This window comes from Alloprevotella sp. (assembly GCF_057240785.1).
Genome location: NZ_DBHHRH010000037.1, coordinates 1 through 57,671, shown reverse-complemented (window position 1 = coordinate 57,671; position 57,671 = coordinate 1). Strand labels below are relative to the sequence as shown.

Here is a 57,671-nt window from a genome sequence, read left to right as displayed (position 1 = left end):
TTCTTAATACGTTTCTGACCATCTGCCAGCGTGTACCAAGCAGTGTTTGCCCAGTCGTTAGCGGCATGGTTCCACATGGCGGGGTTCAACTGAGCGAAGCGAGCTTCGCGCTGGTACTGAACGCGCATAGAGTCCTGACTGATGGCGTCGATAAGACCCGTACCGTACATACCGATAGTGGATTCGAGGCGCACCTCATAGTTGGTGGGCAGCGGTTTGGTATTGAACGCTGATTGGGCGATTTGCACGTCAGGATAAGAGAGTTCGTAAGTTTCGCCATCAGGGAACTTATTGCCGTGCTCATCCGTTGCATTCTTCCACGTAATGGTGATGCCCTTCTCGTCAACAGGTGCTTTGAAGGGGTGCATAGCCTGAGTTTGCGGCATACCCGTCACTTCGGTGATGTAAGAGTTAGCAGCATAAGGTTTGCCGTTTCCGTCGACGCCTGCCGTTGGGTGATAAATCACGAGCAAGTAGCCGTTGCCCATCTTGTTAGCGCGATACTCGGTCTGACGCTTTCCGTGACCGTAAGAAGGGTGACAGAATTCGCAACCAGAGCGGACCCAAGCTGGACCAAGTCCCCAGAACGGACGTGTAAAGAGGTTGGCGTTGTGTTCAAAGAAATTCTCGCCATTCTTAAACGTGATGTCCAAACCAGCCATCTCAACAGCGGGGGCAGGATTTGAATAGCAGCCCTGCTCATTACTGGTGGTTCCTTTCTCACCTCCCGGCAGCCATTCGGCTTGCGAGAAAACGGCGAGGGAATCCTTGTGATAAGTGGGCGCTACAGGTGTGTCGGTATTGTCCGAACAAGATGCTGCGGACAATGCGGCCATACCCATCAATAAGTAGGATGATAAATTTTTCATTGCATATTATTTAGGCGCGAACTCCCGCCTACCCTATTTAGGGTAGACGGGTATTCACACTGAGTTAGAATTTAATTACTTGTCGTTTTTATTTTTTCTTCTGCTGGATATATTCATCAGCTTCTCCGAGAGCCTTTGTCAGCTCATCGCAAGCATTGATAGCTGCCAGCACTTGAGCGTTCTTATAGTTGGCTACGAACGGAGCGGGGCAAGCTTTGAGCTTAGCTTGTGCGTTGTTGATAGCGTTCTGCACCTTTGTGCCCAATTCGGGGTTGTACTTCTTAAAGTAGCTTGCGAAGGACATACTGCTACGCTTGTTGGCATCAAAGCCACCGTTCCATACATTGTTTACGCTCTGGATGTTGTCCCAGAAGTCGGTCAGTGAGTTGTGAGAGAAAGGAGACTCGATGTAGTTAGGATCAGATTCTTTGTTCTCATCGTTCGTACCGAGACCGTATGGCTTACCCATCTTAGTCTGACCTACCTCGTCAACGATACCTACACAGCCGTGGTCACCACTGAGGATAGCGGACACTGCACTCTTGATAGAAGTGTAGAGACTACCTACCTGTCCGGCTTTCTTCATGTTTTCGCCGTAAGTGATAGTAGAGCTGGGCATTGAAGTTTTTCTCTCCTGTGCTTCGAGAGCTTTCTTGTGAGCTTCTGTACCACCAGCCCAGCACACTTCGAGTTCGAAGATAGAATACTTCAGGTCACCTGCAACTGCAACAGAATACTTCAGCTCATCAAGTGCATTGATGTCCGTGAAGTCAACGCCATCGTTGAAATTGTCGTTACCGCTGTTGAAAGAAGAAACCTTACGAGGAGCGCCATTACGGAAGATAACGAACTCAACAGCGTGGAAACCGAGGAGGTTCTGGTTGAGGTTGTTGTGAGCGTACTCGATGTTTGCTTCGTCATCAGTGGTAGTGATATTCTTCAGCAGGTTGGGGCTTGACAGGAGGTTGTGGAGAGCCGTCAGGTCAAGGGGCCAAGTGTCGATGTGCGGGTCGATGTTGTAGTCGCTGGCAGCACCGAGCAAGAAGCCTTCACTCATCTCATAGTTAGCGCGCGTAGCTTTCCAGCTCTCGCAAGCCTTGTCTACCATAGCTTGGGTGGCCGTACCTTTCTCCACTGCATCGCGGAGGGTCTTCATCTGCTCGTAGAAAGTCTCTGCATTTTTAGCCATGCTGGCATAAGTGGGGTTGATCGTGTTGTCCACGTAAGAACCCAGCACCTTTTGCAGATACCCTTCTTCCTCAGTAAGCGTCTGAACATGGTCGGGATCATCGCTACTGCAAGAATTAAAACCGAGAACGGTTGCACTAGCTGCTGCAAACAGCATAGCATACATGAAAATCTTTTTCATTGTTGTGTAATATAAAAGAATTATTTTGTCTGTTGGAAATCACGCTTTCGTTAGAGGAAGAAGCCCTCGTAAGCAACGCCAAAGTTGAGACTGGGCTCATTGTTATAGGGCGACTTGAACATACGCACGCCGTAGTCGGCCTTGATAACGATTTGTGGCAGCGGATAGTAGTTGAAACCAAAGGTCAGCTTGTTTCTTTCCTCATAGGGATAAGGTGCTTGACGATGGTCGCGGATGTAAGGATTATAGTAATCGTAACGACCGAAGACATAGAGTTTCTTTTCGTTAGCGCGAAGCTTTTCGAAGCGTGAGAAGAGGTCGTAACCAGCTTCAACGCCGAGGGCTACAGCGTTCTTTCCCACTTCTGAAGTACTGTAAGGGCTGGTCTTTGTGCTACGTCCTGAGAGGGTTTTCACGAAATAGGCATCAGCGAGATGTCCATAAGTGGCCTGAGCGCGCACAATCCAGTTGTATTTGTTCAGCGTAAAGTCAACGCTACCTATCGTAACTGCACCTTTGAGTTTCTCATTGGCGTCGTTCATCAGCGTATTGTTGATGGAGTGGCCATAGTAGCCGCTCACACCTAAGCGCATACCGGGCATTGCATACCAGTCGAGGCGCGCTGCCATGGCATATTTGCTGGCAGGAGAGAACTCGAACGCGCTGTGAGGACCCTTATGAATCCAGCCGTCACGATCGAACTGCATGGCATCAAGTCCCTCGAGGAATTGCAATTCATACTTGAAGTTGCGATAATGTCCCCACAAGCTCACACCCGTCTGGTGCCAAGTGGAGGGCAGAATAGTGTTCTCGCCTTCTGGACGGTAGACCGTGAAGAAATTGAGCGGTTCGTGATGACTGTTGTTAAGACCAACGGGCACTACGATATGTCCGGCGCGGATGTTGAAAGCACGAGAGAAGGACTTCTGCAACCAGAATTGCTCCAGCTCTACTTCGCCACCTTTCTCGGTTTCTACTTCCCATTCGCCACCTTCTTCGTATTCGCGTTCGTAAGCCGAACCCGTACCGCCATGTTCAAACTCTATCTCTGAACCCATGCTCCAGCCTTTACCGAAGTCGTAGCCCAAATAAACTACTACGTGGGGCAAATCGAAACGTCCGTGACTCTTGCCGTTCTTATACTTCGCCGGATTGGCATAACGATAAACATTGTCGCTATAAAAGTTGCGGGAATAAGCCACTTCACCGTATCCACCGACACTCAAGCGATTGCCTTTCACATGATTCATCACTGAATCAGCAGCATTGATTTGAGCGGCAGCTGTCATGCTCAAACCCAAACCCAACACGCCTAAAGCGAGTTTTAACTTTTCGTTCTTCATCATAATTATTGTCTAATTCTCTTTTATCCTACGCAATCTTTCAGCCAAATTTGAGTGAATTTCAGCTGCTTTAATTTTCGTGTGCAAAAGAACAAAGATGTGGCTATTTACGCAATACCCCAAAAAAGGTAAATAAAAACTAAGAAGGAAGAAAATCTCTTCTATCGCCCTGCAAAAAAGACATGGGTCTTAGTCTGTTAAATAAGGAAATGAACCTTTATAAGAGTGGTCAAAAATATCCTTATTGCGTTTGAAAATACAATAAGGATGTCAGCTGACGGAATAAGGATGTCAGCCGACGCCCTTATTCTATTTACACATATCTTCTTCCTGCAAAAACGGACAAAAAGAAGGTGGCTCTCTTTCGGCTTTTCATCGTATCTTTGCACCCATGGAACTACAAGAACAACTGCGCCAAATCAAGTGCGCACTCCATTCGATGATGAACGGCCCTATCTCGCAAGCCATGCGCAACAAGGGCTTGACCTATAAAGTGAACTTCGGCGTGGAAAAACCACGTCTGGAGGAATATGCTCACGAACTGCCTACTACCTATGAACTGGCGGCGGCTTTGTGGAAAGAGAACATTCGCGAATGTCGGCTGCTGGCTGGTATGCTGATGCCGGTAGAGGATTTCCCTGCCGACCTTGCCGATGTTTGGGTGGAACAAATTCTCTTCCCTGAAGAGGCCGACAATTTGGTGTTCCATCTGCTTTCGCGCACGCCTTATGCTTCGGAACGTGCCTTCGTATGGCTGGCCGACGAGCGCCCTATGTTCCGCTATGTGGGCTACCAGCTGCTGGGCCGCCTCTTTACCGAAAAGAAAGTGCCCAACCGCCGAGATATGCTTGAATACCTCGACCATACCACCACGGACCTCCGCTCTGACAACACAATGGTGAAGCAAGCAGCTTGGCGCAGCTTGATGAAATTCATGGACTTAGGCATCGGTCAAGAACGCTTGGGAAACCAAGTTTTGGACAGCGTGGGAATGTGACAACACGATCCTACAGAAAGTCCTCTCCCCTTCTCCCACGAAGAGAAAGACGCTGATTTTTCAACAAAACAAGAAAATCCCTACTCCTTTTTGGAGCAGGGATTTTTTAGAGGGTAAAAGTGGTGATTTGCAGGACTGAAGAAAGCCATGGCACAAATCCGCTACGCGGGAAAGCTCAACGATTGCGAGCGGGCTTTATGGGCTTTATCGGCTTTATGGGCTTTATCGGCCGCTTGGGCATATAGAGTTTCACAGGCTTGGCATCTGTGCCCCACTTCGTAGGAGTGGCGCTCATCTCGATTTCCAGTACGCCGCCTTCCATGAGTTGTTCGTGGGTGAAGAAAGGAGTGGTGAGGGCAACGCCATTGAGGCGCACGCGGCGAATGTATTTGTTCTGACGGCTGTTGCCGATGGTGCGCACCGTGAACTGACGATTGTTGGGCAGAGAGATGCTCACTTCGCCGAAGATGGGGCGACTGATAGTGTAGACAGGGCGGCCGGGGCAGAACTGGTAGAAGCCCATCGCGTTGAGTAGGTACCAGGCCGACATCTGGCCGCAGTCCTCGTTACCGCTTAGGCCGTTCGGGCCGGCATAGTAAAGGCCGTAGAGAATGCTATCACAGAGTTCCTGCGTGCGCCAAGGTTCACGCATATAATTATATAGGAATATCGTCCCATGTCCGGGTTCGTTGCCGTGGGCATACTGGCCAATCATGCCGCTAATATCTGGGCTGACATTGTCGCCCGTCATCTTGCTGGACATCACAAAGAGCGAATCGAGCTTATGGAGCATCTTCTTGCGCCCGCCAAAGAGAGAGGCAAGCCCTTCAGGGTCCTGCGGCACGAACCAAGTCCACTGCCACGCGGTGCCCTCCGTATAGTCGTCCATGCGGTGCGTACTGCTCACGGGGTCGAAAGGTGTGCGCCAATTTCCTTGTGAGTCCTTGCCGCGCATGAAGCCCGTTTTAGCATCGAAGTATTGACGATAAGCCTGCCCGAACTGCTGATAGCGGCGCGCATTGGCCGTGTCGCCCACAGCCTCAGCCAGCTGACTGATACACCAATCATTGTAAGCAAACTCTAAGGCGCGCGCCACGCTCTCACTGGCTTTGTCGAACGGTATGTAGGCTTGCGTATTCTTATAGTATTTGGCGGAAGGTTCGATTTCTTCCATCTTCCAACGTGGGAATACTGGAGCGATGCCCGTTGTGTCGTATTCAGCGCAGCGCAGCGCATGGCGATAGGCACGCTGAAGGTTGAAATTGTGGTAGCCCTTGGTGTACATATCGGCCACGAGGGACACGTAGTGGTAGCCAATCATGCAAGCCGTTTCGTTGCCTGCCAGCTCCCACTTTGGCACTATTCCCAGCTCGTCGCCCTTGCGGATAAGGCTGCGAATGTAGGCTTCGTTGCGCGCGGGGTCGATGATGCTGATGAGCGGATGCAAAGCGCGGTGAGTGTCCCATAGAGAGAACACCGTGTATATCGGATCTTCCTGCAATCCTTGGTGCACTTTCAGGTCCATCCCCAAATAGCGACCATCGACATCACTGAAGAGCATCGGTTCTAATTGGGCGTGATAAAGAGCCGTATAGAAAATTTGGCGAACAGAATCGGCATTGTCTGCCATGTCCTTGATTTGTATTTTGCTCAATTCGTCGTTCCAGAGCGCACGTGCAGCAGCGCGGGTTCCGTCGAAGTCCCAACCGGGTTGCTCGCAGCGCAGATTGTTCTGTGCGCCGTTGTAGTCGACATAAGAGAGTGCCACGCGACAGAGCAACTGCTTCGTGTTGGTTGGCACGTCCTTGAAATGGAGCACCAGCTTGCAGCAAGGATAGTCGCGGTTGGCTTCGCGCACGGTGTCGCGTACTACTTCGTAGGTGAAAGGCTGAGAAAATTCGAAAATGCCATAGATGGGCTGATTATAGGCCCAACCCAGCGAGCGGTGGAATACGCGCATCGTGTGATCGTTCAACTGTTCGTAGTCGAACTCCAGCATATACTGATTCTGGTTGTTATAGTCGAGGTCGAGAATCATACCCGCGTTTTTCCCCTCGGGGTAGGTAAAACGGTACAGAGCCGTTCGCTCCGTCGACGTAATCTCAGTTTTGATGCCGTAGCGTTGGAGAAACACGGAATAGTAGCCCGGCGTTGCACTCTCCTGCTGGTGACTGAATTCAGAAGCAAAGGGGCAGCGATATTTTCCGCCTTTCTCGCCCACATGCGCCAAATCGGCCGTGCCGGTGAAAGGCATCAGCAGAAAATCGGAAAGGTCGGCGCAGCCCGTACCACTCAAGCGCGTTTGAGAAAAACCATTGATGGTCTTGTCTTCATAGTAGTAACCCGAGCAAGCATCCCAACCATGGTGGCGCGTGTCGGGCCCCGGCTGAATCATACCATGCGGAACAACGGCTGCAGGGTGTGTATGGCCGTGTCCGCCCGTACCTATAAACGGATTGACATAGGAAGCCAGGTCGCTTGTCTGGCTCATCGCTGCACAACTCAAAGCGGCAGCCAAAAAGGCTAAAGCTATTTTCTTCATAATTAGGAGTTTTCTTCGCTCCAAAGATAAGGATATTTTTCACTTCCTATCCGCCCTTCTCCTTTTTTAATACATCGAACAACACAAAACACATGTTTAAGAAGAGAAAGGAAGAAAACCGAGTTTTATCAGTTATGGTAGCTAAAATGAGGTATTTCTCCACATATTTATTAAAAAAGGTTATTGAAACTTGCATTCTTCAAAAAAAAGGTTTAGTTTCGCTCCATCAATCCAACAGGCGTTTGTCTGTCTAAAGCTAAGAAACAACTCATTATATTTTTATAATCTAAACATACGCTTATGAAAAGAACTTTACTCCTTTCGGCTCTCGCAGCCTTCGGCCTTGCTTCTACGGCTCAAACCCAGCTCCAAGAGGTGAACCTTAGTGGCCGTAACGCGGTGACTACTCTGTCGCTCAACCAGAAAGCTGTGAACAAAGCAAGAAAGGCGCTCCAAGCCAACAAGATGGGTGCCCGCATCACTTCCACTGCTCCTTCCGCTTTCTACGCACGTCCAGCAGGCTGCTTCTGGGCTGGAGCCGACAACCAGTTTAACGCGTACCAAGGCTACCTCATTGCACCGGCCAACATAGCCCTTTCCTTCCAAGGCATCATGGTGGGAGAGAAATGCAAATGGATGTACGCTGACCCTGCACAAAAGGTCACTGAAGATCAACAAGAGTACACTTATCTCACGAAGGAGATTCAAGGCGGTACCGACTCTGTGCTGACCGTTACATATCCTGCTGTTGCACTGCCCGCCCCGCAGCTCATTTGCAGCAGCAAGGTGGGATCGACCCCACTCAATGCTAAAACAACAGCAGATACATTCTCACTGGGAAATATTGTTGTTTACGGTGGTGGCGCATTGCGCAGAGAAACGCTTTACCCTTCTGTAAATTATGACGTACGCCGTTTGGCTGGCACTATCAATATTAGCGACTACTTCGGCTTTAACAGCGATAAAGCCAACAGCAATATCACCAAAACTTTCGGTAAGAAATTTGGCAACCAAGAGCTGAAGGTGACAGCAGCCTATGAGCTCTTCTTGTTCAACAGCTCTGCACCGGCTTACATCTTAGGCGGTGAAGCTATGTTCTATGCTGATGGTACACAAGAGGTGAAGGCTTCTGATATTGCCGTAGACCTTGTTCCACTTGAAAACGGGCGTCCGGCCAGTGAGCCTCTGCAGGCTCAGCTGACAGCCGATAAGGTAACTCTCATCCCTGCAAAAGGTCAGCAAGCTGCCATCTATGTGGTTCACTTCTCTGCTAAAGAAGCCATCGCTGCCAACCAGGCTCTGATGGTTCGTGTGCGTCCTTCCGCAACGGGCACTAAGGCTTTCAGTCCAGTACCTGTAATCTCTGAAGGAATGTCTGATGGACAAACTGGCTATGGAGCTATTTCGTTCTCCTACAATGGTAAGGACTACAAGGATCTGCCTATCTCTATCAATATCTTCCAGTTTGATAACGATGGCAAATACCATGCTTTCAACTGGGGCATTGGTCTTGATCTGACTTACAACCAAAAAGAAGCTAATGCCTATACGGGTATCACAACGCCCAATACTGCGGTTCGCGTATCCAATGCTACTTACGACCTCCAAGGCCGTCGCGTTGAAGCTCCCGCTAAGGGCCTTTACATTCAGAACGGCAAGAAAGTTTACGTGAAGTAAACAGCTCGTTGAACGACACAAAAAGAAGCCGCTGCACTCTTCAGAGAGTTGCAGCGGCTTTTGTTGTGTGGAAGGAAAGTCGGGAGAGAAAAATTTAGGGACGGCCGAAGACTTTTTTCATAAAGTTGAAGTCGTTCAACCGAATATCTGCGCCGGCCATCACCACAAAGCCCGGTTGGCGCACATTGCCCAAATCGTAGTAGCGCGTTGCTGTGAGGTTCGACATATCCACGTAAGCCGTCCAGCTCTTTGCTGCCCATTTCAGTTTCAGGTCGAGAAGAGCGTGCGTGCCGTAGGGGTGGAGCTGTCCCGTACTCTTGTGGTTCTCATAGACAAGGTAGTTGCCCTCTCTGCGCTGCACGCGCAAACTCCAGTCGGCATCCAGCTGCTTATAGATCCTATGTGAGAGGCGAAGCACCAATTTGTGGCGCAGATATTCCAGCGCATAATTGGATTTGAAATAAGCTTCTCCATCGCGGCGATTCTGATGGATATAAGCATAGCTCACAGCGAAACGCTCCAACGGCTGATGCTGGCCGAGCAACACGCGGAGGTCGGCATCCATCTGTAGGCTAACGCCCACGTTATCAAGGTTGAACGAAGTGGCATGAAACTTATCCGTGGGCGAACGCATCACCCAGTCGATCATGTGATTTCCACGGTTGTAGAAAGCTGAGGCCTGCGCCTTAAAACCTTTCAAAACGTAGTCCGCTCCCACACGGAACGAACTATTCTCTTCAGCTTTCAAATCCTTGTTGCCCTCCTGTGTCGGACTCTTATAGTAAAGGTCGGTGAACGTGGGCAATCGCATCGAGCGGTTGAAGCTGGCAAAAAGTTTGAGGCTCTGCATCGGTCGGTAAGCCACATCCACGCCCGGATAGAAACGCAGTCCGCCACGCACGCTCGTATTGGTCTGTCCCATGACACCTGCCGAGAAAGTCCAATGGTTCAGCACCAGCGTGTGTTCCAAGAAGAGCGAAGTGTTCGTGCGATGGTCGCGGTGCGTGTAGAAGCTATTACGCTGGCCGTGGACGCGGACAAACTTCGACGAGTCGACAGGAAGTCCAAGATTGGAGCTCTGTATGTCCTCATAGCGCAATTCCACTCCGAGAAGCGTACGTCCTGCAGCCCAGTCGGTCCAAGCATTGAGCCCACTGTTCAATACGTTGCCGCGATGGAAATTCTCAGCTTTCTTCGTGCCTCGAATCAGTTGGAAATGATCCACATTGCGCGCCCAGCTGAGTTGTGGGGAGAGATGGATGCGCCCGCTCCACTCGCCTTGCAGCGCTACCATGAAGCGGCGCGTGGCCTCCCACTGATTGGGAAAGGCAGCAGAATAGAACGTGTTAGCTCCAAAGTCGTTCCACAACGCACTGGCTTGAGATTTCAGCACAAAACGCGGCAGGCTCAGGCGGCCTGTCCAAAACACCTTGTTGGTCTTGTAGTCGCCATTTTCAACAGCTCCGTCCGAACGCTGCATAGAGCGTGACAGCGTCATATTAAAGCGCTGCCAATGATGGGAGGAACGCAACTCTTCGCGGAACGTACCGTACGAACCGCCCTCAGCCTTCAAGAAGAGAGCATCGCCCAGGGGCTTCGTCACAATATTGATGGCACCACTAAAAGCCTGCGAACCGAAGATGCGCGAAGCAGCTCCTTGCAGGATTTCAATGTGATCGATGTCGGAAATATTAACAGGGAAATCGGCCGCATTATGGCCAGTTTGAGGATTATTGATGGGAACGCCGTTCACAAGCAGCGTGATTTGGTCGAAAGTGCCTCCATCAATGCTGATGTCCGTCTGAATACCAAAACCGCCGCGCTGACGGACGTCTACACCCGCGGCCAGTTTCAATACGTCGTTCACACTCGTGACCCCCGCAGCCGCAATGTCCGCGCGGCTCAACGTGGTCACCTGACGGGCTGCTACCTGAGCAGCCAGAGGAGCTCGCGAGGCCGTTACCTCGGCGCTGTTCAGCACTACGGTATCGATGCGTCCAGCTGGAACGGGGCGTACGTCGGACAACGTAATGGCAGCGGAAGCCGTTGTTACTGTGGCCACACTCAGCACGCCCACCGTCACTTCTCGCTTCAGTACAGAGAAGAGCGCATAGGACTTGCGGCTGAAGTGGTGGAATACCACCGGCTTGAGCTTCAGATTTGTTGAATTATTCATGTGTTTTAATAGAAAAAATAAAGGGGACTTTCCTCCCGCGCTGCAAATTTAACATTTTGCCCCGAGCCAGCAAAAGAAGGGCTTCTGGAATGAAAAAAAACGGAAAGAACTCATCACTATAGAGGAAAATATAGAAAGCAAAGAATGAGCTATATGTGCAGAAAAGCTTTTCTTTTTTACCTTTCAAGAGAGCATAGACGGTTTGAGCACAAAAGGAGTATAAACCACTACAAAACAAATCTTTAATCACACATCCTCTTCTTATTTACAAGCAATTCTGAGAGAGCGAAAAATATCCTTATTGCGTCAGCTGACACAATAAGGCTGTCAGCTGACTCCCTTATTGTATTTGAAAACGCTATAAGGATATTTACGCTTGCTGCAAAGAGATTTTTCTCCCTACACAAAGCCATTATGGACCAGCATGGTCACCCAATTTCGAAGAATCGAGAAAATAGGCACTTAAATTCATCCGTTTTCCACTGAATAGCAAGAATTTAAGGATACAATAGAACAGAAAATCCGCGTCATTGGGGAAGGTGTGAATACAACTTGAGTGCCATTTAACACAAAAAACAAGACTTTAAGGCCTTGTTTATATGTTTCGCAACATATTTTTAGTGCTAAATAATAGATTTATTGCCTGCGAAATTTTACCATAACACATTATTAATCTTACTATTATACATGTTATTAAACATGTTTTTATGACAGAAAAAATAAATTTCAAAAAACATCTTCTTTTTGTGGATTTTTTAAATATAATCAATACCTTTGCATTAACAAATACCTGTTGCATAAATTATAATAACACAGTGAACTATGGCAAACTCCAAAACTATTGACACGGAGAAGTTGTCTTATGCTCGAATTAAAGATGACATAGCCGACCAGCTTTTCGTTCGAATCATCCAGAAAATTGGAGTGGAGAAACTTTACCGAGATCCAGATTATTCAGCCCGTCAACTGGCGATTGATCTGAAGACCAACCCGAGATACATCTCTGTGGTGGTGGCCCTACACACGGGCGACAATTACAACGCTCTAGTGAATAACTACCGTTTGCGCGATGCACGCAAAATGCTTTCCAGTCCTCGCTACCGCGATCAATCTGTGGAGGAAATAGGCCTGCACTGCGGCTTTGCCTCTCGCCAAGCTTTCTACTTGGCTTTCCATCGAGAAGAAAAAATGACTCCGCGACAGTACCGAGTGCAAGCTCTCGGCACAAAAGCAAAAAAGGATTGAGCCAATAAAAGAGACCATCCACCCGCCCTATGGCAGAAGACAGGAACGACGCTTTGGGCAATAACAGAAATCTTAAATATATAACTAGGTACTGGGGAAGGCTTTCCCCTCCCCGCTCATAAATCTCTTTATATCCAACAAAGACTATGTTAGATACGCAAGAACGCGAAAAAATCATCCGCTTGGTACGCCATTGGGTTGTACCCGCCATCGGATGTACCGAACCTGTCTGCGTGGCACTGGCAACGGCAAAAGCTACGGAACTACTTGGACAACGTCCAGAACGCATTGAAGCACACCTGAGTGCAAATATCCTAAAAAACGCCATGGGAGTAGGCATTCCCAACACCGGCATGGTGGGCCTTCCCATTGCCATCGCTCTCGGAGCCTTGGTGGGAAAGTCTGACTACGGTTTAGAAGTCCTTCGCGATGTCGACACTGCGGCTGTAGAAGAAGGAAAAAAATTCATTGCTGAAGAACGCATCCACATTGATCTGGCGCAAAACGCGTGCGACAAACTCTATGTCGAAATCTGTGTGACAGCTGGCGGCCACTCGGCCACAGCTGCCATAGCTCATGAACACACTCGCTTCACTCTCCTCAAAACAGACAGAACCATATTATTAGATGAACAAAACCAGCAACAGGGAAACAATGAGGTGAAGAAAGAAAAATCAGGGCTATCTCTCAAAAAAGTCTATGAGTTTGCAACCACAACGCCGCTCGAGGAAATCCGATTTATCGACGAAGCACGCCAGCTCAATGAGAAAGCAGCACAACTTTCGCTCAAAGGCAACTACGGCCATCGGTTGGGTAAGATTCTTTCTCGCCCCATCGGTCGTGGAATTATGGGCGACAGCATCTTCTCACACATCATCTCTAGCACATCCTGCGCTTGCGATGCCCGAATGGCCGGAGCAATGATTCCCGTGATGAGCAATAGCGGCAGCGGCAATCAAGGTATCTGTGCTACCAATCCAATTGTGGTCTTTGCTCGCGAAAACAACAATACGGAGGAAGAAATGATTCGTGCGCTCATGCTCTCGCACCTCACTGTCATTTATATAAAAGAACATCTTGGCACGCTTTCGGCTCTCTGTGGTTGCGTGGTGGCTGCCACGGGTTCGAGTTGCGGCATCACTTACTTGATGGGCGGCAACTACCAACAGATTACATACGCGGTTCAGAATATGATTGCTAACCTAACGGGTATGATCTGCGACGGAGCGAAGCCCAGCTGTGCGATGAAGCTCACCACAGGCGTTAGCACGGCCGTCATGTGTGCAATGCTGGCTATGCAGAACGAATATGTTACGAGCGTGGAAGGTATCATCGACGACGACGTGGAACAAAGTATCCGCAACCTCGTGTCTATCGGTGCAGATGCTATGGACGAAACCGACCGCTGCGTACTCAATATCATGACGCATAAAAAATAATTAGCATCACAAGCAAAAAAAATAGCTATCCAGACACTCCTTTCTTGGAATGTGTCTGGATATTTTTTTAATTTTGCGTACATATAAACAAAATAGTCATATTTATCAATGAAGAAACAAATACTTTGCACGTTAGCCTTTGGTCTGACAATCAGTTCTTCAGTAATGGCGCAAACAGCCCTCTGCGGCAATGGTAGCAAAATGTCTACTCAACTGGAGCGCCTCGTAAAACAAGCCACAGCGGCAAAAGCCCGCGGAATCAGTGCCTCCCAACCCGAAGAGTTCTCCATCCTTATTGATGCGAAGAACGCCGAAGCCTTGGAGAAAGAACTCCAAGCTGAAGGATTGGATGTGACGGCTATTGATGACAACATCCTTTCGGCCACGCTCACTGCGGCACAGATTCAGAAACTCGCTACACGCAATGATATCAATATCATGCAGGTTTCGAGAAAGTTCCGTCCGCTGCTCAAGCAGGCCCGTCACGACATTGGAGCCGACAAAGTGCAGGCAGGAACAAACCTCGACACGCCGTTTGACGGCACAGGCGTGCTCATCGGCGTGATAGACCAAGGTTTCTATCCCAAGCACTTAGCTTTCACCAACGCCAAGAACGAAACCCGCGTAAAAATGTGGTGGAGACGCGGAGCAAAGCCCACGACTGCCAATCCCACAACGGTTCTTCCCAATCAAGGCGATGGTCTGCAAGCACAGGGACACGCCACTCACGTTGCTAATATCGCTGGTGGACGCAACCTCGGCAATGATTTGCAGGGTATTGCTCCAGCCGCCGACCTCTACTTCATTTCTTCTTCATTCGATGAGAAAGAAATGCTGGAGGATGTTCGTGCTATAGCACAATATGCGCAGCAAAAAAAACAACCTTTCGTGGTGAACATGAGTTTGGGCGCACAGAGCGGCCCACACGATGGCACCACCACTTACGACCGCACAATGGACCGCCTCTTTAAGCGATACAACGGCGTTCTAGTGGCAGCAGCGGGCAACGAAGGTGAAGACCCCATCCACACTTATCACAAGTTCACGGCCGACAATCAATCGAAATCATTCCTTGTAAAGACGCCAGACTCTCCGAACAGGGGAAATAACACCCTTCTTATTGGGCAGTGCTGGGAGACTATCGCAGACGGTCAAAAGCATGTAACATTCCGTCCGTTCTACTATTATAATGGTAGAAAAACATATCTGACCGACAGCCAGATCTCTACGCTTAGCGGAGGCGGTTTAGGTATCGATGACGACATCGACCAAAACAATAACAAGCACTTCTTCTCCTTCGTTTTGAATAGTGCTACCATCGAATCTATCGGAGGTAGTGATGCACAATTCGGCGTTGAGCTCACGGGCCAAAAGGATGCCGAGGTCCACTGCTGGATGGAAGTTGAATATGGTGAATTTGACAACTCAGCGGGCGGTTTCCTCAGAGGCGACAGTAAATATCTCAGTAGCGAAGGCGGTGCCAACGTTCCGAGTGCTATTTCCGTTGCGGCCTACACCCTCTCTACGCGTTTCACAAACTCAGAAGGCTCTACATACTCTCTACCTGGCTATACCCCAGGTAGGATTGCGAAATTCTCCAGTCCTGGTCCATGGCTGGGCGACTCTACCATCATGAAGCCCACCATTGCTGCCCCAGGAACTTTCATACTTTCTGCTTTCAACCAATACGACCATGGTCTTGACGATTTGCAGGAAGAAGTAACACACAAACTGGTTATCAATGGAAAGACTTATTACTATGGTGCAATGAACGGAACTTCCATGGCAACGCCGGTAGTTACGGGCACAATAGCCCTTTGGATGCAAGCCAATCCTAAGCTAACTTCTGAACAAATCGTTGAGATTCTCAAGAAAACGGCTCGCCACGACAGATACACCGGAAATAACACATGGACGCCTACGTTTGGCTACGGAAAACTGGATGCTTACGAAGGACTCAAAATGGCTCTCACTATGAGTAATAGTACGGGTATTAATCCGGTGGAATATACCAACCAGCCTGTCACTATCAACATGAAGCCCGAGGCTTGGAACATTCTCTTCAACAGCGATGAGAATTTTGCCCACATAGCTATTTACAACGTGAGTGGACAACTGCTGAACCAGCGCAACTTGCAAGGCATCAGCCGAGGCCAGGAGGAAACCATCAGCTTAAGCGGCTTACCCGCTGGCATCTATCTCCTCAACGTCACCACGGCAAATGCCACGGTGAGCAAGAAGGTCGTTGTCAAATAAGTATAAAAACTCTCATAGGCCTCGTCCTTCTGGATGAGGCCTTTTTTATTTCAAGGAAATATAGGTATGAACAACTTTGATTTTTATAGTCCTACGGAGTTCGTCTTCGGTAAGAACACGGAAGAGCGAACGGGAGAAATGGTGACGCGGTATGGTGGCCGCCACGTATTGCTGGTGTATGGTAGCGAACGCATCGTCCACACTGGTTTGGCAGGCCGAGTGGAGGAATCGCTCCGTAAGGCGGGGATCGACTACACGCTCTTTGGTGGCATCCAACCCAATCCCATAGATACAAAGGTTTATGAAGGCATCCGCTTAGGTAAAGAAAAGCAGGTCGATATGCTGTTGGCTATTGGCGGCGGTTCTGTTATCGACACGGCCAAGGCCATTGCGGCCGGATTGGTTTATGAGGGTGATTTCTGGGACTTTTATGCGGGTACGGCCATTATTCAGACCGCGCTGCCCGTGGGCGTTGTCCTCACCATTCCGGCTGCGGGTAGTGAGGGCTCGGGCAACTCCGTTATCACACAAGTGAGTACAAACAAAAAGATCAGCCTCCGAACACCGCGCGCCCTGCGCCCAAAGTTTGCCATCATGAACCCCGAACTCACCATGACACTCCCGCCCTACCAGACTGCGGCTGGAGCGGTCGATATGATGGCACATATCCAGGAGCGTTACTTCACCAATACGCCGCACACTGAAGTGACGGACGCGCTGAGTGAGTCATTGCTACGCACCATCATTGAGGTGACGCCGAAAGTCTTAGCAAGTCCCAACGACTATGATGCGCGCGCTGCACTGATGTGGTGTGGTACGCTGGCACACACGGGACTCTGCGGCACGGGCAACGAGGAGGACTGGTCGTCACACGCCATTGAGCACGAACTCAGTGCTTTCTATGGTGTCACACATGGTGCAGGATTGGCAGTTATCTTCCCGGCTTGGCTGACATTCATGGCCGACCACAATGTGGATAAAGTGGCCCACTACGCACATAAGGTGTGGAATGTTCCTGCTACGGCCGACAAGCGAGCCGATACGCTTGAAGGCATTGCGCGCTTAAAGGCTTTTTTCCACACGATTGGAATGCCTACGAGCATCGCTGAATTGGGCATCGACAACTTCGACCTGGAACTCATCAATAGCCATCTCCATGTGACCAAAGGCGAACTGGTGGGCAATTTTGTCCCGCTCAACGAGGCACACACGCGTCAAATCTACGAATATGCCGTCAGAGGATAATCACAACACCCCTGCCCCCACTGAAACCATCAAGGGACGGGTACTCATAATCAATGCGAGCCCGCGTCGCAAAGGACTCATCGCACAAATGCTGGGAGAGATGCAACGCACGCTGCAGGAAGCAGGCAAAGAGGTACATCTCATCCAAACGGCCGACCTACAAATGAGGCATTGCACGGGCTGTATGTACTGCCGCAGTAAGCACGCTTGCTGTCTGCCCGAGGACGATTCCGTGCAAGTACTGGAGGAACTGCGGGCTTGTGAGTACCTCATCATCGGTGCGCCCTGCTATTGGGGCAACATCCCTGGCGAACTGAAAATTCTCTTTGACCGACTCGTCTACGGAATGATGAACGAGGACAAACGCGGTATTCCCATCGGATTGATGAAGGGTAAGCGGGCGGCAATTGTCAGCACCAGCACCACATTCTGGCCGTTCAACATTTGGTTCCATCAAACGCGCGGCGTGGTGCGAGCTTTGAAGGAAATCCTAAAATGGAGCGGTTTCCGAATCTGTGGCACTCTGGAACGGGGCGGCACAAAGAAACACCCGCTCACGCCGAAGGACTTGCAACGTGCGCATCGACTGGCACAAAAAATCATTCGGTGAGAAATCACTAACTTTGCCGCAACAAACAAAAGGATAACGCAATGGAAAAAATCAAAAAGATTGCTTTCGATTTCGGAGGAGTCATCATCCGACAGAACCAACAACAGGCAGTGGAACGCTTCAAGCAAATAGGATTGCTCGATGCGGAGGAGCGACTGGGTGCTTACACGCAGCAGGGCATCTTTGGCGCACTGGAAGAAGGAAAGATTACGGCGGAAGACTTCCGCTGGCAACTGAGTTTGCTCATCGGACGTGCCGTGACCATCGAGGATTGTAGCTACGCTTGGCGAGGCTATTGCGACGGACTCCCGCAGCGCAATCTCGAGGCCTTGCAACGCCTTCGCCGCGGGAGTTATGGCCTTTCTATCCTTTCTAATACGAATCCTTTCATGATGGGTTGGGCCTTGAGCAAGGACTTTGACGGCAACGGAAATTCCCTTGCCGACTATGTGGATGCGCTCTATCTGAGCTATCAGATGAAGGTGATGAAACCGTCGGCCGAAATCTTCCACCGCGTGCTCGAAGCTGAAGACGTACGCCCCGAGGAACTCCTGTTTGTCGATGACTCTTCCCACAACATTTCTGCTGCACAGGAATTGGGAATAGCCACCTTCCAGCCCGTCAATGGCGAGGATTGGACAGAAGAATTATTCCAACTGTTGCGCCTCCCCTAACTTTTTCAGACTTCTCCCTGCAACTATATGGGGCAACCTGCCTATGCAGCAACCTTTTTATTCTTTGCAAAAACAAAATATGAACAAAAAAGAATATCGCCGAAAAAACGAAGAATTTCTCGAAGAAATCCGCAAAGAAGAGGGCATCCACGAATTGCCCCACGGTATCTTGTATCGCATCACTAAGTCGGGCGAAGGAACGCACGATGTCGGGCCGCGCTCCATCGTAACATGCTACTATCGTGGGAGCCTCATCTCTGGCAAGGTGTTTGATGATGCGTGGGAGCGCGGCTATCCTGAGGCCTTCCGCGTGAGTGATCTCATTACGGGCTTCCAGATTGCTCTGCGCGCTATGCATACTGGCGACCGCTGGACGCTCTACATCCCCTACTCTGAGGCTTATGGCACGCGCTCCTCAGGAGATATTCCTGGCTGCTCTACGCTCATCTTCGATTTGGAACTTATAAGTGTTTCTTAAAACCTATAGAATATGTATCAGCTTATTGTAAAACGCATCTATGCGCCGGTTGAACTAACAGATGGTTATCGCATCCTGACCGACAAACTTTGGCCACGTGGCATGGCAAAAGAAAAAGCTGCCATCGACTATTGGGGCAAAGAGATTTCGCCTACCACGAGTTTGCGCCAATGGTTCAATCATCAGCCGGAACGCTTCCCAGACTTCACGGAACAATATACGGCCGAACTCAATGCTAACCCCGATGCTCCAGCCTTTGTGGAACGCTGCCGCGAGCAACTCCAGCAGCACAACGTCACGCTCCTCTATGGTGCTAAAGACGAGCAACACAACCACGCCCTTGTCCTGCGCGACTGGCTGAAAAAGCAGCTATAAAAAAGAAAAAGGAAGTTCTCGGAACTGGTCGGACTAATCTGACCAGTCCAACTAATAAGCAAAGCCCCCTCCAGTTCTCTTTGCGGGAATACTGGAAGGGGCTTTTTGTTGATTCTTTTGAATGATTCCTATCTTAGAACGCCTTAAATCCTTGAGCTTTCAATTCAAACTCTTGTCCATCGCGTGCCACAAGCTGTGGGCCTAAGGCTTCGCGCGTGATAGCTCCGATAACGGCCACATCCTCCATCGCCGCCACTTTCTCATGGTCGGTGAGCGGCACAGTGAAAAGCAGTTCGTAGTCCTCGCCTCCGTTGAGCGCGCAGGTCGTCACATTCAGATTGAGTTCTTCTGCCGTCACGGCCGTTTGATAGTCGAGCGGGATGCGCTCTTCATAGACGCGGCAGCCGCAATGGCTCGCACGGCAGATGTGGAGCAATTCGCTCGACAAGCCGTCGCTGACGTCCATCATGGCCGTTGGGCGAATGCCAGCAGCGCGCAGGCGTTCCACGATGTCGCGACGGGCTTCGGGCTTGAGGAAACGCTCAAGGAGATATTCGCGCCCTGCAAAATCGGGTTGCGCGGCTTCGGCATCCTGCGCGGGGCGACTTTCAAAAACGCGCTTCTCCCGCTCCATCAGTTGGAGTCCCATGTAGGCCGCTCCGAGATTACCGCTCACGCAAATGAGGTCGTTCTCTTTTGCGCCACTGCGATAAACAAGGTCTTCGGCCGATGCTTCACCGATACACGTCAAACTGAGAGCCAAGCCAGTCATACTGCTACAAGTGTCGCCGCCAACGAGATCCACCTGATGACGCTCGCAGGCCAAACGCAGACCTTCATATATTTCCTCGACATTTTCCACAGAGAATCGGCGTCCCAAGGCCATCGACACCACGAGCTGTCGGGGCGTTCCGTTCATGGCATACACATCGGAGAAATTCACTTGCGCAGCTTTGTAGCCAAGATGCTTCAGCGGTGTGTAAACAAGGTCGAAGTGGATGCCCTCCATGAGCATATCGCTCGTCACAAGCACTTGTTTGTCGGGATAAGAAAGCACAGCGCAATCATCGCCTACGCCTTTAATGGTCGAAGCATTTTTATTCTCGAACTTATCCGTCAGATGATGAATCAACCCAAACTCTCCCAGTTCTGAAATCTGTGTCATGATGATATATAAAAGATAAAAACCCCCTTCCGAAGTAGGCCTACGATGGGCCACACAGGAAGGGGACTTATGATGTTAGAAATAATAACCCAGACCAACACGAACGCCGGCCGTACTGTTATCGCCGAAGTGGCTCAAACTCATCTTGTAATAAACAGCTGGCTCAATGGTGAGGTAGTGATTGAGGAAGAACGTATAGCCCACCTCTGCTGGAATGTAAAGGTCAGTGCTTCCTTTGGTATGATGTGACAGTTCGGCACCAGCTCCAAGGAAGAGACCATTCTGCGTAATGTTGTAGCGAAGACCTGCACCAACGAAGATATCATCAACGGCTTTCGTGTGCTGATAACCTGCATCAGCATGGACCATCCAGCGGTCGGCAATATAATAACCTGCATCCAACTGGAGTCCGAAGCGGAAACGATCGGCCTTACTATAAGAAAAACCTAAGTTGGACAGAGAGGCATTCACGTACTTAGTACCCTCACGGAACTGTGCATTCGCGCTAACAGCAACGAAAAGCACGAAGAGGAAAGAAATAATCTTTTTCATGTAATTTCTATTTTAATAAACGCGAAGATACAGTTTTTTCGTAAAAAAAGGGCGTTGATAAGAGAAAAAAGGGGGTACATACCTATTCTCCGAGCAATATAACGCTGTCCGTTTCCTTCTCTTAGGGAGAAAAGAAGACCTACGAAAAGAATATAATACACCTCTAATTTTGTCAATAATTCACATATTCTATACCCCTGAGAATCGCGCGAAATCCAACTTCGACAAATTGTTTGAAAATATTGCAAGGAGAAACGTTTGACTTCCTTATGGGAGTGCATCAGTTGGAAAACGAAAGCTGAGATTTTACCAATAAGTCCTACTTCCCTCTATACTTCCCATCCGTTTCTGACAAGGAAAATCAGAAACACGATAAGAAACTGTGCAGATTTCCTTATTGTGTCAGCCAGCACAATAAGGATGTCGGCCAACGCGCCTATAGTATTGGCCGAGGCAATAAGGAAAACGATGAAAAGGTAGGCACTTGCTTTTCTATTTCAGCAAGAGAGGATGTAAAAGAAAAGGACGGTTAATAGCTCTTATAAGATACTGCTCAAACAAACCCAAAGCGCACGCAGTTCAAAACTGCCCCATCGTGCGCCGGAGGTTGATTTCCACGCAGGGATGCACTTTGCCCGCTTGCTGCATCATGTCGACACCGAGCGGCCCTCGATAGTCCGCTCCGAGGATTGGAGGAAGGTGCTGCTGAAGGCTTTGGCGCACTGCTGCGAGCACATCGGGCGAAACGCACAAAAGTTCGGGCGAAAGGTTTGACAGATATTGCCCCGAAGGAGTGGTCTGGAAAACATTGAGACCTTCGTAGTGGAGTTGCCCCTCTCGGTAAGAAAATTCCATCGCAAAATCTTGTTCATGCGCATAAAAAGGTTCTACTTCAACGCCACCTTGCTCGCGCAAAATCCGACGAACGCGCCCTTGCTGGGCTTCGGTGAGCAGGCCATTAACTCTAAACACGCCGCGCCCACTACAGCTCCACGGCGATTTCAATATGACATCTCCCCAGCATTGCGACGCGCACTCCACAGCTTCAAAGGAGGTGCAAAACTGCGCTTTACCGAAACTTTCTGCCACATCGGTGCGAAGTAAGGGCAAGAGCGTAACAACAGTTTGCCGCGAACTGAGTTGACGAATCCGCTGTATTTGTTCTTCCGAAGGCAATAGGCGTTCGGGGGCACCTGCTCGCACCAACTGATGACGAAGTAAAGGGTCCCAGCCCCAAGGCTGAATCTCCGTGATAGCCTCCCAATCCACGGTATCGCCAGGAGTCCAACAAACATCATCTTCTTTAGCCCATGGAAACCGCTGTCCCGCAAAGCGTTCAGCCTGCAAGCGCGCGGCTTTCGAAGGATAATAATAAGGCGAATTAGAAGCCAAAGCTTCGTCGTGAGAAGGATTAAATATGAGGAGTTTCATAGAGAAAGGCAAGCATAATTAGGGTGTTTTCCAACGCAAAAAGTATCAGTCAGAAAAGACAATATAAGGAGAAAAAAACAAGTATACACAACACCGCAGAAACGCCTATGCAAGCAACGAAAATCTCTGCCTTGCCACACCATAGATAGCGAAACGACATCAATAAAATTAGGAAAATATTTTACAGACTCTTTCATTTTGTAAAATGAATGCGAAAAAGTCTTGCAAAGATAGCACTTTTCAGAAAAAAGTCTTATCTTTGCGGAGAAACATTTATTCAAATTAAGGAGGCTCAATAGAGACCTATTTTATACTATTATGTTATTCAGCAAAGAGACTTACGTTCAGCGCCGCCAGGAACTTCGGAAGCTCGTGGGCGACGGCATCATTCTGCTCTTTGGCAATAATGATGCACCGATGAACTATCCTTCTAACGCCTATAAGTATAGGCAGGATAGCGCGTTCCTCTACTATTTCGCACAGCACCGCGAAGGACTGGTTGGCGTCATGGATGCCGACACGGACTACGAGGTTCTTTGCGGCAACGAGATTGACATCGACGACATTGTGTGGTACGGTAGCGTACAGTCGGTGGGCGACTTGGCGCAGGAAGCAGGTGTTCCCAATCATGCTCCTATGAGCCGCGTGGCCGACATCGTAGACGAAGCCGTCAAACAAGGACGTAAGGTTCATTTCCTCCCGCCCTATCGCTACGACACGCAGATTCAAATCATGGATCTGCTGCATATCCATCCGTCACAACAGCGTGCGGCTGCCTCTCTGCCTCTCATCCAGGCGGTTGTTAAACAACGCAGCAAGAAGACGGCAGAAGAAATCGAAGAGCTCGAACGCGCTGCTGTCATTGGTTATAAAATGCACACAACGGCGATGCGTCTCTGCAAGCCGGGCGTGACGGAGCAATTCATCGGAGGCACTATCGACGGTATCGCTATGGCCTACGGTTCTGTACCTTCGTTCCAGAGCATCGTCACTATGCACGGGGAAATCATGCACGGCAATCCGTCGCCGCGCGCCCTTGAGGCCGGTCGCCTTATGCTTTGCGACGCGGGCGCAGAGACTAACGAGCACTACTGTTCGGACAACACGCGCACCACGCCCATTAGCGGCCGCTTCACGCAGAAACAAAAAGATATTTACCAGATTGTGGTGGACTGCCACGACTTAGCTCTCGATGTGGCCAAGCCTGGTGTTCGCTGGTGGGATGTACACTTCGATGTGTGCCGACTCATGACGAACAGACTGAAAGAGTTAGGCCTAATGAAGGGCGACACTGAAGCCGCTCTCCGTGCAGGAGCTCACGCGCTGTTCTTGCCTCACGGACTGGGCCACATGATGGGCATGGACGTTCACGATATGGAGGGACTGGGCCAGACCTACGTTGGTTTCGACGACGAAACCCGTCCAAATCTCGACCAATTCGGCACTAACTGTCTGCGCATGGGACGCCGCCTCGAAGAAGGCTTTGTTGTCACCGACGAACCGGGCATCTATTTCATCCCAGACCTCATCGACCTGTGGCGCTCTCAGCACACATACGATGATTTCATCAACTTCGACAAGGTTGAGGAGTACAAAGACTTCGGCGGAATACGCATCGAAGACGACGTCTTAGTCACCGCTGATGGTTGCCGCTTCTTAGGAAAGGATCGCATACCTTACCACGTGGACGAAGTGGAGGAATTCCTCGCTAACAGAGACTAAAATTCCACTTATTCTCTCCCATCATGGGACACCTCAATGATGCCGCCTAACCAGTGCGGCATCATCAACATGCACATACAATTAAAATTTATCTTTATATGAACAAAAATCTCCTCCTTGCAGCTATAATGATGCTGCTCCCAGGAACAATGGTCGCTCAAGAAAAGCCAGCAGCGGCCAAGAATGACACGGTACAGTTTACCGTAGTGAAAGCCAACCCCATTACCTCCATCAAGGACCAGAATCAGTCGGGTACTTGCTGGGATTATAGTTCTCTCGGGTTCTTCGAGGCAGAACTTCTCCGTCTTGGTAAGGGCACATACGATTTGTGCGAGAGCTTTGTGGCTTACCATACTTATATGGACCGCGCTGAGAAGGCTATCCGTATGCACGGCGATGTAAGTTTCAGTCAGGGTGGTTCTTTCTACGACGTTCTCTACTGTATGCGTCACTATGGTATTGTTCCTCAAGAAGCAATGCCTTTCCCTGGTAGTCTCTACGGAGATAGCCTCTTCAACTTCAACACGCTCGACGCACAGGCCAGTGCTTACGTTAAGTCCATTGCAAATAGCCAAATGAAGAAGATTCCTCTCACGTGGAAATCTACGCTGAGCAATATCTATGCAAATTATTTCGGTGAACTCCCCAAGACCTTTACTTACAAAGGCAAGAGCTACACACCGGAAAGCTTCCAGAAGAGCCTCGGACTTAACCTCGACGACTACGTAAGTTTGACAAGTTTCACGCACCATCCTTTCTACAGCAAATTCGTTATTGAAGTGCAGGACAACTGGCGCTGGGCAGAGAGCTACAACTTACCTCTGGACGAGTTTATGACTGTGATGGAAAGCGCTGTCCGCAATGGCTACACCTTTGCATGGGGTGCTGACGTCAGCGAAAAGGGCTTCAGCCGCAACGGTATTGCAACAGTTCCCGCAAAGTCTTACAAGAACGACTTGACGGGTTCTGATGCTGCTCGCTGGATGGGTACAAACGGCAAGCAGATGAAAGAAGCTGACAGCAAGGACGAACTGACTATCACACAGCAACTTCGTCAGACTGCTTACGACAATTGGGAAACAACGGACGACCACGGTATGGTTATCTACGGTCTTGCTAAGGATCCCCAAGGTAAGGAATATTTCATGGTGAAGAATAGCTGGGGTGAATACGGCCGCTACAAAGGTATCTTCTACGCAAGCAAACCTTACGTTGCCTACAAGACGATGAACATTCTCATCAACAAAAACGCTATCCCCAAGGACATCCGCAAGAAGCTCGGTATCTAATCTGCCGACACATATATAAGTATATAAGACCACCTCTTTAGGGGTGGTCTTTTTTGTTGGACTGACGAAAAACGAAATTGGGCTGATGGCTGAAAAAAGCAGACAATAAGCCAACAGAATAAAGATGTATACGGATTCGAGAACTTTTGCGAGCAGCAATTAAACTTTTTCCGTAACTTCGCTACATCAAATGTCAAACAAAATAATAACAAATAGAAAAGGCATACTATGATTGATTCCCTTCTGAAGTTTCTCGATGCATCGCCCGTAAACTTTCTGGCGGTGAAGAACATTGCGGCCGAACTCGATAAGGCTGGCTATCGTCATCTCAACCCTGCCGAAGCTCTGGGCAATGTGAAAGCTGGCGATCGCTTCTATGTCACCAAAAACGACTCTTCTATCTACGCATTCCAAATAGGCGTGCGCCCACTGGCAGAAGCTGGCTTCCGCTTGCTTTGTGCCCATTGCGACTCGCCCACGTTCCGCATCAAACCCAATGCTGAAATGACCTGCGAGGGAGGTATCGTAAAACTCAATACAGAGGTCTACGGCGGCCCTATCATGTCTACATGGTTCGATCGTCCGCTGACACTCGCAGGTCGCGTAATCCTGCGCGGCAGCGATGCCCTACATCCCCGAACGCTGCTTATTCACATTCAGCGCCCCTTGCTGCAAATCAGTAATTTGGCCATTCACTTCAACCGACAAGTGAACGACGGCGTGAAACTCTCTCGGCAAAAGGATGTGCTTCCCCTACTCGGCATCATCAGCGACGAACTGGAACGCGGAAATCTCCTTATGAATGTCATCGTGGAGGAACTGAACAAGCAAGAGCACGTGGACCGCAGCGACATCCTCGACTTTGATCTCTACTTGGCCGATACTGCTCCCGCGTGCACCTTCGGAGTTCACAACGAGTTTATCTCTTCTGGCCGTCTGGACGACCTTTCTATGTGCTACGCCGGACTAACGGCACTACTCCACACGCCTGCCACCGACACAACGCAAGTTTTGGCCATCTTCGACAATGAAGAAACAGGCTCACAGACCAAGCAAGGTGCAGGAAGTCCGTTCTTGGCATCGATGCTGAAGCGCATCTGTTTCGCGCAGAGTGGCTCGGAGGAAGCATTCTATCAAGCCATCGAACAAGCATTTATGATTTCGGCCGACAACGCCCATGGTTGGCATCCCAACTACAACGAGAAGTACGACCCAACAAATCACCCACAGTTGGGCGGAGGTCCAGTCATCAAGTTCAACGCAGCCCAGAAATACGCCAGCGATGCCGTCACAGCGGCCGTCTTTGCCCGCATTTGCGAGGAAGCAGGCGTACCTTGCCAGCGTTTTGTGAATCATAGCGATGTGGCAGGCGGTAGCACTTTGGGCAACATCTTAGCCTCTTCGCTCCCTCTCCGTGGTGTCGACATGGGCAATGCTGTTTTAGCCATGCACAGTTGTCGCGAAACGGGCAGCGTGGCAGATCACGAATACTGTGTCAAAGCCTTCGAACGCTTCTTCGAGATGTAGCCACAAGCTAAATAGAAACACCTGCGGCGAGTACAGATATTTCCTCCTTGAGAGCCTTCATAGCTCTCAACGAAAAATATATCTGTACTCGCCGCAAACCATTGTATGATGGTTGTAAGGAGAAAGAAAACCGACCATGGTTTCCTTTCACGGGAGCGATTACTTCACGATGCGATAATAGTTTTCTTTGCGCGGTTTTGCTGGACGCGGTTCTCCATCGGCATAGCCCAAAGAGAGCGCACCTACTCCGATGAGTCCGTCGGGCAAACCGAAACGACGCATCAGAGCCTTGCCCTCATCGGTAGAAAACATCTGCAATTCGCGATTTATCCAGCACGAACCCAAACCCACCGCATGCGCAGCCAGCATCATATTGCCCAAAACGAGAGAGGCATCCTGCACCGCGTTGGGCCATTGCTCTGGATTAGAAGCAAAGACCAGCACGAGTGTCGGAGCATCATAGTAAGGATTTCCCTTTGTGCCCATCACTTCAGCATTCATCCGAATGAGTTGTGCCTTTATCTCCTCATTCTGCACAGCCACTATCCAGGGATCTTGCAGGCCCTTGCCCGTGGCTGCATAAGTACCCGCTTCGAGCACAGCCGTGAGCTCGGCATCGGTGATTTGTTCTGCTTTATACTTCCTTACGCTGCGGCGCTCCTTGAGCGCTTTCAACACTTGATTTTCCATATCCGAAAAATTAAAAGACTGATATATTCTTTGGTTTACAAGCACAAAGTTACGCTTTTCCTCCGTTTGTCCCGCGCTCTGAAGTGGAAAGAAAGTTACAGGAAGCACACAACAGAAGAGGAAAACAATGTATTTTTGCGCAAAACGCACAAAATGGAGAAGCAACGCTGCCCATGGGGCAAAGCCTTAGAGAAAGATTTCTACCAACGCTATCACGATGAAGAATGGGGACTGGCGGTTCACGACGATCGTAAGCACTACGAATATTTAGTGCTGGAATGTATGTCGTGCGGACTGAGCTGGGAATTAGTACTCCGCAAACGCGAAATTCTGCGCTGTTGTTTTGCAGAGTTTGATGCTGCTCGAGTGGCCACTTTCACAGAGGCTGATGTGGAGCGCATCATCCAAACGGAGGGCATGATACGCTCGCCGCGCAAGGTGAGAGCCATGATCAGCAACGCACAGGCCTTTCTGAAAATTCAGCAGGAGTTCGGCAGCTTCGACCATTATATATGGTCGTTCACAAACGGTAAAACTTTTGTTTATCCTTCTCATGCTCATACGCCCGTTACGCGCAACGCCCTCTCCGACCTTGTGGCCAAAGATTTGAAGCAACGCGGTTTCAAATTTGTTGGGACAGTGATCATCTATTCTCACCTTCAAGCCATCGGCATCATCAACGACCATCAGCCCATGTGCTTCCGCTTTGCTGAAGTGTGCCAACACACCGAAATAGAGGTACAGAATCAATAAAGACTACTCTTTTTACCCTCCAAAAAGAGTGAGTAAATATGTTTTATAACATATTAATATAAAAAAACGCATCTTTTTTTTTGTTTTGTTGCAAAAGCGTACGTATGTTTGCAACAGGCAAAGTGACAAAAGGAAACCTTCCTTTGGCATATAAGCCTCATTAAGTCCCTTAAAGGTGAAACTAACACAGTTTTTAACCCAAACTACTTACATTATGGAAAACGAAGTTGTAGCAAAGAGAACAATAGGCGAGCGCCTTTTTGCACTGGCACAAGACTTCGGCAAACTACTGAAGACGAAGAAATTCTGGTGGGAACTGTTCATCATGACGGCCGGAATGTTCGTTGCGTCCATTGCCGTTTATTTCTTTCTCATTCCGAGCAAACTGATTGTGGGTTCCATCACAGGACTCTCGCTGGTGATTGGCAAATTATTTCCCATCCTCTCGGTCGGTAACATTATCTTTGTGATCAACGCCATACTCTTGGTGCTTTCCTTCCTACTCATTGGCAATGAGTTTGGAGCAAAGACGGTCTATACAGCCCTCATTCTGGGCCCCTTCATAGATCTGCTCTCCTGGCTCTTCCCGATGCAAGAATCTCTCTTCTCCACAACCATTGCCGGAACAGGGCAAGTCATCGCCGATCCGTGGTTCGACCTCCTTTGCTTTGTGCTTATCTTGAGTGCCTCTCAAGCCATCCTCTTCAGCATCAATGCCTCAACGGGCGGGTTGGACATTTTGGCAAAAATTGTCAACAAATACATGCACATCAACCTCGGCACAGCGGTCAGCATTGCGGGAGGCGCCATTTGCTGTACGGCATTCCTCATCAACGATGTGGGACTGGTCATTATAGGCCTCTTGGGAACGTGGCTCAACGGCATCATCGTGACCTACTTCATGGGAGAGATGAGTTCCAAAATCCGCGTTTACATCATCACGGATGAATACGAGAAAATCATCAATTTCGTCACAGGCTACATTCATCGTGGTGTGACACTGCAAAGAGTGATTGGGGGCTACAGCAAGAAAGAAAAGATGGAACTCAAAATCATCCTCGATCAAGATGATTATGCGCGGTTGATTGACTTTATGGCCAAGGAAAACATTCAATCTTTCATGGCGGCCGACAAGGTAAGTGCCATCATGGGACTTTGGAACGACAAACGTGCTCAAGCTATGAGCAGAAAGCAGGCTTGCAAAGAAAAATGCCACTGATTCAACAACAGGAATAAACAAACAAGTGTGGCCACAGCTTAAACTTGTCACACAGCAGAAAGAATAAAACAGCTTCCAGAAATAGGGGACTACTGCGTTATCTTAGTTTGGGGCAATCCCCCTCCCTTCTCTAATATCTCAATTACACAAATGCGAACCACCTTCACTATCCTAACATTGCTCCTCGCCTCTTCGCTCTTCGCGCAAGAGGAGAAGCCCATCAGCATGCGCCTCGAAGCCCGCGGTGACTATAAGCGAGAATACGTTGATGGCCAGTACCAAAAAGACCCCTCAGGTTTCAAGGGCGAAATGCTTGATGTGTACCTGCAAGGCAGTATTGGTCAAAAATTTTCTTATAAATACAGACAGCGCCTCAACGGCATCAATCGCGACTACAACTTTTTTGATGCTACGGACTGGCTTTATATGGCGTATTCGCCCAGCGAACGCCTCACGTTTATGGCCGGAAAATGGGTGGTACTAACAGGTTGTTGGGAATTTGATCCCGCTCCAATAGATGTGTACCAGCTCGGGGAGTTCTGCTACCACTTCCCTTGTTACAACTGGGGCGTCAACGCGATAGTTTCCACCAAGAAAGGCAACGACAAGTTCATTGCACAGGTGTGCGAAAGCCCATTCCGCCGACAATACAAGCAAAAGCATGGAGAAGCGGGCGAGATGTACGCCTTCAACCTCGTATGGTATGGCAATCATGGTTTCTACCACAGTTCATCGTCTCTGAACCTAATGGCTTACGCCCCCGGTCGATACATCACCTATCTTTGTTTGGGCAATCGCTTCAATATCGGGCGCCACATCGAATGGGACGTCGACTTCATGAACCGCGCTGCATCGGGTCAACCGGTATTCTTCCGCGACTGTTCCATTATGAGCCGCTTCGCCTATCGCTTTTCGCCGATGGTCAGCGCCTTTGCCAAAGCCAGCTACGATGTGAATCGCACGCACACCGATAAGGATCTCGGCCTGAATCAAGGAACAGAAATCACGCGCGTAGGTGCTGGTGTGGAATTTTTCCCACTCAAGGACGACCGCGTCCGCCTGCACGCCAACTACAGTTATGCTTTCGGACACAACACCACGCCCCATGCCGTGGTACGTCCCAAACAATCGTATTTTGATATTGGACTAACGTGGAGAATGAAAATACTTTAAACACTGATGAGATGAGTGTGAGAATTTTTCGTGTATGAAAAGTTTTCTCGTAGAACTTCTTCGACGATTGACCACTGTGAAGCCCTCAATCCTCGGAGAAGTTTTTCTCTGCTTGCCGAATAGATGAGAGTTTTTCTGAAAGCCACACGTAAAGCAGAACTGGAGATGGAAAAATGCAAACAAACAGGCTGCTTATTGGAAGTAATATCAGTCTTCTCTAAATCAGACTTTACAAAAAACACATCAACGAGAAATTATTCTTATTTTTTTTACTTGCAATTATTCAGATAACCTGCATTCGAAATAACTTTGCAGACAGAATATTTAGGTTATAAGAAATTTCTGATTTATGGAGAAACAAGTGTTCCAAACAGATTCTCGTTCACGGTGGAATCGGTTTAAATGGTCGTTTAGAGTACTGCTTACCCTTGTGGCTATCTTGGTGCTGATATTTGTTACCATGTTTATTTTTGAAGATTCTCCACATCTTCTTTTCCATCATGATTATCGCAGCGTGGTGGCAGCAGACAAACCGCTCTTCAAAAGTAATTCCACAGCTACAGAATACAAATCTTTCCGCGACTACATCACTGATGCCAAGATGCACTCCAATGATGCACGCATCAATTCCCGCCGTCAGCGCTTTGTGGGACATGGAGATTCATTGACGTCTAAATACATGGCGGAATGGACTCGCCCAGAAATCGGAATTCGCGCAGCTTGGTATGTAAACTGGGATAAACGTGCCTTCTCATCTCTCAAAAAGAATCTGCCTCATCTTAATCTCATCATGCCTGAATGGTTCTTTTTAAATCCAAAGACCAATCGCCTCGAAACACAAATCGATACTCGTGCGTTAGCACAGATGCGCAGAACTGGAATTCCTATTATGCCAATGCTGACCAACAACTATGGAGAAAAATTCCGCTCTGATGCCATCATGAAAATCATGCAGACATCCAAGCAGCGCACAGCCCTTATCAACCAGCTCACTAACATCTGCAAGAAAAATAAGTTTGCCGGTATCAACCTCGACTTGGAAGACTTACAGATAACAGACAACACGATTCTCACCAACTTTGTCCGTGAACTCTCTACAACCTTTCATGCCAACGGCCTGTATGTCACGCAAGATGTAGCACCATTCAATGAAGACTATGATATAGTGAATCTTGCTAAATACAATGATTACATTTTCTTAATGGCCTACGACGAACACAACTCAGGAAGTGATGCCGGCCCTATAAGTAGTCAGCGGTGGATAGAAAAAGCCACAGACTGGGCCGCGCGCAATATTCCCAATGACAAACTTATTCTTGGTCTGGCCGCGTACGGCTATGATTGGACACCACAGGATGGAGGACAAACAGTATCTTTCAACCAAGCCATATCAACAGCACTGGATGCCGAAACTCGTGTACACTTCGACAATGACACATACAACCTCGATTTTTCGTACGTTGATAATGCCAATAATGTGCTTCATCGAGTATTCCTGACTGATGCCGCCACCATCTTCAACACGATGCGCTTCGGTACAGAATACGGTCTTGGAGGCTTTGGACTATGGCGTCTGGGAACAGAGGATGACCGCGTGTGGAACTTCTACGGCAAGAATCTCTCCCGCTCAGCCATTGCCAAAACCAATGTGGCTGCCATCATGCAACCCACAGGTAAGGACGATGTCAACTTCGTGGGAGAAGGTGAAGTGCTAAGTGTGGAAACTGAACCACAAGCTGGAAAAGTGGCCATCAGCATGGACAAAAATGCACAACTCATTGCAGAAGAACACTATCTGAAACTCCCATCAAACTATAAGGTAAACAAACTCGGACATGCAAGAGATAAAGAGCTGGTATTGACTTTCGATGATGGCCCGGACAGCCGTTGGACTCCCAGCGTACTCAAAACACTCAAGCAATATCACGTGCCAGGAGCATTCTTTATGGTAGGTCTCCAAATGGAAAAGAACCTGCCGTTGGTGAAGCAAGTGTATGAAAATGGTAACACCATAGGCAATCACACCTTCACCCATCATAACATGGTGGAGAATTCGATACGCAGAACTTACATCGAGCTCAAACTGACTCGTATGCTCATCGAAAGCGTGACGGGGCATAGTACGGTTCTCTTCCGTGCGCCTTACAATGCAGATGCCGACCCAACCGATCACGATGAAATAGAACCCATGATTCTTGCCAGCCGACGTAACTATCTATTCGTGGGCGAATCCATCGACCCCAACGACTGGGAAGAAGGAGTCACTGCAGAACAAATCTATCAGCGTGTTATCAATGATGTTCATCGAGAGGATGGGCATATCATCCTACTCCACGATGCGGGAGGGACAACACGCAAACCCACCATCACAGCATTACCTCGCATCATCAGCCAACTACAGAAAGAAGGCTACCACTTCATCTCGCTCGAACAATACTTAGGTATGTCGCGTCAAGAGCTGATGCCCCCCATCCCGAAAGGAAAGGCCTATTATGCCATGCAAGCCAACCTTTCTTTAGCCGAACTGATATATTCCTGTGGCGACTTCCTCACCGCACTCTTCATTGTGTTTCTAGTGTTGGGCTTCTTACGTCTCGTCTTTATGTACATACTCATGTTGCGCGAGAAACGCAGTGAGCGACGGCGCTCCTACCCGGAACTGTCCACAGCCAATGCTCCACGTGTAAGCATCATTGTCCCTGCTTACAATGAAGAAGTCAATATTCTCCGGACTATCAGTAACCTCTTGGAACAGGACTATCCTGTTTTCGACATCATCTTTGTGGATGATGGTAGCAAAGACAATACATTAAAGAACGTTCAGGAAAAGTTTAGTGATACGCCAGCTGTTCACATCCTCACACATCCCAACGGAGGAAAAGCATCAGCACTGAATTTTGGCATCTCGCATACCGATGCAGATTACGTAGTCTGTATTGATGCCGACACTCAGTTGCGCAAAGATGCCATTAGCAAACTCATACGCCACTTCTTCAGTGATCATTCTCACCGCATTGGAGCCGTTGCCGGCAATGTGAAGGTGGGAAACGTCCGCAATATGCTCACCTATTGGCAGAACATAGAATACACCACCAGCCAAAACTTCGACCGCATGGCATATTCTAACATCAATGCCATCACAGTGGTTCCTGGTGCCATCGGAGCTTTCCGCCGAGAAGCTATTCTTCATGCTGGAGGCTTCACCACCGACACGCTGGCTGAAGATTGCGATCTGACAATGCGTATCATTGAGAAAGGCTACGTCATAGAGAACGAAAATGATGCAGTGGCACTGACAGAAGCACCGGAACGCCTCAACCAATTTGTCAAACAGCGAGTGCGTTGGAGTTTCGGAGTAATGCAAACATTCTGGAAACATCGCAAAGCTCTTTTCAATAGTAAATACAAAGGCTTCGGATTATGGGCCATGCCCAATATGTTGATATTCCAATACATCATACCCACCTTTTCGCCCATTGCCGACCTGCTGATGTTGGCTGGACTCTTCACGGGCAATGCGGCTCAGATTGCTTTCTACTATTTGATCTTCTTGCTTGTCGATGCCAGTGTCAGCATCGTTGCTTTCTGCTTTGAAGGAGAAAACCTCTGGCAGCTACTTTGGATCATTCCTCAGCGATTCTTCTACCGCTGGATTATGTATTGGGTTCTCTTCAAGAGTTATCTCCGCGCCATTAAGGGAGAGTTGCAATCCTGGGGAGTACTCAAGAGAACCGGACATGTGGGCAACAGATAAAGACGGGATAAAGACGAGTATGCAAGGATTGGAAAAAATAAAAAATATTGTATTTTTGTATTCCATACTTGTAATACAATTTTACTATGACTCAACAAGGAACAAATGAAGCCTTCAAGGTTGTCCACCAATCTTTCGACACACGCGAAGCCATTGATGAGGCCAAACGATGCCTCCACTGCAAAGTGCCACTGTGCCGAAAAGGCTGCCCGATAAACAACAACATACCAGAGTTTATCCACCAACTCTCGAAAGGGAACATTGGCGACGCCATGGCCATTATCAACGAAACATCGGACCTTCCCGCCATCTGCGGCCGCGTTTGTCCTCACGAAAAACAATGCCAAGGCAGTTGCGTTCTCAATAAGAAAGGAAACCCCATACAGATTGGGCGACTCGAATCCTTTATTGCCGATTTCGACACGAAGATGCAGTTCAACCGCGAACGTATCGTGCAGAAAAGTCGCGGTAAGATAGCCGTGATCGGTTCAGGCCCTGCCGGTCTGACGGTTGCGGGCAATCTGGCGCGCAAAGGCTTCTCTGTGACGATTTATGAAGGACAGAAAGATTTAGGAGGCGTGCTGATGTTCGGCATCCCCGAGTATCGCTTACCCAAAACCGTTGTGAGAGCGGAGATAGAAAAGATAGAGGAGCTGGGCGTAAACTTCATCACCAACACCATGGTGGGAGAAAACGGTCTGACCGTTGATTCGCTCTTCACGCAAGGCTTCGACGCCATCTTCATGGGAACAGGCACGTCCGTCCCTATCGACATGAACGATGTGAAAGGTGCGCGCCTGCGCGGAGTGAACCAAGCCACCTATCTGCTCCACCAAGTGAACGCTTTCAACGAGGGAGCTATCAGTGCGCGCAACGTACCCGTCAAAGCAGGAGAGCGCGTGGGCGTTATCGGAGGAGGAAATGTGGCTATGGATGCTGCTCGCACTGCCATCCGCCTTGGAGCTGACGTTACGATTATCTACCGCCGCACCGATGCCGAGATGCCGGCCATTCGAGCCGAGTACGAAGAGGCTTTGAAAGAGGGAGTGAAATTTTGGTGGAAGTCCACCGCCACAGAGTTTATCGAAGGACGCCGCGGCCGCCTGGGAAGCGTGCGCATCCACAGCGAAGAAGGCGACCGCATTGAACCGTTCGACCGCATCTTCTTAGCCATTGGTTCGCGCCCCTCGAGCCGAATTGTGGCAACTACCGACGGCATCGAAACAGATGAGAAGGGCTATGTCAAAATTGTAGAACGCCCCTATGGCATGACCACTCGCCGCGGCGTTTTCGCAGGAGGCGATGTAGTGCATCGCCCACAAACCGTAGTGCTGGCAATGAAAGCTGCTCAGGAAGTGGCTTTAGGCATCGAAGAATATGTGAACGCTGTTAAGTTGCTCGAAGAAATTGAGCAAGGAAGCAAATAAAAATTCCGCTCCAGACCTCCTCTCCATCAAGAGAAAGAGTGGAGCGAAAAGTCAAGATACACCTATCTAACAATATAAATAGGAGGATAAAGAATGGAAACGAATAACACCACGATGGACACCTTCCTCTTGGAAATACCCAAGTCTGATAGTTCACTACTAAAGTCACTCGTTAAACGAATGGGCTGGAAAGTGAAGGCTACAACAAAGCCTACTCCCTACGAACAAGCACTTGACGAGAAAGAGTACGGATGCGTTAATGAGTATGATTCCCCTGAAGAACTGTTCTCCAAAATGGGAATCTGATGGCATACCGACTCTTTACCACACATCAGTTTGAGAAAGACCTCAAACGATGCAAGAAACGAGGGCTACCAATGGAGAAACTGAAAGAGATTATCAGAGAGTTGGTGGCAAGCGGAAGAGTGCCCGATAAGTTCAAACCTCACTTGCTCCACGGTAATAGAGACGGTCAATGGGAATGTCATATACAGCCCGACTGGCTACTGATCTGGGAACAGAACGATAAAGAACTTACCCTTCTCATGCTGAACACAGGAACACACGCCGATTTGTTCGGCAAAACTAAAAGATAACGCCAAGTGCATACCCACTTGGCGTTTTTTATGCCTTTCTTTTCCATGATTTATAGACATCTGCAAACAGGCATATCGCTCCTGTCGGAAATTCCAAAGACTGCACAAATGCTTCTCTCTTTTCCAACAAGCGCGAGGAGCGTTAAAGGAGCAAAGAAAAAACTTTTATTGATTGCTCACACTGAGTTTTATCATCGAGAAAAAGACAAAGGGCATATCAGAATCATGATATACCCTTTTACTATAATCCTTTTCTCCAACAAGCCCCTACTTGGTTGAAGCTCCGCATAGGGCGACTTGTTCGAGTTCTTGAGAGCTTAACTCTTCAGTGCGCGCATGGCGTTGAGCACAGCCAAGACCATGACGCCAACATCGGCGAAGACGGCCATCCACATTGTGGCAATGCCGAAAGCAGCAAGGAAAAGCACCAGCACTTTCACACCTATAGCAAACCACGCATTTTGCATGGCGATGCCCACGGTACGCCGCGCAAGCGCGATAGCCAGTGCCACCTTGGAAGGTTTATCGTCCATGATAACAACATCGGCGGCTTCGATAGCAGCATCTGAACCCAGACCGCCCATAGCCATGCCCACATCGGCACGAGCCAGCACCGGTGCGTCATTCATGCCGTCTCCCACAAAAATCAAGCTCTGTCCGTCGGCTTTCGCTTCCAACAACGCTTCCACCCTTTCCACTTTTTCAGCAGGCAGGAGTTCCGTATGGACTTCATCAAGTCCGAGTTGTTTAGCTACATCCTCGCCCACTTCCCGACGGTCGCCCGTCAGCATCACCGTACGGCGCACACCAGCAGCTTTGAGAGCTGCAACAGCTTCGCGAGCATCACTCTTCATTTCATCGGAGATAACGATATGCCCGAAGTATTCGCCATCAACTGCCACATGGACAATCGTTCCCACCAATTCACAGGGGTGGAAACGAACCTGGAGTTGCTCCATCATCTTCGTATTGCCCACACAAACCGTCTTACCATTGACAACGGCACGCACGCCCTGTCCGCTCACCTCTTCCACTTGCTCCACAGTGCAACCGTCCTGCTCGTGACTATAAGCCTCGCGCAGCGAAACTGCAATAGGATGCGTTGAGAAACGCTCCACATGAGCGGCAAAATGCAGGAGTTGTTCTTCATCACACTGCTCGGGATGAATTGCCGTCACCTTAAACACACCGCGCGTCAGCGTGCCCGTTTTGTCAAACACCACGGTATCAACTTTAGAAAGGGCATCCATGTAGTTAGAACCTTTGATGAGAATACCGCGACGGGAAGCACCGCCGATGCCGCCAAAGAAAGTGAGCGGGATAGAGATGACGAGGGCGCAGGGACAGGACACCACAAGGAACGTCAAAGCGCGATTGAGCCACACGGGGAATGCCGTGGCGAAATTCTCAGCAAAAAGCGGCGGCAGCAAAGCCAGCGCGATGGCTACATAAACCACGATGGGCGTATAGACTTTTGCGAAGCGCGCTATGAAGGTTTCGCTCTTCGATTTATGCTCGCCAGCGTTCTCCACAAGGTCGATAATCTTCGATGCCGTGGATTCGCCAAAAGTTTTCTCAACGCGCACTTTCAACACGCCCGTCAGATTAACAGAACCAGAGATGATGCTGTCACCGGGATGAGCCATGCGGGGCACGCTCTCCCCTGTCAGCGCAACGGTGTCAAGAGTAGTCTCCCCTTCCAGTATGCAACCGTCCATGGGCACTCGCTCACCAGGGCGCACCTCTATGATTTCGCCCACGCCAACGGTTGTCGGCTCAACGGTTTGCACTCCTCCCTCGCGCTCCACATGAGCCACATCGGGACGAATATCCATCAGTTCGGCAATCGACTTACGGCTCCTATCTTCAGCATAATGTTCGAAGAGTTCACCCACCTGAAAGAAAAGCATCACAAAGACCGCTTCGGGAAACTCAGTGGCAGCTCCAGGCAAAAAACCAATGAAAAGCGCACCGAGAGTAGCGATGCTCATGAGTAGGTCCTCATTGAACGGTTCGCGCTCCATGATGCCCTCGAGCGCTTCTCCCAGCACATCATAGCCTGCAACGAGGTAAGGCACGAGAAAAATTAGCAACTGCTGCCACACGGGCAGTTCGAGATTATGGACAATAAGAACGGCCACCACTAACAGCAAGGCCGCAACGATGATCCTAAAAAGTTTGTTGTGTGAATGCATAAGACGCTACCTTTTATTTGTTCTGCTTGCAAAGGTAGGAATAAGTTCTTGCAACTCGGTTGCAAAGTTGATGAGCAGCTCCCGCTACGCCATCTCTCGAAAAGCCCACCTCACCAGCGGAACGGCCAAAAGAAATGCCAACACATCGCTGACGGCTTGGCAACACTCCACGCCCGTCAGCCCGAAGTAGTGGGGCAAGATGATAATGAGCGGAACGAAAAACAAGCCCTGACGTGCCGCCGCCAAGATGTTGGCACGAATGGTTTTCCGACAAGTCTGCATCAGCATATTCGAGACTGTAAGCATCGCTATGAGAGGGTAAGAAATGATTTGATAGTGGAGCGCCGAAGTGCCCACAGCTATCACCTCTGGGTCGTTGCGGAACAGCGCGATGGCTTCCTTACTAAAGAAAAAGAGAAATACAGCCCAAAACACGAGAAAGACCGTACCCACTTTCAAACAGAAAGAATACCCTTCCTTGATACGTTCATACAGTTTTGCGCCAAAGCAGAAGCCACACAGCGGTTGGAAACCTTGACCCAACCCCACCACAACGCTATACACAAACATCGATATGCGATTGACGATGCTCATGGCGGCAATGGCTGCATCACCATAGCCGCCCGCCGCAACATTAAGGGCAATGGAAGCTACGGCTGCCAAGCCTTGTCGCGAGATAGAGGGGGTGCCGCCTGCCAAGATTTCTTTGATGTAGACGAGGGAGAAACTGATACGCTTTGCGGAGTAGCGGAGGATATTAGGACTCATGCGCGTCATCCGCAGCATCACGATAAATCCGAAGATATAGCCCACCACCGTTGCGAGGGCTGCACCGGCCACGCCCATACGCAGACCGAAGATGAAAATAGGGTCGAGCACGCAGTTGAGTACCGCGCCACTCACCATACCATACATAGAATAGCGTGCATATCCCTGAAAGCGCATTTGATTGTTGATGCAAAATGAGCCCATCAAGAAAGGCACGCCGAGAAGGGAGATACCGAGATATTTCTCCGTGTAAGGTAAAATCGTGGGCGTACTACCCAGCATTTTAGAAATAGGAGTCAAGAAAACAAGACCGAGGACGGCCAACAAAGTGCCGCAGCAAAGGGCATAGAAAAAGGCGGTCGATGCCATACGTTCTGCTTTGTGACGATTGCGTGCCCCCAACTGACGTGCGATGTAATTGCCCGAGCCGTTTCCAAAAAAGAAACTAAAAGCTTGCACCACAAACATAAGGGAAAAGACCACACCGACAGCTGCCGTCGATTGCGTATCGATCTGCCCCACAAAGAAAGTGTCGACAATGTTGTAGACGTTCGTTATCAGCATCGATATGATAGTAGGCACAGCCAGTGTCCATATCACATGGTGTATAGGCCCTTTCGTCAGAAAGGCGTAATTATCTGTTACTTTCATCGCCTGCAAAGTTACAAAAAAACACAACGAAACGCCGGAGAAATACTTCATCCTCTCTCCTCCGCTTCCTTATTGCCTGCGTTGAGTAGTCCACTGCTTCATTTGCCTTTTCCAGTTGTACCCTCTCCCTATTTGGTTCGAAATCCATAACTTTGCTGTTCAGAAAGGCTTTGACGGTCGGCAAAAGGTAGGGCCGAAGCAATCGCCACCACACAACAAAAGAACGCAAAATGAAACTCATCGAACTCAAGAGTCTGCAACAAGAGGGAGCAGAGATGTTCAGCGCCCTGACTGAAGCACAGTTGCGCAACCGCCTCGAACCCGACCGCGGCATCTTCATCGTGGAAAGTCCCAAAGTCATCGATGTGGCGTTGCGGGCTGGCTACACCCCCGTGGCTCTTCTCTGCGAACGCCGCCATATCACGGGCGATGCCGCGGATATCATCAGTCGGTGCGGAGATATTCCCGTTTACACAGGGGAGCGCGAACTCCTCGCCGGGCTCACGGGCTACAAACTAACGCGCGGTGTGCTCTGCGCCATGCGTCGGCCGCAACCGCGCGCACTTGAGGACGTTTGCTGCAACGCACGGCGTATCGTGGTCATCGACAACGTGGTAGACACCACCAACATAGGGGCGATATTCCGTTCGGCTGCCGCATTGGGCATCGATGCAGTCCTACTGACGCGCAACTCTTGCGACCCACTCAATCGGCGGGCGGTACGCGTGTCGATGGGGTCGGTGTTCTTAGTTCCCTGGACGTGGCTCGACGGCCCAGTAAACAGTCTCAACACTTTCGGCTTCAAAACGGCCGCTATGGCCCTTTCGGACAACTCCATCCCGCTCGATGCGCCCGAACTAAAAGCCATTCCGCGCCTGGCCATTATCATGGGCACAGAGGGCGATGGTCTCCCCACAGAAACCATTGCTGCATCGAACTATGTGGTGCGCATCCCGATGTCTCACCAAGTTGATTCGCTCAACGTAGCCGCTGCCGCCGCCGTCACATTTTGGGAGTTGAGAAGCCCCACGCCTACACCAGAGGAATAAAGCTACTTGATGACAAATAAAAGGAAAACAGCAAAGCCCACATTCTCTCTCGAAAATGCGGGCTTTGTTGTGATGAAAAATCCGTACCTCATCCACTTTTCTCAGCAAGGACATATCATGCGTAACCGCGGGTGAAGAGCAGCTCAGTGGATAAAGGGCAAGTAAAAAACAAACATCCAAGTGCCCCACTGTCCCCGCTGGAGACGGTGGATGCATACAGGGAAGCTCTCTTTCCTCAATCTCCCCCCCCACGGGTTCACCCCTCAAGCATCCTCACCGGGGACGGTGGGTGAGTGCGACAAAATACAATAAGGGCGCTGGCTGACGCAATAAGGATGTCAGCTGACAGCCTTATTGTATTTGCAAACGCAATAAGGAAATTCACGCTGGTGCGTATCGCACAGAAACTTTGGGGTATGAAAAAGCTCCACCAAAAGAGTTTCGGTGGAGCTATATATAGACTTGTTAGTTTTCCGCTTTAAGAAAGAGCTTTATACAGAGGTTTTCCTATTGAATACCAAAGAGATATTCAAAAACTTATGCTGTGGAAAACTCGGTGGAAAACTTAGTGGAAAACACTAAAACTTACTGATTACTTCTTTGCAACTTTCCATCAACCACGTGGGGGTGCTGGTGGCACCACAGATACCTACCGTTTCGGCATTGGTGAACCACTCTCGCTCAATGGCCGCAGGATTGTCGACGATATAGGAGCGGGGATTGACTTGCAGACAGGCATTGTAGAGCATTTTGCCATTGGAACTCTTCAAGCCGCTCACGAAAATGATGACATCGTGGCGTGCTGCAAAACTGCGAATATTGGGCAAACGATTGGCCACTTGGCGGCAGATGGTGTCGGCATAATGGAAATGGGCCGGTTCGAGAATGTGGGTGGTGATATAGTCAATGACTTGATGGAAACCATCGAGCGACATAGTGGTTTGTGAGAACAAATAAATATCGCGACTGAAATCGAGGCGCGCAGCTTCCTCCACGCTCTGAATAACAAGGGCGTGTCCGTCGGTTTGTCCCACCAAACCTACAACCTCTGCGTGTCCACGCTTACCGAAGATAACGATTTGGGCATCGGGCATTTGGGTATAAACATTTTTCACGCGTTTTTGCAACTGCAACACAACGGGGCAAGTGGCATCCACAAGCGTGATACGATTTTGCGCTGCTAAGGCATAGGTAGCAGGCGGTTCGCCGTGTGCGCGCAACAGCACTTTGGCATCATGGAGCTGAGAAAAACTGTTGTGCTCTATTGTTGCCAGTCCGGCCAAGCGCAATCGTTCCACCTCGCGATCGTTGTGGACGATGTCGCCCAAACAATAGAGGCGCTCTTTTCCCTGAAGTTCTGTTTCAGCCTTTTTGATAGCAGTAGTCACACCATGGCAGAAACCGGAACGACTATCAATTTCGATATTCATAAGGGCAGATTCATTAAAGAGAGGCACGTTTGAAAGCATCCAACAGCCATTGGCTTTGCTCTTCGCGGGTGAGTGTGGAATTGTCCAAAACCAGTGCATCGTCAGCCTGACGCAGCGGATTGAGTTCGCGGTGGGAGTCGATATAATCGCGCTCCTCCACATTTTTCAGAATCTCATTGAAATCCACTTGCTGCCCCTTAGCGGTGAGTTCGTCGTAGCGGCGGCGCGCTCTCACCTCCGCGCTGGCGGTGACAAAGACTTTAAGTTCGGCGTTGGGAAACACAGCCGTACCGATGTCGCGGCCGTCCATGACGATGCCTTTCTCACGCCCCATTTCTTGCTGCTGACGCGTCATGGCAATACGCACAAACGGCAGCGCAGCGATGGGACTCACACGGCTGCTTACCTCCATGCCGCGAATCTCATTCTCTACCACCTCGCCGTTGAGACAAACGAGCGGCAGACCCGTTGCAGCATCCAACTGGAAGTTGATATGCACCTCTCCCATCGCTGCTTCCAAGGCTGGAGCGTCAATGTCGCTACCGTGGAAGAAGCCGCGGCGAAGCGCAAAAAGCGTGACGGCGCGATACATCGCACCGGTATCAATATAAATATATCCAATCTCTTTTGCCAAGGCCTTTGCCATCGTGCTCTTACCGCACGATGAATGACCATCTATGGCTACTATTATCTTTTTCATAAGTTTATTTCAATTGAAAATGTATAGGAACTGTAACTTGCACGATTGAAACTTTTCCTCCCACCTTTCCCGGTTTCCAGCGCGGCATCTTCTTACATGCCTCCAAGGCTGCGGCATCGAGTTCGGGGGAGAGCTTGCGAGAAATTTTGGGTTCTCTCACGTTGCCTTTTGCATCTACCAAGAAACACACCTCAAGGTCGCCTTCTTTCTTGGCATCTATCGCGCTCTGCGGATAGGCAACGTTTTCGTCGAAAAACTTCACCAACGCATCAATACCGCCAGGAAATTGCGGCATCTCCTCCACCACTTGAGTGGGCGTGAGCTGTCGGCCCTCATCGGGAAGATCCTCGCGCTCAGCATTGTGGGCAGTGTCGGGAAGGTTCACCAATTCATCATCATTGACCGTCAGCGTTTCAGGACCTTCGATACCGAACTTGAGTGAAGGGGGAATATGATCAACAATATCGGGCACGGTCATTTTATCTCCCTTCGGGCCTACCCTCCGAGGCACAAAGCGTCCGGCCGCTATGGCTTTGATGTTTTTCTCTTGGTCCAAATCGAGCGGTTTGAACTGTGTGAGCCGCTCTATCTCTGTGCCGGCTTGACGAATCTGATAGTTGATGTAAGCCATCACGGCCAAGGGGATAGCTGCACAAAGAAAGGTTATGCCTAAAACAATAGAAAGTGCCCACGTGAGCCGCCTGCCAGCGTTCTTTCTCATCACGTAAGCACCATAATCCTTGTTCCGCCCTTGGAAGACCAGATTACACCATTCCTTTGATAATAATTCGTCTCGAAACACGTTATATAAAGGTAATTTTCACCCGTTTTAGGCTACAAAAGTAGTTCAGATTTCGGGATTTCTCTGTATCTTTGAACACAATTTCAGTTAAAGAATGAAAAAAGGTATCATCTATATAATATTATCACTACTGTTACCGCTCAGTTTGCAAGCTCAAGAATCCACATCCTCTTATGACGTGTTGAAACTTCCAGTTTCGAGTCATGCTTCAGCCTTGGGGGGCGATAACATTTCTAATGTGGAGGATCGCCCCGATGTGGGGTGGAGCAACCCCGCTTTACTCTCTGGCGTGACAGACTACAGCGTGGGGTTCAACTTTATGACATACGGTGCGGGAAGCAAGTATTTAGGTTTTCAAGGCGTTAAGGCTGTTGGGCAACGCCATACGGTGGCTCTGATGGGGCAACTGATGAACTATGGCGAGATGAAAGAAACCGATGAACAAGGTAACACTTTGGGAACGTTTAACGCTAATGATATCATTCTGGCCGTGGGTTACAGCTATTTGCTCTCCGACCGCTGGGCTGGTGGCGCGAACGTTAAGATGGCTTGTCCGAGCTACAGCAGTTACCACGCCTTCGGTTTGGGAGTGGATTTGGGCCTCAACTATTTCGATGAAGAGCGCGATTTCAGTGCATCCTTCACGCTGCGCAATATGGGGGCGCAACTCAAAGATTTCTACGAAGGGCAATCGGGCCACTTACCTTTTAATATGACCTTAGGGTTTACAAAAGGACTGGAGTCGCTTCCCGTGAGATTGAATGTGACGCTAACGGATCTGACGCGTTGGAAGAAAAGTTACTATTTCCATGCCTCCGACGAAGGAGAAATGAGCAATATGAAAATGGCGTTGAATCATCTCGTTTTGGGTGTGGATGTTTTGCCCACCGACTGGCTCTACTTGAGTTTGGGCTACAATGTGCGCCGCGGCAACGAACTAAAATCGGCTGGTGCATCAAAGTGGGCCGGACTCACAGCAGGTGTTGGACTTCAACTCAAGCGCCTCAAGTTCGGTGCTTCATACGCTAAATATCATGTAGGTTTCTCTTCGCTGCAATTCAGCGTGGCCTACAGTCTCGATAATCTATAATTCCTCACAACAACTATGGAAACAATCCTGAACAAAATAGAAACAGCTCTCGCTGCAATTCCCTACCCTCAACAACCAGAGGGACTCTACGAACCCATCCGCTATGTGCTCTCCATGGGAGGTAAACGCTTACGCCCAACGCTGACGCTTATGGCTTACGCACTCTACAAGGAGGACACGGAGCGCGCACTCCCCACTGCCATTGGTTTGGAGACATACCACAACCACACACTACTGCACGACGACTTGATGGACAAAGCCGATATGCGCCGTGGTAAGCCGACGATTCACAAGAAATGGGACGAGAACACGGCTATCCTCTCGGGCGACACCATGCTCATCATGGCATTTCAGCACATTCTCCGCACAGATTGCCACCGCCTACCGGAGGTGCTCAACTTGGCAGCGCGGACGATGCAGGAAATCTGCGAAGGACAACAGTACGACATCAATTTTGAAAACCGTAATGATGTTCGGGAAGAGGAATATATCGAGATGATTCGCCTAAAAACAAGCGTGCTGCTGGCTTGCGCTCTCAAAGCGGGGGCGTTGATAGCCGATGCGCCCAAAGAAGACTGCGAACAGCTCTATCAGTTTGGCGAAAAAATCGGACTGGCTTTCCAGCTGCAAGACGACTACCTCGATTGCTACGGTGATCCCGCTGTGTTTGGTAAGCAAATTGGCGGCGACATCTGTTGTGCAAAAAAAACATTTATGCTTATCAATGCGTTCAACCGTGCAAATGATGCACAGAAGGCAGAACTCAATCGTTTGCTCAACAACGTGGACGAACGCGAGGAGAAAGTGGCAGGCGTACTGGCTCTCTACGATGAATTGGAGATTCCCGCACTCTGCCGCGAACGCATGGAAACGCTCTATGCTGAAGCGCGCCGCATCTTCGACAGTCTGCCCATCGATGCTGAGCGCAAGCAACCGTTGTGGAACTATGCCGAAAAGTTGCTCAACCGTAAGAAATAGCCCCCAGCTCTGATTCTCACAATATGACGTTTATAGATACTCACACACACCTCTATGGCGAAGAGTTCGACGCCGATAGAGCCGAAATGGTGGAGCGTGCTCGTGCGGCAGGAGCAGAGAAACTCCTCTTGCCAAATGTGGACGAAGAGAGCATCGGGAGGATGTTGCAGATGTGCGACGACTTCCCCGACCTTTGTCTACCCATGATGGGACTACAACCAGAGGAGCTCCCGGCTGTTCCTTGGCCGCTGGTGGAGAAGATGAAACACTTGCTCTACACCACACCCGAGCGCTACTGCGCTGTGGGCGAGGTGGGTATAGATCTGTATTGGGATCAGAGCCGACGCGAGGAACAGATAGAAGTGTTTCGCGAAGAGATTCGTTGGGCTAACGAACTCCGCAAGCCTTTGGTGATTCACGCGCGCAATGCTCATCAAGATATTGTTACCACACTTCGAGAAGCGGACACCTCGCAAATACCTGGCGGTATCTTCCATTGCTTCGGCGGAACAACAGAAGAAGCGCGCGAACTGCTTACCTTCGACGGTTTCTATCTTGGCATTGGCGGCATTGTGACATTCAAGAAAAGTACGCTTCCCGCCGTACTCCACGCGTGCGTCCCTCTTCACCGAATTCTGCTCGAGACAGATGCGCCTTATCTTACGCCTGTCCCCCATCGCGGCAAGCGAAATGAAAGCGCATACATCCCGCATATCATTGACAAGATAGCAGAGATTTACGACACCACAACAGAGGAAGTGGCGCGCACAACAACAGAAAATGCACGAAAACTTTTTGCAATTTGATAAAAAAGTTGTCTAATATTTGGAGAATTCAATAACAATACATATCTTTGCACCCGCAAATAAGCAAGGTGCCTTAGCTCAGTTGGTAGAGCATCGGACTGAAAATCCGTGTGTCCCCGGTTCGATTCCTGGAGGTACCACTTATAGAGAGAAACTTCGATACTCTCTTTCAAAACAAATATCGAAGACGGTGCCTTAGCTCAGTTGGTAGAGCATCGGACTGAAAATCCGTGTGTCCCCGGTTCGATTCCTGGAGGTACCACTTAAAGAAGCGATATTCCTCACAGAATGTCGCTTTTTTGTTTCTATACATTTTATTTTTTACGATTATGACAGAAAAGAACTCCCCCTTTGGACAGATGAAAATCATATATGTGATGGACCCTTACTGCTCTTGGTGCTACGGTGGGTCTCCCAACATTCTGAAGCTTTATAACACCTACCACGATGTGGTCGACTTCGAGTTGTTGCCAGCAGGAATGCTTCGTGGCGAATATGAGGTACACTATACGCCAGAAATGGAGCGCGCCACACTTCGCTCTATGGAGAAAGTGCAGCGCGATACGGGGCGCGAAATGGGCGAAGGCTATTTGCGCGCACTGGGCGAGGAAGACGCTCTTTGGAACAGTGACGCGTCGTGCCGCGCCATAGAAGCCGTCAAACGCATAGCTCCCAACAAAGCTTTTGCCTTTGCTGATGCGCTACTTGCAGCACGTTTCCACAAAGGCCTCCTCTTGGACAATCCTACTCTCTTTGCTGAAATTGGAGAAACTATAGGTATCAATCCCGAAGAGTTCCTCCGCGAATACCTAAAAGAGGAAGTGAAACAGGCTGCCGAAGAAAGCTACAACCGCGTCAACGACTACGCGGAAGTCTACCCCACCCTCATGCTCATCAACGGTACTGATCGCTACAAACTCGAAGAAGGCTATGCTCCCTATGAACTCTTAGAAGAACGCTTCCTAAAGATTCTGACGGACAAGCCCATTGCAGCAGAGGACACAGAAGAGGACGAGGAAGACGAAGCTCCTCGCCACGGTTGCCACGATGGAGTGTGTTATTTATAGATTTATTCAACAAAAAAACACATCAAACTTTCAGTTCTATTTCTCCTGAATAATAAAAAAATTAGCAGCCACACTCCACGAGAAAGACAGACGAAGAATACAGAGAATTATATCACGTCTAATTGAAAATGTACATTGTCAATAAAAAAATAAGTATCTAAGTCTAACTTTCTTTTTTAGATTTTCAAAAAAATCATTTTTTCATGCAGTCTTTTAGATATAACCTAATCCTTTTAATAAAAAGGGTTAGGTTATCTATGAACATAGACGTTAATATAGACGCATGTAAGCAAGGAGAGCAAGAGGCTCTCGGAGATTTATATAAGGCATATTCCAACAAACTAAGGGGAATATGCCAACATTACGTAAAAGATGAAAGCACAGCAGAAGATATTTTACACGATGCTTTTATCATCATCTTTACCTCTATAAAGACACTCAAAGACAATTCGAAATTAGAGGGATGGATGATAACCATTGTCAGAAACCTTTCTTTAAGATACCTTCAAAGCACTGGAAAGGACAACATTTCCCTTTCCTCTTTAGAAGGAACAGAGTTTCTCGGAACAGACAGCGAGGAGACAAAACACATAGATATAGAACTCTTACTATCGGCCATTGAATCCTTACCAGAGGGAAGTAAGGAGATATTCAAACTTTCGGTTTTGGATGGTCTGTCTCACAAAGAAATAGGAGAACTGCTTGGCATCAATCCTCACAGTTCTTCCTCGCAACTGTTTCGGGCAAAGAAAATGTTGCGTGAGATTCTTTCCAACTATTGGGCACTACTTTTATTGCCTATCCTAACACCTATATATATCTATTTCATAAAAAGATACTATTCCACGAAAACTCCTTATGGAATAGCAACAGCCATAGACTCTCGCAAGAATCAGACACAGATTCAGAAAGAACCAAAAACGGCAAAAACTGAACAAGCAGAAAGTTCCAAATCTTCAAACAATAAAGAGGATAAAAACACTCTTCCTGCAAGAGCTTTTGCACCTCAAGAAAATTCTCTCGCACAGATTAAAACAGACAGCATATCATCCGAAAAAACAAGGCTGCCTTTCTATGTCGATTCCTTACATAAGTATTTAGCTAAGAGTATTACAATTAAGGATACGCTCTACCGTATTCCACAGATTCCTGCAAATAAGACCATGGCGTTGAATAGAGATATAAATCTCAACATCAACCACAAGAAGAAAAGCCCATGGACTTTCAACTTTGGTTTTTCTTCAAATACAGGCGCCAATGGAAGTATGTCAAATCTGGGTTATCTGTCAGTAGTGGACTATGCCAACGGTGGTGCAACAAGAAGACTATACACATGGGATGATCTTGAAAACTACTTAACTCGAAACTCTGCCTTGATGGACTCTATTGAGAGAGCAAAGATGTCTTGGATTATTCAGAACAATAAAACAAGCGGAAAAGCATCTTTAGGAGAGAAAGTACACCATTATCGCCCCAAGACCTTTAGCTTCTCACTCAGCAAACAGCTAAGCTCTCGTTGGACTTTCGGAACGGGTATTACCTACACCAAACTAAAATCTGATTTTGAAAGTGAATACAACAAAGCGAAATTAGTGAAAACCCAAAAGATTGACTACTTGGGCATACCTTTACGATTGACCTACCGTATATGGAACAAGGGACGCTTCTGTGCATACACAACAGGGGGCGTAACATTTGAAATGCCCGTGAACAGTTCGCTTAACAAGAAGTATATCGTAACGGCTGATTCTTCATTTACTCGAAAAGAGGGCATCAAGCCTCGTTATCAATGGTCTGCAAATTTAGGCTTTGGCGTGCAGTATAAAATATTCAAACCGTTCAGCTTGTATTTAGAACCCAACATGTTCTATTATTTTAGAAACGGTAGCGGCATAGAAACATATCGCACAGAGCACCCATTCTTCATAACAGTACCTTTCGGGTTACGACTTACCTGGTAAGCAAAACTCTCTTTTAGTGTGGCTCTTCTAAAAGCTATGAAACAATAGTTTTTTAGAAGAGCCACACTCTCGTTTCGCTTTCAAAAACACAAGAAAAAGGAGCAAATTAAGTAACCCTTTATTTTTGTCAAAATAATTCGCAACCTACAAGGTCGAGAATGGCTTCAAAATCAAAATCTTTACTTGCGGTTGATAAGAAGGCCTATTTTTCATAGTACGAAAATAAGCCTATTTTCATTTTCTATAGGCCAAATTTTATTTTCTATAGGGCAAATTTAAATTCCTCGCCGACAAATTTGAAATACAATAAGGAAAATCACAAACACAATAAGGCTGTCAGCTGACATCTTTATTGTGTCAGCTGACAGAATAAGAAAAAAAACACCTTTTCAGTACGTTCTAAACACTGATTTTATGTAAAATCGACTCATCCCTCTCATTTTTCATCCCACAATTGAGTAATGCATCGCTAAAATCACCCCGTTAGTCTGTCTGAACACACATTTTTCATTAACGCTTTATAACATTCGCTTCTAAAACGCAGAAATAACTTGTCAAATAAAGCGAACAAAAAACTATTCCAGACATCCTATTCTCTACCACCAATAAACCTCTCAAGATGATAAAACATCACAATTTTATTCTGCAATTCCCCAACAATTCAATTAAAACAGTTTCTCTTCTGAATGCTTAAAAAATCTTACAATTTTATTGCAGTCTTTCTCCTCTTTTCGGCTCTTATTAGATAGATAACAAACCGAAAAAAGCATGTATAGTATTTACGATTATCTCCATAACGGAATAGTTTTTATCAACAATGTAGTGCGCAAACAGCACAAAGAGCTTAGTTCGCTAATGATATACTCCACAACAATTTGCCAATCTCGCTGTCAACATTGTTCCATCTGGAAGAAACCCATTGAGAATCTAAGTTTAAACGATATAATCAACATCATGAACAGTAAGTGCGTCACAAAACGCACCGTAGTTGGTTTAGAAGGCGGCGAATTTATTCTTCACCCTGAAGCAGACAAAATTTTGAGTTGGTTCGACACACATCATCCTAACTATACATTATTATCCAATTGCCTTGCAGCAAAAAAAGTGATTACTGCTGTGAAAAATCATCACCCCAAACATCTCTACATATCGCTTGACGGCAACAGAGAAACCTATAAACACATGCGTGGACGAGATGGATATGACAAAGTTATTGAAGTCATTGAAGCGTGTAAAGACATAGTACCCATTTCCTTGATGTTCTGCCTTTCGCCATGGAATTCGTTTAAGGATATGGAGCATGTTATAAATATTGCCCGAAAATATGATATTGATGTACGCATTGGCATTTACAACACGATCTCTTTTTTCGACACAACAAAAGGGCTGATGGAATCCAAAGATAAGAACTTCATCAACCAAATACCAGCCTCCATACATCAAACAGAGGAGAACTTCGACTTTGTTGCCTTGTATGACGAATGGAAGAACAATAAGCTAAAACTTCGATGTCATAGTATTTTTAGCGAGTTGGTTATTCATTCGAATGGAAATGTCCCTTTATGCCAAAACTTAGATGTAATTTTGGGAAACATTCACGAAAATACACTTGACGAAATATTTAATTCACGAGAAACCTGCAAAATCCAATGCGAACACTCCAAAGAATGTAACCAATGCTGGATAAACTATCATCGGAAATACGATATAATCCTATTGAGAAATCTGGAAAGATTCCTGCCCAAACGGCTAATAGAATTGTTTTACGGAAAATATCATTGGACGGATAACAAACATACTACTTACAAAGAACATCTCAAAAAAATAATATCATAAACGAGTATGAGATTTTTAGACAATATCATCGGCAGATATAAGAATATACGCAGCATGAGGGAGCTTAATGAGATCTATACTCGGCAGTACGCGCTTATAGGTTTTGGCAATCATTGTGTCAGTAATTTATTACCAATCATGCAGCATCTTCAGCTACCACTAAAATACATCTGTTGCACTTCGGAGAGAAAAGCTGCACTGATTTCTCAAAAGTACAAGAACATCAAAGGAACTACATCACTACAAGAAATCTTGCATGACGAAAGCATTTCGGGAGTTTTTGTAGCCGCCCATCCACAGGCGCATTTTCAGATAGCAAGTGAAGTCATCAAATCCGGAAAATCTTTATTCATAGAGAAACCGCCTTGTAGGGACGAAAGAGAACTAAAGGTTTTAATAGATACTATCAAAAACAACGATTCACAACACACAATTGTCGGACTACAAAGACGCTTTGCCCCCGCCACCCAGATTCTGCAAAAGAGACTTAAATGTGAGACCAAACGACATTATCATTATCGGTATCTAACGGGACTATATCCAGAAGGCGATGCCTTGCTCGATCTTTTCATTCATCCCCTTGACTATGTCGTCTTGCTCTTTGGTCAAGCAAAGATTAAAGTGGTAGATATAACCAACAGTAAAGATGGCGGACAAACTTTATTCCTTATATTAGAACACAAAGAACTTACAGGAATGTTGGAACTTTCAACAGATTATTCCTGGCAAGATGCACAAGAGCAGCTAAGTATCAGCACGGATAAAGGACTGTATATCTTGGATAAAATGGAAAAACTTGATTTCTCTCCAAGACACTCTGCCGTATTAGGAATTCCGTTGGAAAAAGTATTCCGAAACACTTCAACGCTCGTCAATCTTTACGGAAGAAATGCTTTTATTCCAACCGTAGGCAATAATCAGCTCGTTGCGCAAGGCTTCTTCTCTGAGATTAAAACATTTGCCGATATAGTAGAAAACAAATGTAAGAACACACATTCTTACAATCTGGAAAGCGTCGAACAAGTTTATTCCTTAATAGCCGAAATAAAAGAACACACCAGCAAGAAATAACTCATAATACTTCTGTCTCCCTGCTTAAAAAAACTGAAAACTTTTGAGTGTCTGACGAATATGGTTAACTTCGCGGCCAATTATAACAACTAAATAGAGAAATTATCTGCATGAAAAGAATTCTTTTAGCACTGATGATGCTCATCCCAATGGGGATGATGGCTCAGGAAATTGGTAAAAATCCGCAAGATACCATTCAAGCTGCCACCAATACGTTCGACTATGTTTGCGAAACGCCCGCAGTTGTGTTCTACATAAACCCCGTTTTGGCTAATTCAGACAAGAACCCTTACACCATTTGGGAAAAGCGCGTTCTGACAAAGACGGCCGAAGGTCAGCAGGAGGCTCTCCGCATTGCTAAGCTCTGCCCCGACTTGAAAGTGGAGGGAATGACGCACTACTATGTGAAGCAGATCTTCGACGTTGAAAAGAACCGCACGAAAGCTCTCTCTTTCTATTTCTTCAAGGACGAAACAGAACTCGGCGATAAGCAGTTTAGCGCAAACGCTGGTTGGTACGATGTTCAGCCCGGCACTGTTACGGCTATGGAAATGGACTTCGTAAAACGCGCCATGGGAGTGGAGTAACTTTTTAATGTGCTAATGTGGGGCGACAAAGTCGCCGTAAATGTGCTAATGTGCTAATGACCTAACGGGATACACGGCGTAAGCCACATTAGCACATTTTCAATGTAACCCACATTAGCACATTAGCGAGCTTGCTCGCGTCACATTAGCACATTAGCACATTCAAGCGACTTTGTCGCGTCACATTAGCACATTAAACACCCGCTTCACCTAAGTTTTATCTCACAATTATCGAGACTTTCCACAATAGCAAGGCTCTCCACATGGATACCTTGTCGGCGCAGTTCTTCGCCACCCTGCTGGAAAGCTTTCTCAATGATAAAACCCATACCAGCCAGTGAAGCCCCTGACTGATGAACGAGGTCGAGCACACCTTTTGCCGCATTGCCGTTGGCCAAAAAGTCGTCAATGAAAAGCACACGGTCGTTAGGACCAAGAAAACGCTTATCCACCACAATCTCATAAGAACGCCGCTTGGTGAAGGAGAACACCTCCGTCATCAAGAAGTTCTCCATCGTGCTCGGCACCTTCTTTTTGGCAAACACCACGGGCAGATTGAGCAACGACCCCACCAATATTGCGGGCGCAATACCGCTGGCCTCAATCGTCACAATCTTGTTAAACTTTTCGTTGGCAAACAAGCGTACAAATTCTATTGCGCACGCCTTCATCAGCATGGGATCCATCTGATGATTGATAAAGTTATCCACTTTCAGTATGCCCCCTTCCAGGCAACGCCCATCGCGCATAATCCTATCCTTTAACTCCTGCATAATCCTTATTTTTTGTACTTGTATTTTGTGCGAAAATACGGCAAAATACAATAGCGCGCACGGATTTACAGAAAAAAACGACTCCTCCACCGAAATCTATCCTCAATAAATCTCTACATTTGCAAGCATACACACAATCTCTCTTTCGATGGAAACACCCAACATCCATAAACTCTTCAACATTTTCACGCCGACGCCCAACAAGGACGTCGATTTAGTGCTCTCCAGCGGCGGAGCACGCGGATTGGCACACATTGGAGCCATTCTGGCACTGGAAGAACGCGGTTATTGCATTCATTCTGTGGCTGGCGCATCCATGGGAGCACTGATTGGCGGTATTTATGCTACGGGGCATTTGGCAGAATACCGCAAATGGATGCGCACCATCGACCGCAGGAAAATCTTCTCTCTCACGGATTTCTCACTTGGTATCAACCACATTGTCAAAGGCGACCGCATCATCGACACCATCAAGCAATTCGTTCCCGATACGAATATCGAAACGCTCCCCATCCCTTTCCGCGCCATAGCCACCGACTACAACAGCGGGCGGGAAGTTATCTTCTCCCACGGTAGTCTCTTCCAAGCCATTCGCGCCTCCATATCTATCCCCACCTTTTTCCGCCCCGTTGAAATGGGGCACCGCCTCCTCATCGATGGCGGCATCACCAATCCGCTTCCGCTCAACCGAGTGAAGCGCAACAAAAAACACCTGCTCGTTGCCGTCAATGTGAGTGGGCACGACTATGAAGGGCAAGCTCAACTCCGCCGAATGGCAAAAAAGCACGACAACGCTAATTTCAGTCCGCGCTCCCTTCTCAACCATTTCCTTCCACAAGATTCCTCCTCGGGCGACAACTACGTCACGCTCATTTCCCGCACCATGTCCATCATGATCAATCGCAATGCACGGATGGCTTTACAGATGACACCGCCCGACATTCTCATAGATCTCCCCATGGCGCGCTACAACACGTTCGACTTCCAAAAATCCGAACGCCTCATCCGCCTTGGCTATAAAAAAACGATTGAAGCCATCGAGAAATACGAAGCTGAATAGAAACTCAGGAGTGATAAAAGAGAATATATGATTCATCTAAAAAATTGTATATTTGCAAAGAAAACTAAAAACACCTATTAACAATTCATAATGGCAAATACAACGCAAAGAGAAGAACTACAAGCTGCAATATGGAAAATTGCCAACGAGGTTCGTGGCGCTGTGGATGGTTGGGACTTCAAGCAGTTTGTTTTAGGAACTCTTTTTTATCGTTTCATCAGTGAGAACTTTGTCCTTTTCATGGAAAATGGAGACGAGAGCATAGATTATACTCACTGGCCTGACGAACAGCTTAGTCAGAAGGACATACACGAAGTTACCAAGGAAAAGGGCTATTTCATTTATCCCAGTCAGCTGTTCTCCCATATTGCAAAGAATGCGAATACCAATCCTAATCTGAATACAGATTTGGCTGCAATTTTTACGGCGATAGAAGGTTCTGCCAATGGCTATCAATCAGAACATGACATCAAAGGACTTTTTGCAGATTTCGATACTACGAGTAATCGATTGGGCAACACCGTTGAAGAGAAGAACCGCCGCTTAGCTGCCGTCATTAAGGGAGTTGAGAGCTTAGACTTCGGGCACTTTGAAGATAATGAGATTGACCTTTTTGGCGATGCATACGAGTTTCTTATTTCCAACTATGCAGCTAATGCTGGTAAATCGGGAGGCGAATTCTTTACCCCTCAGAATGTATCTAATCTGATAGCACGGCTTGCCATCTTTGGACAAGAAACAGTCAACAAAATCTACGACCCTGCGTGCGGTTCGGGTTCTTTGTTGTTACAAGCAAAAAAACTCTTTGGTGAATATTTTAGTGAGGAAGGATTTTTCGGGCAAGAAATCAATCATACCACTTACAACTTGGCACGTATGAATATGTTTCTTCATAACATCAACTACGTCAAGTTCGATATTGCTTTGGGCGATACACTTCTCCGTCCGCAATATGGCGACCAAAAACCTTTCGATGCCATTGTTTCTAATCCTCCTTATTCGGTAAACTGGGTGGGTAGTGACGACCCAACGCTGATTAACGACGACCGTTTTGCTCCTGCGGGCGTATTAGCTCCTAAATCAAAAGCTGATTTTGCTTTTGTGCTCCATTCTCTCAACTATCTCTCCGCGCGTGGTCGGGCTGCCATCATCTGTTTTCCCGGAATCTTCTATCGGGGCGGAGCGGAACAAAAGATAAGGAAGTATTTAGTAGACAACAACTTTGTAGAAAGCGTTATTTCGCTACCTCCTAACTTATTCTTTGGTACAAGCATCGCGGTAAACATTCTCGTACTCTCAAAACACAAAACAGAACCCAAAACACAATTCATTGATGCCAGCGGCGAAGACTTCTTCAAGAAAGAAACCAACAACAATGTGCTGCTACCCGAACATATAGACCGCATTCTGGACATCTTCGGAAACAAAGAAGAGGTGCAGTATGTGGCCACATCGGTAGACAACGCTCAAATAGCCGAAAACGACTATAACCTCTCCGTGAGTTCATACGTTGAGGCGGAGGACAAGCGCGAGATTATCGACATCAATAAGCTCAATACCGAAGTAACCGAAACGGTGAAGCGGATTGATACTCTGCGCGCGGATATTGATGAGATCATTAAAGAGTTGGAGGGATGAAATATATAGACAAATTGCTACAAGGGGCAGAAGTGGAATGGAAGCCGTTGGGGGAAGTTGCTGACATCTATGGTGGCTTAACTGGTAAAAGTAAATCAGATTTCGAACATGGTAATGCATTATTTGTTTCCTATAAAAACATATACAACAACTATGAGGTTAATAGTCAAGAGCTTTCAAAGGTGAAGGTATCCGAAACAGAACAACAGCATAAAATAGAATACGGTGATATATTATTCACTGGTTCTTCAGAAACTGCAGAAGAAGTTGCATATTCTTCTGCAGTTACTACGCACTTCAACGAAGCGGTATATCTCAATAGCTTTTCTTTCGGTGTTCGATTTCATAAAGATATAGAATTGATACCAGAATTTTCAAAACATTTGTTCCGTGGATCATATATGCGAAAGCAATTAGCTAAAACGGCAAGTGGGGTGACTAGATTTAATGTATCTAAAACCAGATTTAAGAAAATCCTTATCCCCATCCCTCCTCTTTCTGTCCAACGTAAACTTGTCGAGATCCTCGACAAGTTTACGGAGCTGGAGGCGGAGCTGGAGGCGGAGCTGGAGGCGGAGCTGGAGGCGGAGCTGGACTGCCGCAAGCGGCAGTATGA

General features: G+C 48.1%; 48 protein-coding genes and 2 tRNA genes (1 of these 50 running past the window's edge). 34 read left to right on the top strand and 16 right to left on the bottom strand.

The features are described from left to right. The 3 genes from ACO4R2_RS08605 to ACO4R2_RS08595 all read right to left on the bottom strand — a co-directional run. Window positions 1-869, bottom strand: partial view of a di-heme oxidoredictase family protein gene (locus ACO4R2_RS08605; protein WP_484769898.1) — the 5' portion only. Its footprint begins 859 nt before the window's first position; the window shows 869 of its 1,728 coding nt (coding positions 1-869); it begins with the start codon at window positions 867-869; its stop codon lies beyond the left edge, outside the window. Between the two features lie 88 nt (window positions 870-957). Further along, window positions 958-2,238, bottom strand: coding sequence for an imelysin family protein (locus ACO4R2_RS08600; RefSeq protein ID WP_484769897.1), 1,281 nt, complete (start codon window positions 2,236-2,238; stop codon window positions 958-960). Between the two features lie 50 nt (window positions 2,239-2,288). After that, window positions 2,289-3,581 (bottom strand): hypothetical protein, encoded by a 1,293-nt coding sequence (locus ACO4R2_RS08595; protein WP_484769964.1) that lies wholly within the window; start codon window positions 3,579-3,581, stop codon window positions 2,289-2,291. A 391-nt stretch (window positions 3,582-3,972) separates the two neighbouring features. Here ACO4R2_RS08595 and ACO4R2_RS08590 point away from each other — a divergent pair, with 391 nt between their 5' ends. Next, entirely contained in the window at window positions 3,973-4,578 is a 606-nt protein-coding gene (locus ACO4R2_RS08590; protein ID WP_484769896.1) for a DNA alkylation repair protein, read from the top strand. Between the two features lie 175 nt (window positions 4,579-4,753). Here ACO4R2_RS08590 and ACO4R2_RS08585 read toward each other — a convergent pair whose 3' ends face one another. After that, on the bottom strand, window positions 4,754-7,144 hold the full coding sequence (locus ACO4R2_RS08585; RefSeq protein ID WP_484769895.1) for a GH92 family glycosyl hydrolase: 2,391 nt from the start codon (window positions 7,142-7,144) through the stop codon (window positions 4,754-4,756). Window positions 7,145-7,420: 276 nt separating this feature from the next. On the opposite strand from ACO4R2_RS08585, the gene ACO4R2_RS08580 reads away from it, so the two are divergent. Beyond that, window positions 7,421-8,797, top strand: coding sequence for a hypothetical protein (locus ACO4R2_RS08580; protein WP_484769894.1), 1,377 nt, complete (start codon window positions 7,421-7,423; stop codon window positions 8,795-8,797). A 94-nt stretch (window positions 8,798-8,891) separates the two neighbouring features. Here ACO4R2_RS08580 and ACO4R2_RS08575 read toward each other — a convergent pair whose 3' ends face one another. Continuing rightward, window positions 8,892-10,973: a TonB-dependent receptor plug domain-containing protein gene (locus tag ACO4R2_RS08575; protein ID WP_484769893.1), complete on the bottom strand. Its 2,082-nt coding sequence runs from the start codon at window positions 10,971-10,973 to the stop codon at window positions 8,892-8,894. A gap of 822 nt (window positions 10,974-11,795) precedes the next feature. On the opposite strand from ACO4R2_RS08575, the gene ACO4R2_RS08570 reads away from it, so the two are divergent. The 8 genes from ACO4R2_RS08570 to ACO4R2_RS08535 all read left to right on the top strand — a co-directional run bounded on the left by ACO4R2_RS08570 (window position 11,796) and on the right by ACO4R2_RS08535 (window position 19,295). After that, window positions 11,796-12,218, top strand: coding sequence for a helix-turn-helix domain-containing protein (locus ACO4R2_RS08570; protein ID WP_311489581.1), 423 nt, complete (start codon window positions 11,796-11,798; stop codon window positions 12,216-12,218). A gap of 146 nt (window positions 12,219-12,364) precedes the next feature. Further along, window positions 12,365-13,657 (top strand): L-cysteine desulfidase family protein, encoded by a 1,293-nt coding sequence (locus ACO4R2_RS08565; RefSeq protein ID WP_311489580.1) that lies wholly within the window; start codon window positions 12,365-12,367, stop codon window positions 13,655-13,657. Between the two features lie 108 nt (window positions 13,658-13,765). After that, on the top strand, window positions 13,766-15,913 hold the full coding sequence (locus tag ACO4R2_RS08560) for a S8 family peptidase (protein WP_484769892.1): 2,148 nt from the start codon (window positions 13,766-13,768) through the stop codon (window positions 15,911-15,913). A 66-nt stretch (window positions 15,914-15,979) separates the two neighbouring features. Then, window positions 15,980-17,158, top strand: a complete 1,179-nt coding sequence (locus tag ACO4R2_RS08555) for an iron-containing alcohol dehydrogenase (RefSeq protein ID WP_484769891.1) — start codon at window positions 15,980-15,982, stop codon at window positions 17,156-17,158. After that, a complete protein-coding gene (locus ACO4R2_RS08550; protein WP_484769890.1) occupies window positions 17,142-17,768 on the top strand; it encodes a flavodoxin family protein in 627 nt (208 codons plus the stop codon). The genes ACO4R2_RS08555 and ACO4R2_RS08550 overlap by 17 nt, the downstream gene beginning before the upstream one ends. A gap of 41 nt (window positions 17,769-17,809) precedes the next feature. After that, window positions 17,810-18,442, top strand: a complete 633-nt coding sequence (locus tag ACO4R2_RS08545; RefSeq protein ID WP_484769889.1) for an HAD family hydrolase — start codon at window positions 17,810-17,812, stop codon at window positions 18,440-18,442. A gap of 43 nt (window positions 18,443-18,485) precedes the next feature. Then, window positions 18,486-18,920 (top strand): BamJ family beta-barrel-assembly machinery protein, encoded by a 435-nt coding sequence (bamJ, locus tag ACO4R2_RS08540; protein ID WP_484769888.1) that lies wholly within the window; start codon window positions 18,486-18,488, stop codon window positions 18,918-18,920. 12 nt (window positions 18,921-18,932) lie between these two features. Then, entirely contained in the window at window positions 18,933-19,295 is a 363-nt protein-coding gene (locus ACO4R2_RS08535) for a DUF488 domain-containing protein (RefSeq protein WP_484769887.1), read from the top strand. Window positions 19,296-19,428: 133 nt separating this feature from the next. Here ACO4R2_RS08535 and thiL read toward each other — a convergent pair whose 3' ends face one another. The 3 genes from thiL to ACO4R2_RS08520 form a co-directional block, all read right to left on the bottom strand. Further along, the gene (gene thiL / locus ACO4R2_RS08530) at window positions 19,429-20,460 is read right to left on the bottom strand and encodes a thiamine-phosphate kinase (protein WP_484769886.1); all 1,032 of its coding nucleotides are present in this window, start codon (window positions 20,458-20,460) and stop codon (window positions 19,429-19,431) included. 75 nt (window positions 20,461-20,535) lie between these two features. After that, window positions 20,536-21,012 (bottom strand): outer membrane beta-barrel protein, encoded by a 477-nt coding sequence (locus tag ACO4R2_RS08525; protein WP_311489573.1) that lies wholly within the window; start codon window positions 21,010-21,012, stop codon window positions 20,536-20,538. Between the two features lie 579 nt (window positions 21,013-21,591). Then, the gene (locus ACO4R2_RS08520; RefSeq protein WP_484769885.1) at window positions 21,592-22,443 is read right to left on the bottom strand and encodes a hypothetical protein; all 852 of its coding nucleotides are present in this window, start codon (window positions 22,441-22,443) and stop codon (window positions 21,592-21,594) included. A 318-nt stretch (window positions 22,444-22,761) separates the two neighbouring features. Here ACO4R2_RS08520 and ACO4R2_RS08515 point away from each other — a divergent pair, with 318 nt between their 5' ends. From ACO4R2_RS08515 to ACO4R2_RS08505, 3 genes are all read left to right on the top strand, one after another. Next, the gene (locus ACO4R2_RS08515) at window positions 22,762-24,165 is read left to right on the top strand and encodes an aminopeptidase P family protein (RefSeq protein ID WP_347719005.1); all 1,404 of its coding nucleotides are present in this window, start codon (window positions 22,762-22,764) and stop codon (window positions 24,163-24,165) included. A 98-nt stretch (window positions 24,166-24,263) separates the two neighbouring features. After that, the gene (locus tag ACO4R2_RS08510; RefSeq protein ID WP_484769884.1) at window positions 24,264-25,454 is read left to right on the top strand and encodes a C1 family peptidase; all 1,191 of its coding nucleotides are present in this window, start codon (window positions 24,264-24,266) and stop codon (window positions 25,452-25,454) included. Window positions 25,455-25,682: 228 nt separating this feature from the next. Then, window positions 25,683-26,981, top strand: coding sequence for a M18 family aminopeptidase (locus ACO4R2_RS08505; RefSeq protein ID WP_484769883.1), 1,299 nt, complete (start codon window positions 25,683-25,685; stop codon window positions 26,979-26,981). Between the two features lie 159 nt (window positions 26,982-27,140). On the opposite strand, the gene ACO4R2_RS08500 is transcribed toward ACO4R2_RS08505, so the two are convergent. Then, a complete protein-coding gene (locus ACO4R2_RS08500) occupies window positions 27,141-27,671 on the bottom strand; it encodes a nitroreductase family protein (protein WP_484769882.1) in 531 nt (176 codons plus the stop codon). A gap of 153 nt (window positions 27,672-27,824) precedes the next feature. Here ACO4R2_RS08500 and ACO4R2_RS08495 point away from each other — a divergent pair, with 153 nt between their 5' ends. The 7 genes from ACO4R2_RS08495 to ACO4R2_RS08465 all read left to right on the top strand — a co-directional run bounded on the left by ACO4R2_RS08495 (window position 27,825) and on the right by ACO4R2_RS08465 (window position 36,593). Continuing rightward, on the top strand, window positions 27,825-28,424 hold the full coding sequence (locus tag ACO4R2_RS08495; protein WP_484769881.1) for a DNA-3-methyladenine glycosylase I: 600 nt from the start codon (window positions 27,825-27,827) through the stop codon (window positions 28,422-28,424). Window positions 28,425-28,638: 214 nt separating this feature from the next. Next, window positions 28,639-29,643 (top strand): YitT family protein, encoded by a 1,005-nt coding sequence (locus tag ACO4R2_RS08490; protein WP_311489567.1) that lies wholly within the window; start codon window positions 28,639-28,641, stop codon window positions 29,641-29,643. A gap of 150 nt (window positions 29,644-29,793) precedes the next feature. Continuing rightward, entirely contained in the window at window positions 29,794-30,816 is a 1,023-nt protein-coding gene (locus tag ACO4R2_RS08485) for a porin (protein ID WP_484769880.1), read from the top strand. A gap of 349 nt (window positions 30,817-31,165) precedes the next feature. Continuing rightward, entirely contained in the window at window positions 31,166-34,570 is a 3,405-nt protein-coding gene (locus ACO4R2_RS08480; RefSeq protein WP_484769879.1) for a trifunctional glycoside hydrolase family 18/polysaccharide deacetylase/glycosyltransferase family 2 protein, read from the top strand. A gap of 86 nt (window positions 34,571-34,656) precedes the next feature. Continuing rightward, window positions 34,657-35,997 (top strand): NAD(P)-dependent oxidoreductase, encoded by a 1,341-nt coding sequence (locus ACO4R2_RS08475; protein WP_484769878.1) that lies wholly within the window; start codon window positions 34,657-34,659, stop codon window positions 35,995-35,997. Between the two features lie 93 nt (window positions 35,998-36,090). After that, window positions 36,091-36,303: a hypothetical protein gene (locus ACO4R2_RS08470; RefSeq protein WP_484769877.1), complete on the top strand. Its 213-nt coding sequence runs from the start codon at window positions 36,091-36,093 to the stop codon at window positions 36,301-36,303. Beyond that, entirely contained in the window at window positions 36,303-36,593 is a 291-nt protein-coding gene (locus tag ACO4R2_RS08465) for a type II toxin-antitoxin system YafQ family toxin (protein ID WP_484769876.1), read from the top strand. Before ACO4R2_RS08470 ends, ACO4R2_RS08465 begins: the two co-directional genes overlap by 1 nt. Window positions 36,594-36,910: 317 nt before the next feature. On the opposite strand, the gene ACO4R2_RS08460 is transcribed toward ACO4R2_RS08465, so the two are convergent. The 3 genes from ACO4R2_RS08460 to ACO4R2_RS08450 form a co-directional block, all read right to left on the bottom strand. Continuing rightward, on the bottom strand, window positions 36,911-38,788 hold the full coding sequence (locus tag ACO4R2_RS08460) for a heavy metal translocating P-type ATPase (protein WP_484769875.1): 1,878 nt from the start codon (window positions 38,786-38,788) through the stop codon (window positions 36,911-36,913). An 84-nt stretch (window positions 38,789-38,872) separates the two neighbouring features. After that, entirely contained in the window at window positions 38,873-40,207 is a 1,335-nt protein-coding gene (locus ACO4R2_RS08455) for an MATE family efflux transporter (protein ID WP_484769874.1), read from the bottom strand. Beyond that, the gene (locus ACO4R2_RS08450) at window positions 40,191-40,355 is read right to left on the bottom strand and encodes a hypothetical protein (protein WP_484769873.1); all 165 of its coding nucleotides are present in this window, start codon (window positions 40,353-40,355) and stop codon (window positions 40,191-40,193) included. Before ACO4R2_RS08450 ends, ACO4R2_RS08455 begins: the two co-directional genes overlap by 17 nt. An 82-nt stretch (window positions 40,356-40,437) precedes the next feature. On the opposite strand from ACO4R2_RS08450, the gene ACO4R2_RS08445 reads away from it, so the two are divergent. Further along, window positions 40,438-41,256 (top strand): TrmH family RNA methyltransferase, encoded by an 819-nt coding sequence (locus ACO4R2_RS08445; protein ID WP_484769872.1) that lies wholly within the window; start codon window positions 40,438-40,440, stop codon window positions 41,254-41,256. A 578-nt stretch (window positions 41,257-41,834) separates the two neighbouring features. Here ACO4R2_RS08445 and ACO4R2_RS08440 read toward each other — a convergent pair. Genes ACO4R2_RS08440 through ACO4R2_RS08430 form a run of 3 tightly spaced genes read right to left on the bottom strand, consistent with a single transcriptional unit; the run spans window position 41,835 to window position 44,188 of the window. Next, a complete protein-coding gene (locus tag ACO4R2_RS08440; RefSeq protein WP_484769871.1) occupies window positions 41,835-42,686 on the bottom strand; it encodes a 4-hydroxy-3-methylbut-2-enyl diphosphate reductase in 852 nt (283 codons plus the stop codon). A gap of 13 nt (window positions 42,687-42,699) precedes the next feature. Beyond that, the gene (gene cmk / locus ACO4R2_RS08435; protein WP_484769870.1) at window positions 42,700-43,386 is read right to left on the bottom strand and encodes a (d)CMP kinase; all 687 of its coding nucleotides are present in this window, start codon (window positions 43,384-43,386) and stop codon (window positions 42,700-42,702) included. 4 nt (window positions 43,387-43,390) lie between these two features. Then, complete coding sequence (locus ACO4R2_RS08430) at window positions 43,391-44,188, bottom strand: energy transducer TonB (RefSeq protein WP_484769869.1); 798 nt, start codon at window positions 44,186-44,188, stop codon at window positions 43,391-43,393. Window positions 44,189-44,282: 94 nt separating this feature from the next. Here ACO4R2_RS08430 and porQ point away from each other — a divergent pair, with 94 nt between their 5' ends. The 10 genes from porQ to ACO4R2_RS08380 all read left to right on the top strand — a co-directional run bounded on the left by porQ (window position 44,283) and on the right by ACO4R2_RS08380 (window position 53,584). Continuing rightward, on the top strand, window positions 44,283-45,278 hold the full coding sequence (gene porQ, locus ACO4R2_RS08425) for a type IX secretion system protein PorQ (RefSeq protein WP_484769868.1): 996 nt from the start codon (window positions 44,283-44,285) through the stop codon (window positions 45,276-45,278). Window positions 45,279-45,293: 15 nt separating this feature from the next. Continuing rightward, the gene (locus tag ACO4R2_RS08420; RefSeq protein ID WP_484769867.1) at window positions 45,294-46,256 is read left to right on the top strand and encodes a polyprenyl synthetase family protein; all 963 of its coding nucleotides are present in this window, start codon (window positions 45,294-45,296) and stop codon (window positions 46,254-46,256) included. 23 nt (window positions 46,257-46,279) lie between these two features. Next, window positions 46,280-47,062, top strand: a complete 783-nt coding sequence (locus tag ACO4R2_RS08415) for a TatD family hydrolase (RefSeq protein ID WP_484769866.1) — start codon at window positions 46,280-46,282, stop codon at window positions 47,060-47,062. 67 nt (window positions 47,063-47,129) lie between these two features. After that, a tRNA-Phe gene (locus ACO4R2_RS08410) sits at window positions 47,130-47,202 on the top strand. 49 nt (window positions 47,203-47,251) lie between these two features. Next, a tRNA-Phe gene (locus ACO4R2_RS08405) sits at window positions 47,252-47,324 on the top strand. Between the two features lie 67 nt (window positions 47,325-47,391). After that, on the top strand, window positions 47,392-48,129 hold the full coding sequence (locus ACO4R2_RS08400) for a hypothetical protein (RefSeq protein ID WP_484769865.1): 738 nt from the start codon (window positions 47,392-47,394) through the stop codon (window positions 48,127-48,129). A gap of 257 nt (window positions 48,130-48,386) precedes the next feature. Further along, window positions 48,387-50,090, top strand: coding sequence for a sigma-70 family RNA polymerase sigma factor (locus ACO4R2_RS08395; RefSeq protein ID WP_484769864.1), 1,704 nt, complete (start codon window positions 48,387-48,389; stop codon window positions 50,088-50,090). 768 nt (window positions 50,091-50,858) lie between these two features. Further along, window positions 50,859-51,926, top strand: a complete 1,068-nt coding sequence (locus tag ACO4R2_RS08390; protein WP_484769863.1) for a radical SAM protein — start codon at window positions 50,859-50,861, stop codon at window positions 51,924-51,926. Window positions 51,927-51,932: 6 nt separating this feature from the next. Further along, window positions 51,933-52,997: a Gfo/Idh/MocA family protein gene (locus ACO4R2_RS08385; RefSeq protein ID WP_484769862.1), complete on the top strand. Its 1,065-nt coding sequence runs from the start codon at window positions 51,933-51,935 to the stop codon at window positions 52,995-52,997. Between the two features lie 110 nt (window positions 52,998-53,107). Beyond that, complete coding sequence (locus ACO4R2_RS08380; RefSeq protein WP_311489546.1) at window positions 53,108-53,584, top strand: hypothetical protein; 477 nt, start codon at window positions 53,108-53,110, stop codon at window positions 53,582-53,584. A 206-nt stretch (window positions 53,585-53,790) separates the two neighbouring features. Here ACO4R2_RS08380 and xpt read toward each other — a convergent pair whose 3' ends face one another. Further along, complete coding sequence (gene xpt, locus ACO4R2_RS08375; protein WP_311489545.1) at window positions 53,791-54,357, bottom strand: xanthine phosphoribosyltransferase; 567 nt, start codon at window positions 54,355-54,357, stop codon at window positions 53,791-53,793. A gap of 148 nt (window positions 54,358-54,505) precedes the next feature. On the opposite strand from xpt, the gene ACO4R2_RS08370 reads away from it, so the two are divergent. The 3 genes from ACO4R2_RS08370 to ACO4R2_RS08360 all read left to right on the top strand — a co-directional run. Further along, window positions 54,506-55,417 (top strand): patatin-like phospholipase family protein, encoded by a 912-nt coding sequence (locus ACO4R2_RS08370; RefSeq protein ID WP_315092246.1) that lies wholly within the window; start codon window positions 54,506-54,508, stop codon window positions 55,415-55,417. Window positions 55,418-55,507: 90 nt separating this feature from the next. Next, window positions 55,508-57,055: a type I restriction-modification system subunit M gene (locus ACO4R2_RS08365; RefSeq protein ID WP_484769861.1), complete on the top strand. Its 1,548-nt coding sequence runs from the start codon at window positions 55,508-55,510 to the stop codon at window positions 57,053-57,055. After that, on the top strand, window positions 57,052-57,671 hold a 620-nt coding region (locus ACO4R2_RS08360), incomplete at its 3' end, for a restriction endonuclease subunit S (RefSeq protein ID WP_484769860.1). The genes ACO4R2_RS08365 and ACO4R2_RS08360, both read left to right, overlap by 4 nt.

Bases quoted from the DNA above. Each gene is read 5' to 3' on its own strand.
- ACO4R2_RS08415 (WP_484769866.1), top strand. From the start codon at position 46,280: ATGACGTTTATAGATACTCACACACACCTCTATGGCGAAGAGTTCGAC.
- xpt (WP_311489545.1), bottom strand. From the start codon at position 54,357: ATGCAGGAGTTAAAGGATAGGATTATGCGCGATGGGCGTTGCCTGGAA.
- ACO4R2_RS08460 (WP_484769875.1), bottom strand. From the start codon at position 38,788: ATGCATTCACACAACAAACTTTTTAGGATCATCGTTGCGGCCTTGCTG.
- ACO4R2_RS08580 (WP_484769894.1), top strand. From the start codon at position 7,421: ATGAAAAGAACTTTACTCCTTTCGGCTCTCGCAGCCTTCGGCCTTGCT.
- ACO4R2_RS08365 (WP_484769861.1), top strand. From the start codon at position 55,508: ATGGCAAATACAACGCAAAGAGAAGAACTACAAGCTGCAATATGGAAA.
- cmk (WP_484769870.1), bottom strand. From the start codon at position 43,386: ATGAAAAAGATAATAGTAGCCATAGATGGTCATTCATCGTGCGGTAAG.
- ACO4R2_RS08555 (WP_484769891.1), top strand. From the start codon at position 15,980: ATGAACAACTTTGATTTTTATAGTCCTACGGAGTTCGTCTTCGGTAAG.
- ACO4R2_RS08520 (WP_484769885.1), bottom strand. From the start codon at position 22,443: ATGAAACTCCTCATATTTAATCCTTCTCACGACGAAGCTTTGGCTTCT.
- ACO4R2_RS08500 (WP_484769882.1), bottom strand. From the start codon at position 27,671: ATGGAAAATCAAGTGTTGAAAGCGCTCAAGGAGCGCCGCAGCGTAAGG.
- bamJ (WP_484769888.1), top strand. From the start codon at position 18,486: ATGCAGCAACCTTTTTATTCTTTGCAAAAACAAAATATGAACAAAAAA.
- ACO4R2_RS08475 (WP_484769878.1), top strand. From the start codon at position 34,657: ATGACTCAACAAGGAACAAATGAAGCCTTCAAGGTTGTCCACCAATCT.
- ACO4R2_RS08595 (WP_484769964.1), bottom strand. From the start codon at position 3,581: ATGAAGAACGAAAAGTTAAAACTCGCTTTAGGCGTGTTGGGTTTGGGT.
- ACO4R2_RS08380 (WP_311489546.1), top strand. From the start codon at position 53,108: ATGAAAAGAATTCTTTTAGCACTGATGATGCTCATCCCAATGGGGATG.
- ACO4R2_RS08420 (WP_484769867.1), top strand. From the start codon at position 45,294: ATGGAAACAATCCTGAACAAAATAGAAACAGCTCTCGCTGCAATTCCC.
- ACO4R2_RS08400 (WP_484769865.1), top strand. From the start codon at position 47,392: ATGACAGAAAAGAACTCCCCCTTTGGACAGATGAAAATCATATATGTG.
- ACO4R2_RS08440 (WP_484769871.1), bottom strand. From the start codon at position 42,686: ATGAATATCGAAATTGATAGTCGTTCCGGTTTCTGCCATGGTGTGACT.
- ACO4R2_RS08485 (WP_484769880.1), top strand. From the start codon at position 29,794: ATGCGAACCACCTTCACTATCCTAACATTGCTCCTCGCCTCTTCGCTC.
- ACO4R2_RS08565 (WP_311489580.1), top strand. From the start codon at position 12,365: ATGTTAGATACGCAAGAACGCGAAAAAATCATCCGCTTGGTACGCCAT.
- ACO4R2_RS08600 (WP_484769897.1), bottom strand. From the start codon at position 2,238: ATGAAAAAGATTTTCATGTATGCTATGCTGTTTGCAGCAGCTAGTGCA.
- ACO4R2_RS08455 (WP_484769874.1), bottom strand. From the start codon at position 40,207: ATGAAAGTAACAGATAATTACGCCTTTCTGACGAAAGGGCCTATACAC.
- thiL (WP_484769886.1), bottom strand. From the start codon at position 20,460: ATGACACAGATTTCAGAACTGGGAGAGTTTGGGTTGATTCATCATCTG.
- ACO4R2_RS08515 (WP_347719005.1), top strand. From the start codon at position 22,762: ATGTTATTCAGCAAAGAGACTTACGTTCAGCGCCGCCAGGAACTTCGG.
- ACO4R2_RS08390 (WP_484769863.1), top strand. From the start codon at position 50,859: ATGTATAGTATTTACGATTATCTCCATAACGGAATAGTTTTTATCAAC.
- ACO4R2_RS08450 (WP_484769873.1), bottom strand. From the start codon at position 40,355: ATGGATTTCGAACCAAATAGGGAGAGGGTACAACTGGAAAAGGCAAAT.
- porQ (WP_484769868.1), top strand. From the start codon at position 44,283: ATGAAAAAAGGTATCATCTATATAATATTATCACTACTGTTACCGCTC.
- ACO4R2_RS08395 (WP_484769864.1), top strand. From the start codon at position 48,387: ATGAACATAGACGTTAATATAGACGCATGTAAGCAAGGAGAGCAAGAG.
- ACO4R2_RS08495 (WP_484769881.1), top strand. From the start codon at position 27,825: ATGGAGAAGCAACGCTGCCCATGGGGCAAAGCCTTAGAGAAAGATTTC.
- ACO4R2_RS08525 (WP_311489573.1), bottom strand. From the start codon at position 21,012: ATGAAAAAGATTATTTCTTTCCTCTTCGTGCTTTTCGTTGCTGTTAGC.
- ACO4R2_RS08550 (WP_484769890.1), top strand. From the start codon at position 17,142: ATGCCGTCAGAGGATAATCACAACACCCCTGCCCCCACTGAAACCATC.
- ACO4R2_RS08505 (WP_484769883.1), top strand. From the start codon at position 25,683: ATGATTGATTCCCTTCTGAAGTTTCTCGATGCATCGCCCGTAAACTTT.
- ACO4R2_RS08560 (WP_484769892.1), top strand. From the start codon at position 13,766: ATGAAGAAACAAATACTTTGCACGTTAGCCTTTGGTCTGACAATCAGT.
- ACO4R2_RS08590 (WP_484769896.1), top strand. From the start codon at position 3,973: ATGGAACTACAAGAACAACTGCGCCAAATCAAGTGCGCACTCCATTCG.
- ACO4R2_RS08535 (WP_484769887.1), top strand. From the start codon at position 18,933: ATGTATCAGCTTATTGTAAAACGCATCTATGCGCCGGTTGAACTAACA.
- ACO4R2_RS08385 (WP_484769862.1), top strand. From the start codon at position 51,933: ATGAGATTTTTAGACAATATCATCGGCAGATATAAGAATATACGCAGC.
- ACO4R2_RS08575 (WP_484769893.1), bottom strand. From the start codon at position 10,973: ATGAATAATTCAACAAATCTGAAGCTCAAGCCGGTGGTATTCCACCAC.
- ACO4R2_RS08490 (WP_311489567.1), top strand. From the start codon at position 28,639: ATGGAAAACGAAGTTGTAGCAAAGAGAACAATAGGCGAGCGCCTTTTT.
- ACO4R2_RS08570 (WP_311489581.1), top strand. From the start codon at position 11,796: ATGGCAAACTCCAAAACTATTGACACGGAGAAGTTGTCTTATGCTCGA.
- ACO4R2_RS08545 (WP_484769889.1), top strand. From the start codon at position 17,810: ATGGAAAAAATCAAAAAGATTGCTTTCGATTTCGGAGGAGTCATCATC.
- ACO4R2_RS08465 (WP_484769876.1), top strand. From the start codon at position 36,303: ATGGCATACCGACTCTTTACCACACATCAGTTTGAGAAAGACCTCAAA.
- ACO4R2_RS08480 (WP_484769879.1), top strand. From the start codon at position 31,166: ATGGAGAAACAAGTGTTCCAAACAGATTCTCGTTCACGGTGGAATCGG.
- ACO4R2_RS08470 (WP_484769877.1), top strand. From the start codon at position 36,091: ATGGAAACGAATAACACCACGATGGACACCTTCCTCTTGGAAATACCC.
- ACO4R2_RS08370 (WP_315092246.1), top strand. From the start codon at position 54,506: ATGGAAACACCCAACATCCATAAACTCTTCAACATTTTCACGCCGACG.
- ACO4R2_RS08510 (WP_484769884.1), top strand. From the start codon at position 24,264: ATGAACAAAAATCTCCTCCTTGCAGCTATAATGATGCTGCTCCCAGGA.
- ACO4R2_RS08445 (WP_484769872.1), top strand. From the start codon at position 40,438: ATGAAACTCATCGAACTCAAGAGTCTGCAACAAGAGGGAGCAGAGATG.